Source organism: Streptomyces sp. NPDC088810, assembly GCF_044750305.1.
GTDB lineage: Bacteria > Actinomycetota > Actinomycetes > Streptomycetales > Streptomycetaceae > Streptomyces.
In genome coordinates, this window is sequence record NZ_JBIVJQ010000006.1 from 223,005 (window position 1) to 280,043 (window position 57,039).

At 74.6% G+C, this 57,039-nt stretch carries 43 protein-coding genes and 3 pseudogenes (2 of these 46 running past the window's edge); 25 read left to right on the forward strand and 21 right to left on the reverse strand.

Going from position 1 to position 57,039, the window contains the following annotated elements; all coding sequences use genetic code 11:
* On the reverse strand, positions 1–185 hold the start of the coding sequence (locus ACIP4Y_RS21280) for a TetR family transcriptional regulator (protein ID WP_401395638.1). The gene continues 589 nt to the left of window position 1, outside the view; the window shows 185 of its 774 coding nt (coding positions 1–185); the start codon lies at positions 183–185; its stop codon lies beyond the left edge, outside the window.
* A 256-nt stretch (positions 186–441) separates the two neighbouring features.
* On the opposite strand from ACIP4Y_RS21280, the gene ACIP4Y_RS21285 reads away from it, so the two are divergent.
* Entirely contained in the window at positions 442–1,284 is an 843-nt protein-coding gene (locus tag ACIP4Y_RS21285; RefSeq protein WP_401395641.1) for a hypothetical protein, read from the forward strand.
* A 51-nt stretch (positions 1,285–1,335) separates the two neighbouring features.
* Here ACIP4Y_RS21285 and ACIP4Y_RS21290 read toward each other — a convergent pair whose 3' ends face one another.
* The gene (locus ACIP4Y_RS21290) at positions 1,336–1,947 is read right to left on the reverse strand and encodes a TetR/AcrR family transcriptional regulator (RefSeq protein WP_401395643.1); all 612 of its coding nucleotides are present in this window, start codon (positions 1,945–1,947) and stop codon (positions 1,336–1,338) included.
* A gap of 128 nt (positions 1,948–2,075) precedes the next feature.
* On the opposite strand from ACIP4Y_RS21290, the gene ACIP4Y_RS21295 reads away from it, so the two are divergent.
* The 4 genes from ACIP4Y_RS21295 (at position 2,076) to ACIP4Y_RS21310 (ending at position 5,951) form a co-directional block, all read left to right on the forward strand.
* Complete coding sequence (locus ACIP4Y_RS21295) at positions 2,076–2,867, forward strand: alpha/beta fold hydrolase (RefSeq protein WP_401395646.1); 792 nt, start codon at positions 2,076–2,078, stop codon at positions 2,865–2,867.
* 78 nt (positions 2,868–2,945) lie between these two features.
* Positions 2,946–4,220 (forward strand): hypothetical protein, encoded by a 1,275-nt coding sequence (locus tag ACIP4Y_RS21300; protein ID WP_401395649.1) that lies wholly within the window; start codon positions 2,946–2,948, stop codon positions 4,218–4,220.
* A 456-nt stretch (positions 4,221–4,676) separates the two neighbouring features.
* Entirely contained in the window at positions 4,677–5,384 is a 708-nt protein-coding gene (locus ACIP4Y_RS21305) for a peptidoglycan-binding protein (RefSeq protein WP_401396137.1), read from the forward strand.
* Positions 5,385–5,438: 54 nt separating this feature from the next.
* Positions 5,439–5,951, forward strand: a complete 513-nt coding sequence (locus ACIP4Y_RS21310) for a flavin reductase family protein (protein ID WP_401395651.1) — start codon at positions 5,439–5,441, stop codon at positions 5,949–5,951.
* Positions 5,952–5,977: 26 nt separating this feature from the next.
* Here the strand turns inward: ACIP4Y_RS21310 and ACIP4Y_RS21315 are convergent, their stop codons facing one another.
* The 6 genes and pseudogenes from ACIP4Y_RS21315 to ACIP4Y_RS21340 form a co-directional block, all read right to left on the reverse strand.
* Positions 5,978–8,344, reverse strand: a complete 2,367-nt coding sequence (locus ACIP4Y_RS21315) for a SpoIIE family protein phosphatase (protein WP_401396140.1) — start codon at positions 8,342–8,344, stop codon at positions 5,978–5,980.
* A gap of 135 nt (positions 8,345–8,479) precedes the next feature.
* Positions 8,480–8,860 (reverse strand): hypothetical protein, encoded by a 381-nt coding sequence (locus ACIP4Y_RS21320; RefSeq protein ID WP_401395654.1) that lies wholly within the window; start codon positions 8,858–8,860, stop codon positions 8,480–8,482.
* Positions 8,861–9,287: 427 nt separating this feature from the next.
* The gene (locus ACIP4Y_RS21325) at positions 9,288–10,205 is read right to left on the reverse strand and encodes a MurR/RpiR family transcriptional regulator (protein ID WP_401396143.1); all 918 of its coding nucleotides are present in this window, start codon (positions 10,203–10,205) and stop codon (positions 9,288–9,290) included.
* A gap of 78 nt (positions 10,206–10,283) precedes the next feature.
* Positions 10,284–12,005, reverse strand: coding sequence for an ArnT family glycosyltransferase (locus ACIP4Y_RS21330; protein WP_401395657.1), 1,722 nt, complete (start codon positions 12,003–12,005; stop codon positions 10,284–10,286).
* Between the two features lie 93 nt (positions 12,006–12,098).
* Positions 12,099–13,929: pseudogene (locus ACIP4Y_RS21335) on the reverse strand (phosphatase PAP2 family protein).
* 119 nt (positions 13,930–14,048) lie between these two features.
* On the reverse strand, positions 14,049–14,690 hold the full coding sequence (locus tag ACIP4Y_RS21340) for a nucleoside/nucleotide kinase family protein (protein WP_401395660.1): 642 nt from the start codon (positions 14,688–14,690) through the stop codon (positions 14,049–14,051).
* A gap of 85 nt (positions 14,691–14,775) precedes the next feature.
* Here ACIP4Y_RS21340 and ACIP4Y_RS21345 point away from each other — a divergent pair, with 85 nt between their 5' ends.
* Positions 14,776–15,516 carry a beta-phosphoglucomutase family hydrolase gene (locus ACIP4Y_RS21345; RefSeq protein WP_358643719.1) on the forward strand — a complete coding sequence of 247 codons (741 nt, stop codon included), beginning with the start codon at positions 14,776–14,778 and terminating at the stop codon, positions 15,514–15,516.
* The gene (locus ACIP4Y_RS21350) at positions 15,513–17,867 is read left to right on the forward strand and encodes a glycoside hydrolase family 65 protein (RefSeq protein WP_401395663.1); all 2,355 of its coding nucleotides are present in this window, start codon (positions 15,513–15,515) and stop codon (positions 17,865–17,867) included. Before ACIP4Y_RS21345 ends, ACIP4Y_RS21350 begins: the two co-directional genes overlap by 4 nt.
* 265 nt (positions 17,868–18,132) lie before the next feature.
* On the opposite strand, the gene ACIP4Y_RS21355 is transcribed toward ACIP4Y_RS21350, so the two are convergent.
* Positions 18,133–18,516 carry a BlaI/MecI/CopY family transcriptional regulator gene (locus tag ACIP4Y_RS21355; protein WP_401395666.1) on the reverse strand — a complete coding sequence of 128 codons (384 nt, stop codon included), beginning with the start codon at positions 18,514–18,516 and terminating at the stop codon, positions 18,133–18,135.
* 167 nt (positions 18,517–18,683) lie between these two features.
* Here ACIP4Y_RS21355 and ACIP4Y_RS21360 point away from each other — a divergent pair, with 167 nt between their 5' ends.
* From ACIP4Y_RS21360 to ACIP4Y_RS21380, 5 genes and pseudogenes are all read left to right on the forward strand, one after another.
* Positions 18,684–20,252 carry a hypothetical protein gene (locus ACIP4Y_RS21360; RefSeq protein WP_401395669.1) on the forward strand — a complete coding sequence of 523 codons (1,569 nt, stop codon included), beginning with the start codon at positions 18,684–18,686 and terminating at the stop codon, positions 20,250–20,252.
* Positions 20,249–21,196, forward strand: a complete 948-nt coding sequence (locus ACIP4Y_RS21365; RefSeq protein WP_401395672.1) for a lysylphosphatidylglycerol synthase domain-containing protein — start codon at positions 20,249–20,251, stop codon at positions 21,194–21,196. Before ACIP4Y_RS21360 ends, ACIP4Y_RS21365 begins: the two co-directional genes overlap by 4 nt.
* Positions 21,197–21,267: 71 nt before the next feature.
* Complete coding sequence (prcB, locus tag ACIP4Y_RS21370; protein WP_401395675.1) at positions 21,268–22,122, forward strand: proteasome subunit beta; 855 nt, start codon at positions 21,268–21,270, stop codon at positions 22,120–22,122.
* A 146-nt stretch (positions 22,123–22,268) separates the two neighbouring features.
* Positions 22,269–22,612: pseudogene (locus ACIP4Y_RS21375) on the forward strand (HoxN/HupN/NixA family nickel/cobalt transporter); the annotation flags it as partial.
* A gap of 335 nt (positions 22,613–22,947) precedes the next feature.
* Positions 22,948–23,436, forward strand: coding sequence for a DUF5709 domain-containing protein (locus ACIP4Y_RS21380; protein WP_401395678.1), 489 nt, complete (start codon positions 22,948–22,950; stop codon positions 23,434–23,436).
* Between the two features lie 82 nt (positions 23,437–23,518).
* On the opposite strand, the gene ACIP4Y_RS21385 is transcribed toward ACIP4Y_RS21380, so the two are convergent.
* Entirely contained in the window at positions 23,519–23,725 is a 207-nt protein-coding gene (locus ACIP4Y_RS21385) for a hypothetical protein (RefSeq protein ID WP_401395681.1), read from the reverse strand.
* Positions 23,726–23,953: 228 nt separating this feature from the next.
* On the opposite strand from ACIP4Y_RS21385, the gene ACIP4Y_RS21390 reads away from it, so the two are divergent.
* Both ACIP4Y_RS21390 and ACIP4Y_RS21395 read left to right on the forward strand, forming a co-directional pair.
* On the forward strand, positions 23,954–25,792 hold the full coding sequence (locus ACIP4Y_RS21390; RefSeq protein WP_401395684.1) for a glycoside hydrolase family 15 protein: 1,839 nt from the start codon (positions 23,954–23,956) through the stop codon (positions 25,790–25,792).
* A 100-nt stretch (positions 25,793–25,892) separates the two neighbouring features.
* Positions 25,893–26,129 (forward strand): hypothetical protein, encoded by a 237-nt coding sequence (locus ACIP4Y_RS21395; RefSeq protein WP_208036005.1) that lies wholly within the window; start codon positions 25,893–25,895, stop codon positions 26,127–26,129.
* 12 nt (positions 26,130–26,141) lie between these two features.
* On the opposite strand, the gene ACIP4Y_RS21400 is transcribed toward ACIP4Y_RS21395, so the two are convergent.
* The 5 genes from ACIP4Y_RS21400 to ACIP4Y_RS21420 all read right to left on the reverse strand — a co-directional run bounded on the left by ACIP4Y_RS21400 (position 26,142) and on the right by ACIP4Y_RS21420 (position 34,573).
* Positions 26,142–27,470, reverse strand: coding sequence for a hypothetical protein (locus ACIP4Y_RS21400; RefSeq protein WP_401395687.1), 1,329 nt, complete (start codon positions 27,468–27,470; stop codon positions 26,142–26,144).
* A gap of 59 nt (positions 27,471–27,529) precedes the next feature.
* Positions 27,530–30,268, reverse strand: a complete 2,739-nt coding sequence (locus ACIP4Y_RS21405; RefSeq protein ID WP_401395690.1) for a SpoIIE family protein phosphatase — start codon at positions 30,266–30,268, stop codon at positions 27,530–27,532.
* Positions 30,269–30,361: 93 nt separating this feature from the next.
* Positions 30,362–32,863 carry a SpoIIE family protein phosphatase gene (locus tag ACIP4Y_RS21410; protein WP_401395693.1) on the reverse strand — a complete coding sequence of 834 codons (2,502 nt, stop codon included), beginning with the start codon at positions 32,861–32,863 and terminating at the stop codon, positions 30,362–30,364.
* 190 nt (positions 32,864–33,053) lie between these two features.
* The gene (locus tag ACIP4Y_RS21415; RefSeq protein ID WP_358643741.1) at positions 33,054–33,341 is read right to left on the reverse strand and encodes a DUF1232 domain-containing protein; all 288 of its coding nucleotides are present in this window, start codon (positions 33,339–33,341) and stop codon (positions 33,054–33,056) included.
* A gap of 26 nt (positions 33,342–33,367) precedes the next feature.
* Positions 33,368–34,573 (reverse strand): hypothetical protein, encoded by a 1,206-nt coding sequence (locus ACIP4Y_RS21420; RefSeq protein WP_401395697.1) that lies wholly within the window; start codon positions 34,571–34,573, stop codon positions 33,368–33,370.
* A gap of 347 nt (positions 34,574–34,920) precedes the next feature.
* On the opposite strand from ACIP4Y_RS21420, the gene ACIP4Y_RS21425 reads away from it, so the two are divergent.
* Positions 34,921–35,316: a PadR family transcriptional regulator gene (locus ACIP4Y_RS21425; RefSeq protein WP_401396146.1), complete on the forward strand. Its 396-nt coding sequence runs from the start codon at positions 34,921–34,923 to the stop codon at positions 35,314–35,316.
* Positions 35,313–36,326 carry a hypothetical protein gene (locus ACIP4Y_RS21430; RefSeq protein ID WP_401395700.1) on the forward strand — a complete coding sequence of 338 codons (1,014 nt, stop codon included), beginning with the start codon at positions 35,313–35,315 and terminating at the stop codon, positions 36,324–36,326. Before ACIP4Y_RS21425 ends, ACIP4Y_RS21430 begins: the two co-directional genes overlap by 4 nt.
* A gap of 44 nt (positions 36,327–36,370) precedes the next feature.
* Here the strand turns inward: ACIP4Y_RS21430 and ACIP4Y_RS21435 are convergent, their stop codons facing one another.
* Complete coding sequence (locus tag ACIP4Y_RS21435; RefSeq protein WP_401395703.1) at positions 36,371–37,336, reverse strand: DUF1152 domain-containing protein; 966 nt, start codon at positions 37,334–37,336, stop codon at positions 36,371–36,373.
* Between the two features lie 156 nt (positions 37,337–37,492).
* Between ACIP4Y_RS21435 and ACIP4Y_RS21440 the strand changes: the two genes are divergently transcribed.
* The gene (locus tag ACIP4Y_RS21440) at positions 37,493–42,085 is read left to right on the forward strand and encodes a hypothetical protein (RefSeq protein WP_401395706.1); all 4,593 of its coding nucleotides are present in this window, start codon (positions 37,493–37,495) and stop codon (positions 42,083–42,085) included.
* A 60-nt stretch (positions 42,086–42,145) separates the two neighbouring features.
* Here the strand turns inward: ACIP4Y_RS21440 and ACIP4Y_RS21445 are convergent, their stop codons facing one another.
* Positions 42,146–43,510 carry an FAD-dependent oxidoreductase gene (locus ACIP4Y_RS21445; RefSeq protein ID WP_401395709.1) on the reverse strand — a complete coding sequence of 455 codons (1,365 nt, stop codon included), beginning with the start codon at positions 43,508–43,510 and terminating at the stop codon, positions 42,146–42,148.
* 187 nt (positions 43,511–43,697) lie between these two features.
* Here ACIP4Y_RS21445 and ACIP4Y_RS21450 point away from each other — a divergent pair.
* Positions 43,698–43,832 (forward strand): annotated as a pseudogene (locus ACIP4Y_RS21450) (cinnamyl alcohol dehydrogenase); the annotation flags it as partial.
* A 46-nt stretch (positions 43,833–43,878) separates the two neighbouring features.
* On the opposite strand, the gene ACIP4Y_RS21455 reads toward ACIP4Y_RS21450, so the two are convergent.
* Positions 43,879–45,387 (reverse strand): NlpC/P60 family protein, encoded by a 1,509-nt coding sequence (locus ACIP4Y_RS21455; RefSeq protein WP_401395712.1) that lies wholly within the window; start codon positions 45,385–45,387, stop codon positions 43,879–43,881.
* Between the two features lie 362 nt (positions 45,388–45,749).
* Here ACIP4Y_RS21455 and ACIP4Y_RS21460 point away from each other — a divergent pair, with 362 nt between their 5' ends.
* Positions 45,750–47,738 (forward strand): DUF1996 domain-containing protein, encoded by a 1,989-nt coding sequence (locus tag ACIP4Y_RS21460; RefSeq protein ID WP_401396149.1) that lies wholly within the window; start codon positions 45,750–45,752, stop codon positions 47,736–47,738.
* Positions 47,739–47,816: 78 nt separating this feature from the next.
* Positions 47,817–48,449: a GNAT family N-acetyltransferase gene (locus ACIP4Y_RS21465; RefSeq protein ID WP_401395715.1), complete on the forward strand. Its 633-nt coding sequence runs from the start codon at positions 47,817–47,819 to the stop codon at positions 48,447–48,449.
* Positions 48,450–48,470: 21 nt separating this feature from the next.
* Here ACIP4Y_RS21465 and ACIP4Y_RS21470 read toward each other — a convergent pair whose 3' ends face one another.
* Positions 48,471–49,184: a lipoprotein gene (locus ACIP4Y_RS21470; protein ID WP_401395718.1), complete on the reverse strand. Its 714-nt coding sequence runs from the start codon at positions 49,182–49,184 to the stop codon at positions 48,471–48,473.
* An 85-nt stretch (positions 49,185–49,269) separates the two neighbouring features.
* Positions 49,270–49,911: a class I SAM-dependent methyltransferase gene (locus tag ACIP4Y_RS21475; protein ID WP_401395721.1), complete on the reverse strand. Its 642-nt coding sequence runs from the start codon at positions 49,909–49,911 to the stop codon at positions 49,270–49,272.
* A 97-nt stretch (positions 49,912–50,008) separates the two neighbouring features.
* Between ACIP4Y_RS21475 and ACIP4Y_RS21480 the strand changes: the two genes are divergently transcribed.
* The 3 genes from ACIP4Y_RS21480 (at position 50,009) to ACIP4Y_RS21490 (ending at position 53,530) form a co-directional block, all read left to right on the forward strand.
* Entirely contained in the window at positions 50,009–50,467 is a 459-nt protein-coding gene (locus ACIP4Y_RS21480) for a flavodoxin family protein (RefSeq protein ID WP_401395724.1), read from the forward strand.
* Positions 50,468–50,622: 155 nt separating this feature from the next.
* Positions 50,623–52,722, forward strand: coding sequence for a hypothetical protein (locus tag ACIP4Y_RS21485; RefSeq protein ID WP_401395728.1), 2,100 nt, complete (start codon positions 50,623–50,625; stop codon positions 52,720–52,722).
* Between the two features lie 58 nt (positions 52,723–52,780).
* Positions 52,781–53,530 carry a hypothetical protein gene (locus ACIP4Y_RS21490; RefSeq protein WP_401395731.1) on the forward strand — a complete coding sequence of 250 codons (750 nt, stop codon included), beginning with the start codon at positions 52,781–52,783 and terminating at the stop codon, positions 53,528–53,530.
* Here the strand turns inward: ACIP4Y_RS21490 and ACIP4Y_RS21495 are convergent.
* On the reverse strand, positions 53,512–54,501 hold the full coding sequence (locus ACIP4Y_RS21495) for an acyl-CoA desaturase (RefSeq protein WP_401395733.1): 990 nt from the start codon (positions 54,499–54,501) through the stop codon (positions 53,512–53,514). The two genes, ACIP4Y_RS21490 and ACIP4Y_RS21495, sit on opposite strands and share 19 nt — an antisense overlap.
* Before the next feature lie 236 nt (positions 54,502–54,737).
* On the opposite strand from ACIP4Y_RS21495, the gene ACIP4Y_RS21500 reads away from it, so the two are divergent.
* Positions 54,738–56,906: a hypothetical protein gene (locus ACIP4Y_RS21500; RefSeq protein WP_401395736.1), complete on the forward strand. Its 2,169-nt coding sequence runs from the start codon at positions 54,738–54,740 to the stop codon at positions 56,904–56,906.
* Positions 56,907–56,938: 32 nt separating this feature from the next.
* A protein-coding gene (locus ACIP4Y_RS21505; protein ID WP_401395739.1) for a hypothetical protein crosses the window boundary here: on the forward strand, positions 56,939–57,039 show its 5' end (the start). The gene runs 160 nt beyond the window's last position; the window shows 101 of its 261 coding nt (coding positions 1–101); the start codon lies at positions 56,939–56,941; the stop codon falls past the right edge of the window.

Consider the following 57,039-nt stretch of genomic DNA (forward strand, 5'->3'; position numbering starts at 1 on the left):
AAGACCACGTCCTCCTTGGAGGGGAAGTAGCGGAAGAACGAACGCCGGCCGACCCCGGCCAGGGCCACGATGTCGTCCACCGTGGTCTGCTCGTACCCGTGTTCCAGGAAGAGCCGGAAGGCCGCCCCCACCAGGGCGTCCCGGATCGGCGGCTTCGCGGCCGGCACCGCGCTGCTGGAGCTCATGGACGGGAACGTAGCATCCGGGCCCCCTTTCGTGACACTCAGTGCAGCAGGAGTGGCACTTCGGGGGAACTGAGTGCTTCTGCGGTCACCTATACGAACACCGCAGCGGTGAGGGGCGACGTCCTCGGATGCGGGCGTTTGCCGGGGGGTGGCCGAAAACCGCCGCACTCTGCGGCGTAACCTTTCTCCGCCGTCGCCGGCAACATCGACGACCCGCACCGCGCTTCCTTGCCCCGCGCCGCCCCGAGGAGCCCCCATGTCCGCCGCCCGCCCCCGCCTGCTCTACGTCACGGACCTGGCGTACCAGGCCCGCGGGCGCCGCTACTGCGACGAGGACATCCACCTCGCCTCCCGACTGCGCGACCACTTCGACCTGGCCCTGTGCCATCCGCTGGACGCGGCGGCCCTGATGGACGGCTTCGACGCCGTGGTCGTCCGCAACAGCGGTCCGGTCCTCGGCTACCAGCGGGAGTACGACGCCTTCCGCGCCCGCGCGCTCGCCACCGGCACCCGGGTGTACAACCCGCTCACCGGGAAGGCGGACATGGCCGGCAAGCAGTACCTGCTCGACCTGACGGCCGCGGGCTATCCGGTGATACCGACCGTCGACCGCGCCGAGGACGTGGACCGGCTGCCGGCCGCCGAGCAGTACGTGGTCAAGCCGAAGCTCGGCGCGGACTCCCTCGGCCTGCGCGTCGTCCCCGGCAGCCGGCTCGCCGGACTCGCCGCCGGGGACATCCTGATCCAGCCCCGCGTCGACTTCGCCTACGAGGTGTCCTTCTACTTCGTCGACGACGACTTCCAGTACGCCCTGTACGCCCCCGACCCCGAGCGCCGCTGGGAGCTGAAGCCCTACGCGGCCACCGCCGCCGACCTGGAGTTCGCCCGCCGGTTCATCGACTGGAACGACCTCGGCCACGGCATCCAGCGCGTCGACGCCTGCCGCACCCCGGACGGCGATCTGCTGCTGGTCGAACTGGAGGACCTCAACCCCTACCTGTCCCTGGAGGCGCTGCCGGAGGAGGCCGGGGACGCCTTCGTCACCGCGTTCACGGCGTCCCTGAGCCGGTTCGTACAGGGGGCGCTCAGTCCGGCCTGACCGTCCCCGCTTGTCGACCACGGACATGTCGTGCTCGTTGGAGTTCGAACGTCAGCCCGCAGGCCAGGCGGCCATCGCTGCGTCGACGACACGCTCCAGGGTCTCCCGCGACGCCCCGTCGACCGCTTGCTGGTTCATCCCCTGGACGACCGCCGCGTAGAAGGCCGCCAGCCCGTCGGCGTCCGTGTCGGCGGGCAGCCGCCCCGCGGTGACGTCGGTGCGGATGCAGGCGGCGATCGAGGCCTTGGTCTCCTCGCGCATCGCGCGCAGCTTGTCCTTCACGTCCTGTGAACCGGGGGCGCAGTTGGTCGCCCCGGTGATGATGATGCAGCCGGGCGGGTGGCTCGGGTCGGTGTAGTCGGCGGCGATGTGCCGCAGCAGCGTGCTGATCGCCGAGCGGGCGTCCGGGCCCTGCGGCAGGCGGGCTCCGTAGGTGCGCCTGTACAGCTGGACGGCCTCGTCGAAGAGTTGCCGCTTGTCGCCGAAGGCGGCGTACAGGCTCGGCGGGTTGATCCCCATCGCCTCGGTGAGGGAGGCGACGGACGTCGTCTCGTAGCCGTGCGTCCAGAACTCGCGCAGGGCGGCGGCCAGGGCCTGATCGCGGTCGAAGGCGCGCCGGCTCCGCTTGGACGGGGTCTTGGCCTGACTGTGTCCGCTGCTCATGCACCCAGCCTACCGTCACTTGTAGCGACCGCTAAAGATCCTCTGTTATCGTCGCCGCCATCACCCTGACTTTAGTGATCGTTAAAGTCGGTCGGCCGAGTCGCCCGACGCCACGAAAGGGAGTCAATATGGCTGCGCCCACACCCCCCGCCTTCGCTCGCACCGTTCGCGGCTCGGGCCCCGGTCTCCTCCTCGCGCACGGCGCAGGCGGCGGCATCGAGGCCAACTACGGGCCGATCCTGGAGGAACTCGCCGCACGGCACACCGTCGTGGGCGTCGACTACCCCGGCACCGGCGCCACCCCGAAGGCCGACAGTCCCCTCGATCTGGACCAGTTGGCCGATGAGCTGGTCGCGGCGGCCGACGCCGAGGGGCTCGACACCTTCGCGGTCAGCGGGTATTCGCTGGGCGGACCCGTCGCGATCCGTCTCGCCGCGCGTCACCCCGAACGGGTCGAATCACTGGTGCTGAGCGCGACGTTCGCCCACGCCGACACGCGTACCGCCCTCGTCGCCTCCCTCTGGCAGCAGCTGTTCGAAAGCGGTCAGCACACCCTTCTCGCCGGGTACCTGAACCTGATGACGCTGAGCGAACCGGCCCTGAACGCCCTCACTCCCGCTCAGGTCCACGCCTTCGCCGAGCAGCTGGCCTCATCGCTCCCCTCCGGCACCGGTGACCAGGTCGACCTGGTCCGAAGGGCCGACGTCCGCGGTGACCTCGCCGGCATCGCGGTTCCCGCACTCGTCGTCGTCACCACCGCCGACCCGCTCATCTCCCCGTCCCTGCAACGACAGCTCGCCGCCGCGATCCCCACCGCCGAGATCGCCGAACTCGCCACCGGACACCTGCCGTTCCTCGAACGCCCGCAGGACTGGCTCAAGCTGATCAGCGATTTCCTCACAGAGAACCGAGGCGGGTAACGAGCCGCCATCGGTACGTCGGCGCAGCACGCGCCGCCCACCCAGAGCTGTCAGTGGTCGCAGGTACTGTGCAGCCGCATGAAGATCGAATCCCTTCTCGAGGACCTGAAGAGCGGCGACGCCGCGCGCGTGGAGGCTGCGGTCGAGCGGCTGGCGGAGCAGGCCGGCAGTGTGGTGCCGACGCTGCTGCGGGGTCTGGCCGGGGTGCAGCGAACCGCCGACCTCCAGCCGGTCATGCGGGTGTTGACGCACATCGGGCCGCCGGCCTTCGACGCCGTAATGGCGGCGTGGGGCCGGAAGGAGGTGACGGACTGGCAGGCGGGCCGGCTCCTCGGGGCGTTCGACGAGCGCTGCGCCGACCGGTACGCGGCCCTGGCGGCCGACCCGGACTACGGCAGGTCGACCAACGGTTTCCAGAACCTCGTCCGGCTGGGGACCGACTCCGAGGCCGGACTGCGGGCCCTGGTGGATTGCCACGCCCGCGGCCGCCTCGTCCCTTACCCGGCTTCCGACTACGCCCGCCTGTTGCACGAGTCCTTCCGGCCGAGGCTGCGTTCCCTGCGCCGCGACCCGGCCGCGTCCCCGCGGACCCGGCGGGCCGCGATGGCGGCGCTGCTCGCGGGCGGCGGCCCCGACGCGCTCGACGACCGCGACCGCGCGGCGATCGAGCGGCTGATCCGGGTGAAGATCCCGCACGAGACCCCCATGCTCCCGTCGTCGACCCTGAGCGGTTGGTGGATGGCCGTGCCCGGGGCGTCGTACGAAGGCGTCTTCGAGGCTCTGGACCTGCACGACCGGCGGCCCGTCACGGTCGCCGCCGGCGTCGACGCGGCCGAGAGCCGGGAGATCCGGGCGCCCGGACCGGACGGCGCCGACCGCACCGTGGGGCGTGCCTTCGTCACTCCGGAGCTGGACGGCTGGCGCCTGGTCTTCGGTCCGTTCGACCTGCTCGTCGGCGACCCCTGGGACGGCATGATCGAGACGGTCGAGCGGGTCAGCGACCACTGCGGCCAGGCCCAGTTCTTCTTCCTGGACGACGCCGGCGGCTCCGACGTGTGGATCGTCGCCGAGAACGGCCGGGTGATCCGTCAGTACGCCGCCGAGAGCGACCCCGAATGGGAGGGCGACCCGCTGCCCTGGGAGACCCTCGCGGTCGACGAGCCGGGCTTCGACCCCGCGTACGACGAGGCCCCGCCCAACGCGGGCACCACGGGCGCCCGGTCCGCCTGCGCATACCTCTCGGTCGACCCCGGCGAGGTCGGCCCGGACACCGTCGTACGCGGCCACGGCTGGCTCGCCGTCACCGCACCGGGCGTGGGCCACGGCGCGTTCCCCGGGACGCTCCGCATCTGACGCGGGACTGCCGGCCGGCCCCGGCCCGGCCGTCCGGCCTGCGGCCCCGCAGTCCCGGTCGGTGCGCCCCTTGCCGGCCTGGGCATCGACCGGCTTCTGTTCCGGGACGACACCGTGATGGCGGGGACCGGAGCGCCCGGACGGATGGCACCGAGCTCGGCCGCCGCGCTGGCGCTCGCGGGAATGGCCGCCCTGTGCGTGCGCATGCGCCGGCTGCCCGCCTGGACGAGCCAGATCCCCGGCCTGGCCGTCCTCTGCCTGAGCCGGCTGCGGCTGTACGGCCTGGCCTACGGGCGGCGCACCCGCGAGCGGCCACGGTCACGGCGACCCCAGGTGACCGCCGCCGCCCGGCCGGCCTGCGCGCGGCAGACGCCTGAACGGGGCCGCGGCGGGCGCCGTATCTCAGCGCGAGGGGGTCTGAAAGCCCCCGTATCCGCGGGACGGAAGGAGAGCCAGGTGCCGACACCGCCCGACCCCGAACAGCCACCCCCCGGACGGGTGCTGGAGCCCATCCGGGTCCTGCGACCCCGCCGATTCGACGCCCTGGCGGAGCTGATGCGGGAGTTCCGGCCCGACCTGGTGACCGACGAGCCCCTCGGCACTGCCCCCGGCCCCCGGGCGCGGACGGCCCACCCCGCCGAGGCCGACACCCAGGAACTCCCGCCCGTCCCCACGCCCCGTCCCGCAGCCACCCCGGTCAAGGAGACCCCCGGCCCCGGACTGCGGCGAGCCGCCGTGGCCGTGGCCGTGGCGGCCGCGGCACTGGTCGGCTTCGCCTGCGCCCTGCTGCTCCCCGGCCGCCAGCAGGCCGCCGCCACCGCCGACCCGCCCCCACCGGCCACGACCGCACCGCCCGCCACCGCATCGCCCCCGCCGACCCCCGGCACATCGGCCGCCCCCACCGCCGCGACCGACCCCGACGGCCCCGGCACCCTCCGCCAGGGCGACACCGGCCCCGAGGTCACCGACCTCCAGCAACGCCTGCTGCGCATCCCGGACGTCTACCGTGACGGCTCCGCGAGCGGCACCTACGACGCGACGCTCACCGAGGCCGTGGCCCGCTTCCAGCTCTGGTACGGCATCAGCGGTGACGAGACGGGCGTCTACGGCGACGACACGCGCCGCGCGCTGGAGTCCCGCACCGGCTTCGGAGACGATGCATGAGCGCACGAGGCACGAGCACTCGTAATCCAGTGGCGGCGGACGGGAGCGGACGGCATGGCGGACGAGAGCGGCACGCGGGGCGAGGCGGCGGATCCGAGCGGCTTCTTCGACCGGCTGGACCCGGACATGTGCGTGGTCACCGTGGCGGCGAGCGGCGAGCGGGCCGGCTGTCTGGTCGGCTTCGCCTCGCAGTGCTCCATCGACCCGCCCCGGTTCGCCGTGTGGCTGTCCAAGGCCAACCGCACCTACCGGGTCGCCCGGGCCGCCCAGTTCCTCGCCGTCCATCTGCTCACCCGGGACCAGCGGGAGCTGGCGGAACTCTTCGGCGGGGAGACGGGCGACGAGACCGACAAGTTCACCCGGCTGGAATGGCGGGAGGGGCACGGCGGCACCGCCGTCCTGACGGACGCGGCGGCCTGGTTCGTCGGCACCATCCTGCACCGCACCGACGGCGGCGACCACGTCGGTTTCGTGCTCGACCCGGTCCAGTGGGGCGAGGGGCGGGGCGGACCGCTGCTGCGGCTCTCCGACGCCATCGGCATCGACGCCGGCCACCCCGTGGACTGAGCGCGCCCCGCTCCCGGACGGCGCCGCTAGCCGTCCGCGTCCGGCTCCTCCTCAGGCATCCGTATGTCCAGCACGCACACGTCGTCCCGCCGCTCCTCGGCGAGCATCGAGGCGAGCAGTGCGTCCAGGGAGTCGGACTCGCCGCAGCCGTGGGTGCGCACCGCCTCGGCCAGCCGGGCGAATCCCGCGTCGAGGCCCTCGCCGGGGCGTTCGACCAGGCCGTCGGTGTAGAGCAGCAACCGGTCCCCGGGTTCCAGTCGCAGTTCCCGCGCATCGTACTCGGGGGCGGACATCGCGCCGAGCAGCATGCCGCCGGGCCGGTCCAGGAAGCTCACCTCGCCCCGGCGCACCAGCAGCGGCGGCGGGTGCCCGGCCTGCGCCCAGGCCAGGACGTGCTGGTCGGGGTCGTAGCGGGCCAGCACCATGGTGGCGGTGATCTGGCCGTCCCGCGAGTGCAGCAGGAGCTGGTTCAGCCGCTCCAGTGCCCCGGTGAGCGAGGACCCGGTGCTGACCATGCCCTTCGCGGTGAACCTGAGCTGGGCCATGGTGGCCACGGCGTCGATGCCGTGGCCCGCCACGTCGCCGACCACGAACAGCGCGTCGCAGTCGGGAAGTTCGATGGCGCTGAACCAGTCGCCGCCGACGTGGATGCCGGCCTGCGCGGGCAGGTAGGCGACCTCGACGCGCAGCCCGGCCAGCCGCACCGGCTTGCTGGGCAGCGGCAGCAGGGCGTGCTGCAGCCGGGCCGCCAGGGCCCGTTCGGCCTGCAGGATGCCGCGCTGGAGGAGCATCGCGCGTTCGCTCTCCACCAGCGCCAGTTCCGCGCTGCGCTGCGCGGTGAGGTCCTGGACGAAGCCGTGCACCTCGACCGGGGTGCCGTCGGGCGCCGTGACGGCCTCCGCCACCATCCGCAGATGCCGGACGCCCGCGGGCGTGTCGATGCGGAACGGCACGTTGAACGGACGTCCCCGGGAGACGAGTTCGGCGATGGCGTGGGCCAGCGGCCCGGTGTCCTCCGGCAGCGCCAGGTCGGGCAGCTGCTCCAGCCGGACCGGCTCCTGGCCGGGGATCAGGCCCAGCACGGCGTACGTCTGCGCGGCCCAGGAGACCTCCTGGGTGATCAGGTTCCAGTTCGCCCAGCCCAGGTTGCCGAGCCGCTGCACGTCGGCGAGGCGCTGCTCCTGCCGGTCCACCGGGTCGTGCCGCAGCCAGGTCACCACCAGGCCCTCGCCCAGCGGAGCCGCCCGCACGGTGTAGGTGGCGGTCACGGGTACCTCGCCGACCACGTCCTGGTAGGCGAAGGGCTCGCCCTCGAAGGGCACTCCGGTCTCCAGGGCCTGCAGATAGCCCTGCCACAGCGGCTCGCCCGCGACCGACGGGTAGCTCTCCAGGACGTGCCTGCCGACCATGTCCCGGCCGGTCCGGCCGAACACGTCGACCGCCTCCGGGGTGGCGGCGTCGATGCGGTAGTCCTCCACCTCGCCGGAGGGGGCGCGCAGCGGGGTCAGCAGGATCGCCGCGCCCGGCAGCGCGTCGAACACGGCCTGCACGGTGGCAGAGAAGTCCCCGGGTGTGCCGTTCTGCGGGCTGTCGAAGGCCCGCAGCCGGCCCGCGCACAGCCGGGCCACGGCCCGCAGCAGCTCCCGCTCGCGCGGCGCGAACGGCCCGCTCCGCCGGCGCAGCACCCCGAGGACGGCGTGGGCCGTCTCCCCGGCCGGCACGGGCAGCCAGGCCCGGGTGAGCCACCGCTCCGAGGTATCACCGATGAGCAGGTACCGGGTGCGGTCGACGGCGAGGTCCTCCAGCCAGCGGGGCTCCCCGGACCACAGGGCGTCCACAGCGGCCACGCTCGTCACCGGGGGCAGCTGACGCCACTGGGCGGCGAGGGTGGGGTCGACGCCGGCGTATCCCATCAGACCCAGGCCGCCCTCGGGCAGCCGCTCGTACAGCATCACCGCGTCGCCGTCCAGCTCCTGCGCCAGGTGGTCCAGCAGGCAGCCGGCCAGTTCGTGCGGCGAGCCGACCCGGACCAGGTCGCGGGCGATGTGCCCGAGCACGTCCGCGAAGTCCGTGGTGCCGACGGGCGCGACCCGGAAGGAGCCGACGCCGGCGGGCGGTGCCGTCGGGGTGGCGGCGGGCCGCTCCATGGGCGGCAGGGCGCCGAGGGTGAGCCAGCACTGTTCGAGGAGGGTGCGGTTGCCGTCCTTGGCGCGCTGGGCCAGCTCCTCGTGGGCCGCGTCCGGCGTACAGCCGGTGAGGGCCATCAGCACACCCTTGGCCCGCTCCAGGACGGCTGAGGTGGCGGCCAGGTCCCGCAGCCGTTCCATCTCCGCGCGCTGCCGGGCGACGACTTTGGCCAGCGCCGCCAGATCGGCGCTGGTGTCGCGGTCCACCGGAGGCAGAGGCTCGCTCGTCACGCGACGAGCATTGCACACCTGGGGCCGTTCGATCACTCGTCTGCCGGGTCGGTATTCGTACGACCTTCAGGCAAGCTGTCCGCGGAGGGAAAAGCGCAGGTCGGGCGGGGATCAGCGGCTCGTGCCGCGACCGGCCAGGGCCTCGCTGACCGCCCGGACACTGCGCGCGATGTGCTGCAGCTGGAGTACCTCCGCCGCGTACAACTTGATCGTATGTTCGATCACCGACTCGGGCAGTCCGAGCACCGGCAGCTCGGCCCGAGCGGTCTGCAGGGCGGTCCGCGCGACCCGGATCTCCTGCTGCACCTGGATCTGCGCGTGCCGGGCGAGCAGGACCGGGTGCCGGATGAGCGCCGGATAGCTGGCGTAGCGCGCGGGGATCAGTTCGCGCAGCCACTTGGCCGCCGAGCGTTCCCAGTCGTACGAGCCCGGCGTCTTGACCTGACAGGGCCAGTCGGGGCTGATGCGCGTGCTGGTCAGGGGCATGATCATCGCTTCCGGTGTGCGGCGTCGTGAGGGTGATCGACGGGTTCGGGGCGGCCCCGGCCTAGGGGATGGCCGGGGCCGCCACGGGCGCGTCGCGCAGACGACGCGCCCCGGCACACCCCGTGCGCCGTCGTGGGTAGGGGACGGCGTCAGGGCGTGTCCGTGCGGGAGCCCCGGGCACGGGGAACCGGCGCTGCGTGTGGTGGTGCGTGCGCATGGGCGGTCCGTCGGCTTTCTCGGGGCGGTGTAGCGGGGGGTGCGCCGAGCAGTATTTATATATACCGACTGGTTTGCAAGACGTATGAAAACATTCATGCGCCATATGCGGTGAATCATCCCCGTCCAGGGGGGTGGAGGACCGCAAGATCTTCACGGCTTGCCCGGCGCGGGCGGAAGGAAAGGACCGGCCCGGCCGGTCCCGGAGGAGGACCGGTCAGTCCCGGAGGAAGAACTGGTGCTGCTCGGAGAGCTGTTCGTACTTCTCCAGCCGGGCCTGGGTGCGCTCCGGATCGGCGTCGGTCATGGCCTGCAGCAGCGCCGCGGCCAGCACACCGGGCGCGGCATAGGAGTCGAACACCAGCCGCGAACCGGTGCCGGTGGCGAAGGTGACGTCGGCCTCGTCGACCAGCGGCCCCAGCGCCAGGTCGGTCACCAGGGCGACCCTCAGACCCGCCCCGCGCGCCACCCGGACGGCCTGGAGCGTCTCCTGGGAGTGCCGGGGCATCGCGAAGGCCAGCACCCAGCTGCCGCCCGCCTCGCGGGACTGCAGCAGCGCGTCGTAGGCCACGCTGCCGCCACGGGTCACCAGCCGCACGTCCGGGTGGATACGGCGGGCGGCGTAGCCGAAGTACTCGGCGAGCGACACCGAGATGCGCAGGCCCAGCACGGTCAGGGGAGTGGAGCGGGACAGCTCGCGGCCGACCTGGATGACCCGGTCGGGGTCGGCGAAGTCGCGCCGCAGGTTCTCCAGGTTCTCGATCTCGGCGTCGACGGCCGCCTGCAGCTCGTTGGCCCGGTTCTCCTCGGCGGGCCCGCCGGCCAGGCTGCTGAGCGCGATCGCCTGGAGCCTCTCGCGCAGCGCGGGGTAGCCGCTGAAGCCGACGGCGGCGGCGAACCGGGTGACGGAGGGCTGGCTGACCCCGACCCGGTCGGCCAGCTCGGTGATCGACAGGAACGCGGCCTCGGTGATGTGCTCGATCAGGTACTGGGCGATGCGCCGCTGCCCCGGCGACAGACGCGGGCCGTCGAAGAGCTCCCTGAGCCGCGAGGTCGGCGCGGCCTCGGCCTCGGGCACCGTCTTTCCCGACGTGATCGCTGATGCCTGAGCGCGTGCCTGCTGCGGCGAGGGCACCGGTCGGCCTGCTTTGTCTGCCACGAGCACTCAACATAGCTCACCGACCACCGTGACCAGGGGGTTGGAGCAGCGGGCTCACCGGCGGTACAGGCTGATGGAATGGCCCACTTCGCCGACCGGCCGGCTGCCCGCGATCAGCTCGGCCAGCCGCCCGCGCGCCTTGGCGACGGCGGAGTCCGACACCACCAGCAGCCCGTGCACCCGATCGGGCGGCACGGTCCGCGGATCGGCGGCGTGAATGCCGTAGTACGACGGCACTCCGCTGCCCTTGTACACCAGCCACACCCGCTCGCCGGGGTACCGCTCCCGGAGCCGGTCGGCGAGCCGGCCCAGATCCTGACCCCAGTCCACGTTCGAGTCGTGCAGCAGCCGGTGCGTGTGCGCCGGCCCGCCGAACGCCTCGTTCGCGTACGGCAGGTAGTACGGGAACGTCCGCACCGAACTCACCGCCACCCACAGCACCAGCGCGCCGGTCAGCAGCCCCGCCCACCGCCACCGCAGCGCCGGCACCCCGGCCGCCGCCACCGCCAGGAACACCGGCACGAACAGCGCGTACCGGGTGCCGAAGTCCCGCGACCCCGTCATCGCCGCCGCCAGCAGGACCGCCGGCGCCGCCAGCAGGTACGGCGCCGCGGGCCGCAGCCGGCGCCGCGCCACGACCGCCACGGCACCGGCCGCGCCCAGCGCCAGCAGCCCGAGCGGGGTCTTCACCAGCAGCGCGGCCGGCAGGTAGTACCAGAGCGAACCGGTGTACAGGTGCCCGAACAGATAGCCCTGCCAGGGATAGTCCTCCAGCCCGAACTGCACCCGCATCCCGGCCCGGTACGCCGGCGGCACCGGCAGCAGCTCCACCAGCCGCCCCCGCAGCCCGTGCACCCCCGGCACCGGCTCGGCGGGCACGAACCGCAGCCGCGGGTCGACGGCCGCATACGCGGCCCACACGACGGCGACGGCCACGACCGCGACGACGCCGGCGCCCACCAGCGCCGACACCGCCGGCCGCCGCGCCCCGAGCCGGGGAAGCGGCCGCCATGAGACCGCGTCGGACCGGTGGGCCGCCAGGGCGGACAGCGCCGCCAGCGCCATCACCACCGGCACCGCCGGCAGGGCGCTCATCTTGGTGGCGGCGGCCGCGCCCAGCGCCGCGCCCGTGAGGGGCAGGTACCGGGCGGGGCGGCGGCGGGCCCGCCAGGCCAGCCAGCACGCCGTAAGGAGGAAGGCGACGGCCGGCATGTCCAGCGTGGCCAGGGAGCCATGGGTGATCACGTCGGGGGAGAACGCGTACAGGGCGAGCGCGGCCAGACCGCCCGCCGTGCCCATCAGGTCCCGGGCGAACGCGAACACGACCAGCCCGCACAGCAGGGTCAGCGCGATCACCGGCAGCCGCGCCCACAGCATCAGCCGCCCGGGGTCGTTGCCCGAGGCGTACAGCAGGTGCCGTCCCACCTCGCCCTGGTTGCCGGTGTACGACGGGTCGTAGTGCGGGTCCGCCACCGCCACCCCGGTCGCGATCAGCAGCTTCCCGAGCGGCGGATGCTCGGGGTTGTAGCGCAGCCGGTGCTCGCGCAGGTAGTCGGTGGCCGTGGCGACGTAGACCGGCTCGTCGATCGTCGGGGTCTGCTGGACCGCCGTGGTGACCATCGCCGCGGCCAGCTGCGCGAGCAGCAGGGCGACCAGGAGCGGCGGCAGCCACCGCCGGTGCCGGCGCAGCCGGGCGTACCGGCCGGCCGGCGCCTGCCGTACCGGCCCCGTGGGGGCCTCGGGTGTGAGGACCGGGTGTTGTGCGCGCGCCATCATCCGCCCCGCGGCGGCACCAGCCGTGCGGCGACGGGAGCGCTCGGGGGCCGGATCATGGCCCCTACTGTCGCACCGCTCCCGCCGCCGCGGACGTCACCGCCGCACGAGTCGTACCGACAGACCTTCTGCCGTGTACACGGGTACGGCGCGCAGCGCGCCGGAGTTCACCTCGATCCGGTCGAACCGCCCGGCCAGCCGGGACGCGCCCAGGACCGGCAGGGTGCTGCCCGCCGCCGGAGGCCGCTCGGTGTCCAGCCGCAGCGCCAGCACCGCCGGGCCGCCGAGCACGGCCCGGTGCCCGGCCGTCAGCGGTGCCCTGCCGCCGGCCCGCACGGTGACCTCCAGGGTGCCCGCCTCCTGCGCGTAGACGCCCCGCACCCGCAGCCGCCCGGCCACCCGCAGCGTGCCGCCCGTCACCCGCACGTCCCCGTGGCCCAGCGCGTCCTCGGAGCCCGCCGCCAGCGTGCCCTCGGCCAGCACGGTGCCGCCGGTGTAGCGGTTGCGGCCGGTCAGCGTCAGCGTTCCCGTGCCCCGCTTGGTCAGCCCGCAGCGCCCGCCGATGTCGTTGCGCCAGCTGTCGGCCGCCGAGAAACCGCCGGCCGCCGCGTCCATGGTGACGGTGACGCCCGCGTCGAAGGCGCCGTAGCCGTCCGCCGCGGCGAACAGCCCGGCGCTGCTCCGCGGTCAGGTACGGCAGCCGGGTCTCCAGCAGCACCTCCGCGCCCTTCGGCACGGTCAGCGGCAGGTCGCCGCCCCGCCGGGGAAGGACGTACGTCAGCCGGTGCCGCACCGCGCGCCGATGGGCGTCCCGGTCGGCGTACGGGTCGTCGGCCGGGTGGGCGTAGGCGTAGAGCGTGTCGGCGGTGGTGCCGGTCCGCGCGGTGAGGTGGGCGAGCGCCTGGGCGCGGGCGGCGGCCTTCAGCTCGGCGTCGGCCGGATCGGCGAGCGCGGCCGCGGCGAGCGCGGTGGCCATGATCCGGCCCCCGACGACGTCCACCGGGTGGTGCATGCCGGCGACGATCCGGGTGTGGCTCAGCTCGGACGCGCGCGTCACCAGCTCCTGGAACCGCTCCGGCACGGCGTACGCGTACGCCGGCGCGGCCAGGTGGAAGGCGTTGGTGTGGCCGCTGGGGAAGCCGCCGTCGTCGGCGGGGGAGGCGCCGCGCTGGCGCAGCAGCTGCGGGGCCACGACCACGTCGGACGCGTACACCGGGAAGCCGAACGCGTCCGTCCGGCCGGTGTCCACGACCTCGCTGTCCTCGGTCAGCCGCCACGGCTGCGGGTACTGGTAGGCGTACTCGGCCGGGTTGCCGGAGGCGTACGGGCCGCGCACGGTGTCGACCAGCTCGGCGACCTTCCCCAGCGGCGAGTCGTGTGCCCCCGCGCCGAGGGCCGAGCCCGCGGGGGCGTCCGCGGGCACCGCGTCGCTGACCGTGGTCGGCGGGGTGCCGTCGGGTGCGCTCGTGATCGACGTGACCGCCTTGGCGCCCGTCCGGTACACCTCGGCGAGCGGGCCGAGGCCGGCGATCGCGGCGTAGCTCTGGTGCTGGCGGTCGTAGACGAACGCCTCCTCGGCCTGGGCGTCGGTGCGTTCGGCGGTGATCCGCGCGCAGTAGCGCAGGTCGGCGCGGAGGATGTCGGGGCGCAGCGGCATGCCGGTGTGCCACGCCGGGCCGGTCTTCCACAGCCGGCCGAAGCCGCCGAGGGCACGGACCACCGCGTTCGTCTCGGGCGTGAGGCCCCGGGTGTTGGTCCGGTAGTCGTCGACGAACGAGGCCGGCGCGGTCGCGGCCTTCGCGTCGGCCGCAGGCAGCCAGGCGGCGACGGCCGGCACGGCGAGCACCCCCGCCGACGCGGCCGGCGAGGTGGTGAGGAAGCCGCGCCGGTTCACAACGGGAGCGCGGTGCGCGGCGGTTGACGGCATGCCGGTGCCTCTCGGAAACAGTTCCCGGGAACGGACGTGCCGCTGTGCGGAGTTGTGCGGTCACGGGAGAAACGCTGGAGCGGGAAGGTACCGAACGCCGGTCCCCGCACCCCTGCGCGTCAGCGCAGCACGCCGGCCGGCACGACCAGGTCCGCGCGCTCCCGTGTCGTAGCGACCAGGTCGGCGTTGCGCTGGTCGGTGCCCAGCACCCAGGACACGGCCGCCGCGTGCTCCTTGCCGAACTCCTCGTGCCGGGCGACCAGCCGGCGGATCCGCTCCTCCTCGTCGACCTCGCAGAACCACACCTCGTCCAGGCACGGCCGCACCCGCGCCCACGAACCCTCCCGCAGGAGCAGGTAGTTGCCTTCGGTCACCACCAGCCGGGCCTCGGGCGGCACCGGGATCGCGCCGGCGATCGGCTGCTCCAGCACCCGCTCGAACCCCGGCGCGTACACCACCTCGCCGGTCTCCTCGCGCAGCCGCCGCAGCAGCGCCGCGTACCCGCCCGCGTCGAAGGTGTCCGGCGCGCCCTTGCGGTGGCGGCGGCCGAGCCGGTCCAGTTCGGCGTCGGCGAGATGGAAGCCGTCCATGGGCACCTGCGCCACCCAGGGCGGACCGTCGCCGTTCAGGGCGGCCACCAGGCGCTCGGCCAGTGTCGTCTTGCCCGCGCCGGGGCTGCCCGCGATGCCGAGCAGGGCGCGCCGGCCGCCGCGGGGCAGGGCGCGGGCGCGCAGGAGGAGGTCGTCGAAGGTCAGCGGCACACAGCAGAGTCTGTCACCACCCGTCCGCGCGGCATGTGGCGTGCGCCACCCACTGGAGTGCTCCGGACGGGGAACAGTCCTGGGTATGACTCAGCTCGGTCTGCCCGACACCATCCAGGCCTGTCTCTTCGACCTCGACGGGGTCGTCACCAGGACGGCCGTCGTGCACGCGGCGGCCTGGAAGGAGACGTTCGACGCGTTCCTGCACGACTACGAGGGCGAGCAGGGACGGCCGTTCGACGCCTCGGCCGACTACGACGAGTACGTCGACGGCCGCCCCCGCGCCGACGGCGTCCGCTCCTTCCTGGCCTCGCGCGGCATCCGGCTGCCCGAGGGCGACCCCGGCGACCCGCCGGACGCCCGGACCGTCCACGGCCTCGGCAACCGCAAGAACGAGCTGCTGCTGGAGAAGATCCGCACCGGGGGAGTGGAGGCGTACGAGGGCACCCTGCGGTACCTGGAGGCGGTCCGTGCCGCGGGGCTGCGCACCGCGATCGTCTCCTCCAGCGCCAACTGCCGGGACGTGCTGCGCTCCGTCGGCGCCGAGCACTTCTTCGACGTACGCATCGACGGCGTGGTGGCCGCCGAGCGCAGCCTGCCGGGCAAGCCGCACCCCGACACCTTCCTCGCCGCCGCCCGTGACCTGGGCGTCGAGGCGTCCCGCGCGGCCGTCTTCGAGGACGCGCTGGCCGGCATGGACGCGGGCCGCGCGGGCGGCTTCGGGTACGTCGTCGGCGTGGACCGGGTCGGCCAGACCGACGCGCTGTACGCGCACGGCGCCGACATCGTCGTGAAGGACCTCGCCGAACTGGGAGGCAAGCAGTGATCACCGACCGCTCGTACGCCGTCGAGCCGTGGACCGTCCGCGAGACCGCCCTCGACCTCGATGTCCTCGCCCAGAGCGAGTCGGTGTTCGCCCTGTCCAACGGGCACGTCGGCTGGCGCGGCAACCTCGACGAGGGTGAACCGCACGGCCTGCCCGGCAGCTACCTCAACGGCGTCCACGAGCTGCACCCGCTGCCGTACGCGGAGGCCGGCTACGGCTACCCGGAGTCCGGACAGACCGTCATCGACGTCACCAACGGCAAGATCGTGCGCCTGCTCGTGGACGACGAGCCGTTCGACCTGCGCTACGGCCGGCTCGTCGCCCACGAACGCGTCCTGGACCTGCGCCGCGGAGTGCTGGAGCGGACCTGCGAGTGGACCTCGCCGGCCGGCTCGACGGTCCGGGTGCGCTCCACCCGGCTGGTGTCGCTGACCCAGCGGGCGGTGGCCGCCGTCGCCTACGAGGTGGAGGCCGTCGGCAGCCGCAGCCGGGTGGTGATCCAGTCGGAGCTGGTCGCCAACGAGAGCCTGCCCGAGCCCGACGGCGACCCGCGCGCGGCGCGGGCGCTGAAGTCCCCGCTGGAGCAGGAGGACCACTTCGCCTCCGGCACCCGGCTGCGGCTGGTCCACCGCACCAAGCGCAGCGGCCTGCGGGTCGCCGTGGCCGCCGACCACACCGTCACCGGCCCCGAACGCACCACCACCCGCAGCGAGAGCGGCATCGACGTCGCCCGGCTGACCGTCACCTCCGTCCTGGAGCCCGGACAGACGCTGCGCGTGGAGAAACTGGTCGCGCACGGCTGGTCCGGCACCCGGTCGCTGCCCGCGATGGCCGACCAGGTCGACGCCGCGCTCGCCGCCGCCGGCCACGACGGCTGGCAGGGCCTGCTGGAGGACCAGCGGGCCTGCCTGGACGACTTCTGGGCCCGCGCCGACGTCGAGGTGGAGGGCGACGGGGAGATCCAGCAGGCCGTCCGGTTCGCGCTGTTCCACGTCCTGCAGGCCGGCGCCCGCGCCGAGCAGCGCGCCATCCCGGCGAAGGGACTGACCGGCTCGGGCTACGACGGGCACGCCTTCTGGGACACCGAGATGTTCGTGCTGCCCGTGCTCACCCACACCGCGCCCCAGGCCGTCGCCGAGGCGCTGCGCTGGCGGTACAGCACCCTGGACGAGGCCCGGGAACGCGCGGCCCAGCTGGGGCTCGCCGGGGCCGCGTTCCCCTGGCGGACCATCGCCGGCCCCGAGGGGTCCGCGTACTGGCCGGCCGGCACCGCCGCGTTCCACGTGAACGCCGGCATAGCCGACGCCGTCGTCCGGTACGTCGAGGCCACCGGCGACACCGCCTTCGAACGGGAGACCGGCGTGGAGCTGCTGGTGGAGACCGCCCGGCTGTGGCGGTCGCTGGGCCACCACGACTCGCACGGCGTCTTCCACCTCGACGGCGTCACCGGCCCCGACGAGTACAGCGCGGTCGCCGACGACAACACGTACACCAACCTGATGGCCCGGCAGAACCTGCTGGCCGCGGCCGACGCCGTGGAACGCCATCCGCGCGAGGCCCGGCGGCTCGGCGTGGACGAGGAGGAGAGCGCGGCCTGGCGGGACGCCGCCGACGCCATGCACGTCCCCTACAACGAGGAGCTGGGCGTCCACGAACAGCACGCCGGCTTCACCCGCTACCAGCGCTGGGACTTCGACGGCACCCGCCCCGACCAGTACCCGCTGCTGCTGCACTTCCCCTACTTCGACCTCTACCGCAAACAGGTGGTCAAACAGGCCGACCTGGTGCTGGCCATGTACACCTGCGGCGACTGGTTCGAGCAGCAGTACGACGAGGAGCAGATCGCCCGGAACTTCGCCTACTACGAGCCGCTGACGGTCCGTGACTCCTCCCTGTCCGCCTGCTGCCAGGCCGTCATGGCCGCCCGGACGGGCCACCTGGACCTCGCCCACGCCTACACCTCCGAGGCCGCCCTGATGGACCTCCAGGACCTGGAGCACAACACCCGGGACGGACTCCACATCGCCTCGCTCGCCGGTACCTGGATGGCGCTGGTCGCGGGCTTCGGCGGGATGCGCCGCGACGGCGAGCGGCTGCGGTTCGCGCCCCGCCTGCCCGAGCGGCTGCGCCGGCTCGCCTTCCACGTCCAGTTCCGCGGGCGCCGGCTGCGCGTGGAGATCGGCCCGGACAAGGTGACGTACGCACTCCTGGACGGCCCGCCGCTCCGGCTCAGCCACCACGGCGAGCCGCTCACGGTCGGCACCGACGAGCCGGCCGTGCGGACCGTACCGCCGGTGGTCCGCCGTCCCGCCCCCGAACAGCCGCCGCACCGCGCCCCGAACGGCGGCTGAGCGCCGCCGTCCAGTGAGCATGGCGGACAGCGGTCCGGGCAGGTCGCCGGTCGCGTCGGCGGCGAGCAGTGCCGGAAGCGCGTCGTGGGCGGGGACGGCCGGGGCGGCGGTCGGCACCACTTCGGGGTCTTCGTGCGCCTAGGCGGGGAGCCGGCGCGTCCCGTCCGAGCAGGTCGCCGGTCGCGTCGGCGGCGAGCAGTGCCGGAAGCGCGCCGAGGGCGGGGACGGCCGGGCGGCGGACCGCAGGCATGGGGCGGGCCCGGCCTCAGGGGCCGCCTCCGGCGAGGAGCTCGCGCAGCGCCCGCTCCTCCTCGGCGCTCAGCCCGGTCACGAACTGCTGGAGCGCGGCGATCGGGTCCGGCCCCCGGTCCAGCGCCTCGTGCATCGCCTCCGCGGTCAGCTCGGCCGCGTTCTTGGCCGGACGGTACGCGCCGCGCCGCCCGTCGGCGTCCCGCAGCACCAGCCCCTTGTCGTACAGGCGTTTGAGGATGGTGTGGACCGTGTTGTAGGCGAGTCCGCCCCCGATGTCGTGCTGGATCTCCGCCGGCGTCAGCGGCCGCTCGGTGGCCCACAGTGCGGCCAGCACCTCGCTCTCCAGCGCCCCGGCGCTGCGCCGCTCCGACCTGCCGCGGGACCCTGTGCCAGCCATGCCCCAACCTTACAGCGCGTAGGGCCGTCGGCCGGATGGCCCCGTCGGTCGGGCACCGCCGGGTGGTCCGGGTTAGGTTGGGCCGTGTTCCCCGGCTCCCTCCCTCGGCCCTACAGGCCGTAGGGTGACAGCGGGCCCTACGACCTGTAGGGGACAGAGGGGTGGTCATGGCCGGCAGTGCGCACGCGACAGTCGACACGGCGAGCCGCGAGCGGGCGCGGCGCGCCTCCGCCGGCCCGCCCCGCGCCGCCTGGCCGCCGGCGGCCGTCGCCGCGGCCTTCGCCCTGGCCCAACTGCTCCTGGTCCGGCCGGGCATGGGCCTCGGCTGGGACGAGACGGTGTACGTCAGCCAGGTCAGCGGACACGCCCCCGCGTCCTTCTTCAGCGCGCCCCGCGCGCGGGGCATCTCCCTGCTGGTCGCACCCGTCGCGGCCTGGTCGTCGTCCACCCCCCTGCTGCGGGTCTACCTCGCCCTGCTCTCCGGGCTCGCCCTGTACCTCGCCCTGCACGCCTGGCGCGGCCTGTTCCCCGCCCGCGTCCTCGCCCTCGGCGGCGCCCTGTTCGCCTCCCTGTGGGTGACGCTGTTCTACGGCCCGCAGGCCATGCCCAACTACTGGGTCGCCGTCGGTGCCCTGGCCGCCGCCGGCTGCTTCCTGCGCGCCCGTACCCAGCCCGGCGCCCTGTGGGGTCTGGCGGGCAGCGCGGCACTCATGGCGTGGATGCGGCCGGTGGACGCGGTCTGGGCGACCCTGCCCCTGCTGGTCCTCGGCCTGGCGCGCCACCGCCGGCGCGCCCTGCCGGCCCTGCTCACCGGGCTCGCCGCCGGCGCCGCCGAGTGGGTGATCGAGGCGTACGTCAGCTACGGCGGCCTGGCGCAGCGGCTGTCCGACGGCTCGGCGATCCAGGGCGGCCTCGGCTGGCACTTCGCCGTCGTGGACCAGCTGCGCAGCCTGGGCGGACGCACCCTGTGCCGGCCCTGCACCGGCGCCCTGCCGCACCCGCTGCTGACCCTCTGGTGGTTCACCCTGCCCCTGCTCGCCGCGCTCGGCCTGGCCGTCGCCGTCCGCACCCGGCGCACGACGGCCACGGCACTCCCGCTCGCCTGCGCGGCGACCGCCGCCTTCCCCTACCTCTTCCTGATCGGCTACGCGGCCCCCCGCTTCCTCCTCCCCGCCTACGCCCTGCTCGCCCTCCCGGTCGCGGACGCCCTCCTGCACCTGATGACGGCCCAGCCCCGGGCTCCCCGCCAGCCCCGGCGCTCCACCCCGCGCACCGCTCCGCTCCTGGCCCCGCACCTGCCCTGGCGCTCGGCCCTGCCCCCGGCCTCGCCCCGGGCCGTCCGGCCGGTCGCCGCGGTGCTGGTCTGCGCCGGGCTCGCCGCACACCTCGCGGTGCAGCTCGCCGTGCTCCTGCACACCGTGGGCAACACCACGGCCGCCCACCGGGAGTGGGCGCGCACCGCGGACGAGCTGCACCGCAACGGTGTGCGGCCGCCCTGCCTGGTCGCCGGCCACGAGGCCCTGCCGATCGCGTTCGCCGCCGGCTGCGGCTCGGTCGCCACGGCCGGACCCAACGCCAACACCACCGAGGACGGCATCGTCGGGGCCGCCCGGCGGACGCCGGTCGCGGTGCTGGTGCCGCCCGGCTCCGCGCCGCCCGGCTACGCCCGCGACTGGCCGTCCGTCCCCGCCGGCACGGTCCGGATCTACTACGCCGTACCGGGCGCCGGCTCGTGACGGCGCCCGCCGAACTCTCCACCTCCCTCGGCCGCCGGTACGCCCGCTGGCAGGCCGGCGTCTGCCTCGCCGTCCTGCTCGGCGCGGTGTACCTGGCCCGCCGGCACTGGCCCGCCGTCGAGAGCGGGGCCGGGCGGCTGGCGGTCGCCGACCAGGGCTGGCTGCTGGTCGGCGCGGCGGCGGCCATGGGCACCTGGGCGGCCTCCGCGCTCGCCCAGCAGGGCGCCGTCGTCCCCCGGCTGCCCGGACCCCGGCTGGTCGCGGCCCAGTTCGCCGCCTCCGCCGCCAACCACCTGCTGCCCGCGGGGCTGGGCGCGGGCGCGGTGAACCTGCGGTTCCTGATGCGCTGCGGGCTGCCGGCCGGGCGCTCGGCCGGCGCGCTCGCAGTCAAGGCCACCGCCGGAGCCACCGCCCGCCTGACGCTGATCGCGCTGCTCGCCCCGGCCTGCCCGGGCCTGCTGCGCCTCCCGCGCATCTCCCCGACGGCGGTCGCCGCCGCCCTGGGCGTCACCGTCCTCGTGGCGGTCCTGCTCGCCAGCCCGCTGTGGCCGCGCTGCCGGCGGGCGCTCGCCGCCGTCCTGGCCGACATCCGCGCGCTGCACGCGTGCCCGGTCCGCGCGGCGGCCCTGTGGGGCGGTTCCGTGGCCTTCGCCCTGCTGCACGCCCTGGTCCTCGTCGCCGTCACCCGGGCCGTCGGCCTGCCCCTCGCCCCGCTCCAGGTCGCCCTGCTGTACCTCGCGGCCAGCAGTGCCGCCGCCCTGCTGCCCACACCGGGCGGCTTCGGCTCGCTGGACGCCGCGCTGGCCCTCGCCTTCACCGCCGCCGGCACCCCCGGCGCCGCCGCCGCGTCCGCGGTGCTCGGCTACCGGCTGCTGACCGTGTGGCTGCCGCTGCTCCCCGGCCTGCTGGTGCTCGGGGTGCTCGTGCGCCGCAAAGCCCTGTGAGCACCGGGGAGTTTCCCGCGCCCCCGGGTCAGGTAGGAGACGGATACTGCCGGTGACACAGAGGGGGAGTCATGCAGGGGAACGACAGCGCGGGCCTGCCGGGCGCGGCCTTCTTCACACCGGGGTCGTCGTCCTTCACCGAGTTCCTCGCCGCGCACCGCCCCCGGCTGCTGCCCACCGCACCCCCGCTTCGGGCCGGCGCCCGGATCGCGCCCGACCGGTTCCCGCACGGCACCACCGTGCTCGCCCTGACCTACCGCGACGGCGTGCTGATCGCCGGGGACCGCCGGGCCACCATGGGCAACCTCATCGCCCAGCGCGACCTGGAGAAGGTGCACCCCGCCGACGACCACACGGCCGTCGCCTTCGCCGGCACCGTCGGCCTCGCCCTCGACATGGTGCGGCTCTACCAGGTCGAACTGACCCACTTCGAGAAGATAGAGGGCGTCCCGATGACCCTCGGCGCCAAGGCGACCCGCCTGGCGGCCATGATCCGGCAGAACCTCGCCCAGGCCATGCAGGGTCTCGTCGTCGTCCCGTTGCTCGTCGGGTACGACCTCACCGCACCCGGCGGCGGACGCGGCCGGATCTTCAGCTTCGACGCGGCCGGCGGGCTGTACGAGAAGCAGCACTTCCACGCCGAGGGCAGCGGCTCCCCGTACGCCCGGGGCGCGCTGAAGAAGCTGTACCGGCCGGACCTGACCCGCCGGGAGGCGGCCCTCGCCGCGCTCCAGGCGCTGTACGACGCGGCGGACGACGACTCGGCCACCGGCGGCCCCGACCTGAACCGCCGTATCTTCCCCGTCGTCTCCGTCATCACCGGGGACGGCTTCGAGCGGCTGGCGGAGCCGGAGACCGAGGAACTCAGCCGCGAGACGGTCCGGCAGCGCGCCGGCCGCCCGGACGGCCCGCACGCCACAGCTTGACCCGGCTTTCCCTGCTCATGGGAAAGGGCCGCCGTGATCATGGGAAAGGCCTGCCGCACCCTTTACTGCACATGGCTTGCAGATAGGGGACGATGGCACAAGGCTGGGAAGCGCAGCCGCACCGCACCACCGAAGGAAACGCCCCCCTGACGGCCGCCCCTGATTCCGCTCCGTCCCTCCCCGCTCGGACCGAGGCACCGCCCACGGCCCGGCACCGCGTCCGCGGCTCCCTGACGCGGCAGGAGTGGATCAGGGTCGGCGGGACGGCCGGCTTCGTGCTCGCCCTGCACGCCATCGGCTGGGGCACGCTCGTCGGGTTCGTGGGGCCCCGGCACCTCGGCCTCGGCAGCGAGTCCTCCGGCGTCGGCATCGGGGTCACCGCGTACACGCTGGGCATGCGCACGCCTTCGACGCCGACCACATCGCGGCGATCGACAACACCACCCGCAAGCTGATGGGCGAGGGGCAGCGGCCGCTGTCCGTCGGCTTCGACGCTGCCCGTGCTGTTCGCGGCCGGCATGTCCCTGCTCACCGTCAGCCGGCCGCGCGGGCGATCTCCTTGGTGGTGGCGCGGGCGAGTCCGACGGTCAGCCGGCCTGTCCGTGGCGGTCGCCCTGCTCATCGGCACGGTGGAGCTCCTCGGGCTGCTCGTCGGCCCGTTCTTCGCCACCTGGGCCGTCGCCCTGCGGGTCGCATCGAGGAGCGGTGGACGGCCTCCCCGGCCGAGCGGTCCGCGGACTGATCCGTCCGGGCACCGACGGGGTTAATGATCCGGCCACGGGAAACGCGGACCAGGACCGTCGGAGAACCCCGGAGGAGGCGACCATGAGCGACCAGCAGTCCGAGCAGACCCCCATGGCGGACGACGCCTACCAGCCCACCGGCACCAACGAGGAACAGGAGGACGCCGGGCCCCTGGACCTGCAGGACGCGGTCGGCGAACGCACCTACGACGACATCCTCGACGAGGGCTACTCCCCGCCCGAACGCCCCCTGGGCGTCACCCGGTACGGCACCACCGCCGCCGAGCAGCAGGCCGGGGAGACCCTGGACGAACGGCTGAACCAGGAGGTCCCGGACGTGACCGCACCGCCCGGCGACGGCGTCGGCGACCTCCCCGGCGGCGAGGGCGAGCCGGTCGACCCCGAGGCCGGCGAGTCCCGCGCCGGCCGGCTGGTGGCCCCGGACGAGGGCGCCCACACCGACACCACCAAGGAACAGGTCGCCCGGGACGTGGGCATCGACGGGGGAGCGGCCGGGGCGGAGGAAGCGGCGATGCACGTGGTGCCCGACGAGACGGAGCTGCCGGAGTAGACCGGTCGCGCACACACCACCGGCCGGGCGTGGATACGCCCGGCCGGTTCCCCGTTCGTGTCCCGGAATTCCCCGGACCGCCCTAGGGCAGCAGCTTCTCGATGGCCGCCGTGCCCTCCGACTCCAGCTTGCGACGCGCCCAGTCGAGGGTCTTCGGTGTGACGTCCCTGCCCGCCGCCATCACCAGGTCCTCAGGGGTGACGCCCCTGGGGGGCGCGGAGTGGAGCAGGGCGTCCGGGGTGCAGACGTCGTCCGACGAACGGGACTCTTCGGGTGTGGATGTCGACATGATGCCTCCTCCTCGGTCCGGATGACCGCATCCGTGCCGGTGCCTCCGAACGGAGCACACTCTCACCATTCCCCTCCCCGGCGCAGCTTGCATCCCGAAGCGCCCCGGCGGAAAGGGTGAGGAGCCCCTTCCCACGCCACACGGAACCACTCCCTCCTAAGCTGGAGAACATCCGAAAGCGGGAAAAAGCCCGCACACGGGACCGCACCCCTCACCGGGAGGCCGCCGATGGCCGAGACGCCGTATCCCGAGGACGCCCCGCGCAGCTCCCGCTACCTGCCCATCGCCGAGCACGGACTCATCGGCGACCTGCGCACGGTGGCCCTCGTCGGCAGCAACGGCACGATCGACTGGTATTGCTGCCCGGCCTTCGACGCCCCCAGCGTCTTCGCGGCCATCCTGGACGCAGAGCGCGGCGGCTGCTTCGAACTGGCCGCCGCCGTACCCGCCCGTACCAAGCAGTTCTACTTCCCCGACACCAACGTGCTGATCACCCGGTTCTTCACCGAGGACGGCGTCGGCGAGGTGCAGGACTTCATGCCGGTTTCCGGGGAGGCCCCCGGCGAGGCCGGCCGGCACCGGCTGATCCGGCGCGTGGTGTGCGTCCGCGGCACCGTCCCCTTCCGGGTGCTGGTCGCCCCCCGCTTCGACTACGGCGCCGTCCCGCACACCGTGCGCACCCTGGACGGCCTGCTCCTGTTCGAGTCGCCCGCCCAGTCGCTGGCGCTCACCTCGACCGTCGTCCTGGAGTGCGACGCCCGCGACGCCCGCGCCGACTTCAAGCTGAGCGAGGGCGAGTCCGCGGTGTTCGCCCTCGACCAGGTCGACGGCGCGGTGGCCCCGCGCGGCTGCGCCCACGCCGAGGCGGAGCACGAGTTCAACGCCACGGTCGCCTACTGGCGGCGCTGGCTGCACCAGTCCCGCTACCGGGGCCGCTGGCGCGAGATGGTGCACCGCTCCGCGCTCACCCTCAAGCTCCTCACCTACGCCCCCACCGGCGCCATCATCGCCGCCCCCACCACCAGCCTGCCCGAGCAGCTCGGCGGCGAGCGCAACTGGGACTACCGGTACGTCTGGGTGCGGGATGCCGCCTTCGCCGTCTACGCGCTGCTCCGGCTCGGCTTCAGCGGTGAGGCCGAGGCGTTCATGCGGTTCCTGACCACGCACATCAGCCCCGGCTGCGGCGACGGGTCCGGCCCGCTGCAGATCATGTACGGCATCGACGGCCGCGCCGACCTGCCCGAACGTGAGCTGCCGCACCTGGAGGGCCACCAGGGTTCGGCCCCGGTCCGGGTCGGCAACGCCGCCGCCGGCCAGCTCCAGCTCGACATCTACGGCGCCCTGATCGACTCCATCTACCTCTACGACAAGTGGGCCCAGCCCATCTCCAGCGGTCAGTGGGACGACGTGTGCCACCTGGTCGACTGGGTCTGCGACCACTGGGACCAGCCCGACGAGGGCGTCTGGGAGACCCGCGGCGGGCGGAAGGACTTCCTCTACTCGCGGCTGATGTGCTGGGTCGCGATCGAGCGCGCCATCCGCCTCGCCACCCACCGGGGCCTCCCGGCCGACCACCGGCGCTGGCGCCAGGCCCGCGACACCATCTACCGGCGGATCATGGACCGCGGCTGGTCGGAGCGCCGGGGCGCCTTCGTGCAGTACGAGGGCGGCGACGTCCTGGACGCCTCCTTGCTGATGATGCCGCTCGCCAAGTTCATCGCCCCCACCGACCCCAAGTGGCTGTCCACCCTGGACGCGCTCACCGAGGAACTCGTCTCCGACTCCCTCGTCTACCGCTACGACCCGCAGGCCAGCCCCGACGGCCTCCGCGGCGACGAGGGCACCTTCTCCATCTGCTCGTTCTGGTACGTCGAGGCGCTCGTGCGGGCCGGCCGGCTCGACGAGGCCCGGCTGGCCTTCGAGAAGATGCTCACCTATGCCAACCACCTCGGCCTGTACGCCGAGGAGATCGGCCGCACCGGCGAGCAACAGGGCAACTTCCCGCAGGCGTTCACCCACCTGTCCCTGATCAGCGCCGCGTTCAACCTGGACCGCGCCCTCGGCTGAAGGGCCGTCCGGATCGGCCGGTGTGTGCGCAGGTCGCACGGGTACCCGGGGGGTCCGGAAGCGGAATCGACCACAGGGTCGACAACAGGAGGAGACCCGGATGACCAGCACCAGTGAGACCGGCGACGTCACCGGCACCCGCGACAAGGACTACAACCTCATCTGGTACGTCGAGGCGTGCCTGAGCAACGCCCTGCGTCTGGAGCAGTACATCCAGGACGCCGAACGCGACAAGGACAACGAGGTCGCGGAGCTGTTCCGCAAGGCCCAGTCCGACAGCCGCAAGGGCGCCGAAATGGGCAAGCAGTTGCTGCGCTCGCGGCTCAACGGCGGCTGACCGCCGCCCCGCTCAGGCGAACCGGGAACTCGGCACGGGCCCGGCGGACCGGACACGCGCCCGGTCGCCGCGCAGCCATGTCCCCGCCACGGCCGTGGCGAACGCGGCGAACTCCGCGTCGCCGTCCGCCGGGCCCGCGCCGTCCCCGGCGTCGTCGGACGGGTCCGCGCCGGTGATGCCGGCGGCGACCTCCGCCTCCGGACGGTCGTCCGCAGGCCCCTGTTCCACCCCGCCGTCGGCGGCCTGACGCAGCTGCGCGCCCCACGGCGCCACCACCGACTGGTGCAGCAGGGCGGCGCTGTCCGGGGTGACGGCGGGCGGATCCGTCCAGCAGGACGCGTGCGCGTGCAGAACCTGCCCCGGGGCCCGCTCGAACAGCTCCCCGATCAGCTCCGGCCCGCCCTCGTGCGCCGCGAGCCCGTCCAGGTCGTACGCCACGACCACCGTGTCCGGCCGGCCGGGGGTGAACGGCTCGGCCGGCAGGCCCAGTACCTCGGCCGCGGCGAGCCCGAGGATCCGCGAGTCCCGGTCGGGCAGCAGCGACACCGACCGGGGCCGGACCCCCGCGCGGTCCAGCAGCGTCCGCAGCCGCAGCAGACCACGCAGGCACTGGTCCGGGGTGTCCTGCAGCCAGGCGTAGCGGCCGTTCATGCCCTCGTCGAAGCCGTACGGCGACAGCGTGCCGAGGACCGTGCCGCCCAGCACGTACTGCCAGCCCCGCACGTCGGCCGGGCCGAGCCGGCCCGCCCGCTCGGCGTCGGCGGCCCGGGCGAGGACCCGGTTCTGCCGGTCCCGGGCGGACTGCCACCGCGCGTCCTCCGGGTCGGACAGCAGCGCGTGCCGGCGCCGGGCCAGGCCCAGGTCGCCCGCGAGGACGGCGTTGTACACCAGCAGGTAGCGGTCCGGCCAGTCCGCCAAGCGGTCCTCGTGCCGGAGGAGTTCGGTCACCGCCTCCTGGTGCCGGCCCTCGCCCTCGTACGCCGACACCAGCTCCCGGAGCACGGGCAGCGCCCCGCCGCTGCGGCGCAGCGCCTCCCTCAGCGCGGGGATCGCCAGAGCCGGCACGCCGCGCTCGATGCACGCGTACCCGAAGTCGTACAGCGCCCGCGCGTCCTCGGGCGCCGCGGCCAGGGCGGCCGAGGCGTCGGCGAGGTCGGTGAAACCGGCGGAGCCGGCCGCCCGCCCCACCACCAGGGCCACCTCGGCGAGCGGCTGGTCCTCCCCGGCGGCCCGGACCTGTCGCAGGGCACCGGGCACGTCCCCGGCGTCCAGAGCTTCCCAGGCGGTGACGAGAGCGGGTGACGTGGGCCGGGTGGTCCGGCGATTCCGGCGCGAGAACATGCCGGAGATCATCACCCGCGGGCCGAGCCGGACTCAACGGATTTCCCGCGTCCCGGACGTCAGGGCAGCGGCTGCTCCGCCCAGATCACCTTGCCGTGCGGCGTGTACCGGGTGCCCCAGCGTTCGGCGAGCTGGGCGACCAGGAACAGGCCCCGGCCGCCCTCGTCGGTGCTGGCCGCGTACCGCAGATGCGGCGAGGTCGTGCTGCTGTCGGAAACCTCGCAGATCAGCGTGCGGTCCCGCAGCAGCCGGACCCCGATCGGGTCGCGCCCGTAGCGGATGGCGTTGGTGACCAGCTCGCTCAGGATCAGCTCCGTCGTGAACGCCAGCTCCTCCAGGCCCCAGTCGGCCAGCCGCCGGGTCACCGAGGCCCGTACCTCCGACACGGCCGCCGGGTCGGGCGGCACCTCCCACTGCGCGACCCGGTCGCCGCCCAGCACCCGGGTGCGGGCGACGATCAGTGCGACGTCGTCGGTCGGCCGGGCCGGCAGCCGGTCCAGCACGGTACGGCAGGTGTCCTCCGGGGAGGCGCCCGGCGTCCGGAGCAGGGCGTCGCGCAGCAGATCGAGCCCCTCGTCGATGTCCCGTTCCCGGTCCTCCACCAGACCGTCGGTGTACAGCACCAGCCGGCTGTCCTCCGCCAGCTCCAGCTCGGCCGTCTCGAACGGCAGCCCGCCCAGGCCCAGCGGCGGACCCGCGGGCACCTCCGGGAACTCCACGGCGCCGTCCGGGTGTACCAGCGCGGGCGGCGGATGGCCGGCCCGGGCCACGGTGCACCGCCGCGACACCGGGTCGTAGATCGCGTACAGGCAGGTCGCGCCCGTCACCACGGCCCCGCCCGTCGCCGGGGTCTCGTCCTGGTCGAGACGGCCGACCAGCTCGTCCAGCAGGCCGAGGAGTTCGTCCGGGGGCAGGTCGAGGGAGGAGAAGTTGTGCACGGCCGTGCGCAGCCGGCCCATGGTCGCCGCCGCGTGCAGCCCGTGCCCGACCACGTCCCCGACGACGAGGGCCACCCGGGCACCGGACAGCGGCAGGACGTCGAACCAGTCGCCGCCCACGCCGGACTGCGCCGGCAGATAGCGGTAGGCGAGCTCCAGGGCGCCCTGCTCGGGCAGAGTGCGCGGCAGCAGGCTGCGCTGCAACGTGACCGCCATGTTGTGCTCACGGGTGTACCGGCGGGCGTTGTCGATCGACACCGCCGCCCGCGCCACCAGCTCCTCCGCGAGCGCCAGCTCCTCGGAGTCGAACGGCTGCGGCTTCTCCGCGCGCCAGAAGTTCGCCACGCCCAGCACCAGACTGCCCGCCCGCAGCGGCACGGTGATCAGCGAGTGGATGCCGTACGCCAGCACCTGCTCGGTGCGCTCCAGGTCCTGCGCCCGCCAGCCGGGCTCGTCGCGCAGCCGCTCCACCACGACCGACTGCCCGGTCGTCAGCGCGCGGGCCTGCGGCGAGGTGGTCACGAACCGGATCCGCTCGCCGGCCGGGTACAGCGGGGAGTCCTTGCGGACGCCCGCGCCGGCCGTGCGGCGCAGCGCCGTTCCCGGCCGCGGCTCCTCCCCGTTCAGCACCGCGTCGAACAGGTCCACCGTCGCGAAGTCCGCGAACCGGGGCACCGCCAGTTCGGCCAGCTCCTCCGCGGTCCGGGTCACGTCCAGGCTGGTGCCGATACCCACCCCGGCGTCGTACAGCATGTTCAGCCGCTCCCGGGCCACCTCCGCGCGGCCCGACAGGGCGCGCAGCTCGGTGGAGTCGCGTAGCGTGGTGACGCTGCCGGGCGGGCCGCCGCGCAGGTCGGTGGGCCGCTGGTTGATCGCCAGCAGGCGGTCCTTGACCAGGTGCACCTCGTCCGTGGCGACCCGGCCCGAGGCCAGCAGCCCCGCCGTCTCGTCGTCCAGGCCCAGCTCCAGCACATGCCGCCGCTCGGCGTCCGCCGGCAGATCCAGCAGACGGTGCGCCTCGTCGTTGGCGAGCAGCAGCCGGCCGTCGCCGCCGACGATCAGCACACCCTCCCGGACCGCGTGCAGCACCGCGTCGTGGTGCTCGTACATCCGGGTCATCTCGTACGGCCCGAGGCCGTGCGTCTGGCGCAGCAGGCGTCTGCTGACCAGCGCCGTGCCCGCGGTGGCGAGCGCGAGCGCCGCGGCCGCCGCCGCGAGCAGCAGCGGCACTTGCTGGTCGGCGGCCCCGCCGACGTGCGCGGTGGTGATGCCGGCCGACACCAGGCCCACCACCTTGCCACCGGGGTCCTTCACCGGTACCACGACCTGTACCAGCGGGCCGATCGTGCCGGTGATGTGCTCGGTGACCGTGCCGCCGGCCTGCGCGGGGGCGATCGTGCCGACGAACTTCTTGCCGATGCGGTCGGGCTTGGGGTGCGTGTAGCGGATGCCGTCGGTGTTCATCACGACGATGAAGTCCACGCCGGTCGCCTTGCGGGCGGCCTCCGCGCGCGGCTGCAGCGCCGCCGTGGGGTCCGCAGAGCGCAGGGCGGCGACCATACCGGGCGCGTTGGCGAAGGTCTCGGCCACGGCGAGGGAACGGTTCGCCGCCTCCCTGTCGCTGTCGTGCCGCACCTGGAGCACCTGGGCCACCACCGCCGAGACGACCAGCAGCAGCACGATCACCACTTGCAGGAGGAACACCTGACCGGCCACGCTGCGCCCGGTCACCGCGGACCGCAGCACCCCCGGCCGGCTGCCGCCCGTGCCGCGTGGCTGCCGCGGCGGGCTGTGCGGTGCGCGCGGGTGCCCGGAAGAACGGGGCGGCCGAGACACGGGCCGGCCGGGCAGTCGCACCATGTGCCCATGTCTACACTGCCCGGCGCCTTCAGGCGAGACCGTCACCCGGGCCGCCTGCGGCCGACCGTTGTGCAGAGGTTCGGCGCAGGGCGGTCAGAGGTCGGGGACCGCGCGGCGGGCGGCGAGGAGGAGGGCGACGTCGTCGGGGCGGTCGGTGGCGTGCCGGGCGGTGGCCGTGAGCCGGTCGGCGACCCCGGCCAGGGACCGTCCGCCGCGCCGGCCGGCAGCGGCGCCGGCCGTGGCGAGCACCCGCCGCAGTGCCGCGATGCCGTCGTCGATGTCGGCGCCGGGCCGCTCCACCAGGCCGTCGGTGTACAGGGCGAGGATCGCGTCCGGCTCCAGTAGCAACTCGGTCACCGGGTACCGGGCGTGCGGATCCACCCCGAGGACGACACCGCCGGGTATGTCCAGCAGCCGGGTGCTGCCGTCGGGGGCCCGCAGCAGCGGCGGGAGATGGCCGGCCCGGGCGATCCGGGCCCGGCCGGTGGCGGGGTCGAGACGCAGATAGCAGCAGCTGGCGAACTGGCCGGGGTCCAGGTCGATCAGCAGGTGGTTGGAGCCGCTCAGCACCTCGTCCGGCGGCCGGTCGCCCAGCGCGAACGCGCGGACCGCGCTGCGCAGCTGGCCCATGGTGGCCGCCGCCTGCACCCCGTGCCCCTGCACATCGCCGATGACCAGCGCGAGCCCGTCCCCGGCCTCGACCACGTCGTACCAGTCGCCGCCCACGTCCATGCCCTGCGTGCCCGGCAGATAGCGGCCCGCGGTCTCCACCCGCGGGTGCGCCGACAGCCGCCGCGGCAGCAGCGCCTGCTGCAGACCGCGGGCGAGGGCCGCCTCGTCGTCGTAGCGCCGGGCCCGCTCCATCGCGTGCGCGATCAGCCCGGCGAGCGCGGTGAGAACCGTACGCTCCTCCGTGCTGAAGCTGCGCGGGCAGTCGAAGCCGAGGATGCAGGAGCCGACCGGCCGTCCGGATGCGATCAGCGGCAGGAAGGCACGCGCCCCCTGGTCCGCGTCGAGCGCGATGCCCGGATAGGCCGCCGCGATCTGCTCCATGGACTCGAAGAACAGCGGCCGTCCGGTGGTCAGCGTCTCCACCCCGGGCAGGTGGGCGTCGAGGCCGACGCCTTCGAACGGGGCGAGGAAGCCCTGCGGGAACCCGGTCTCCCAGGCCAGGTAAAGATGCCGGTCCTGGAGCAGGTAGATGGCCAGCTGCCGGCCGCCGAACGCGGGCAGCAGCTCCTGCATCACCACCTCCGACACCTGCCGGGCGGTCACCGCGTCCGTCAGCGCGATGGCCAGCGCGATCGGCCGGTACAGCGGCGCCATCGCGTGACCGCGGGCCACCGTGTCCGGCGCCACGCGCGCCTCGGGGACCGCTTCCTGCGCGGCGTCCATGCGGCTGGCCGGGACGAGTGTGCAGGTCAGCACGTCCGTGCCGGGATGCACCGACACGGCGAGCCAGTCGCCCTCGGCGGGTTCGTCCCGGTCCCCGGCCGGCCGCCGGGCGTGGAAGTGCACCGGCTCCGCCGAGAGCAGGGCACCGCGCAGATGGTCGTCGTACGGCGGCCCGGTCAGCCAGGGCAGCACCTCCCACAGCGGCCGCCCGAGCAGCGCCTCGCGGGGCCGGCCCGCCAGCCGGGCCGCGGCCGGGTTGACGTACACGACCAGCCCCAGCCGGTCCAGGCAGAACACGCCCTGCGGCAGCAGGTCGGCCGCGCCGTCCGCGGAGGCCGACGTACCGGGTGCGAACACCACCCCGCCGACCGCCGGTCCGACCCCGTCGGCGTCGGCCGGCCACAGGTCCAGCAGCCGCGGTGTGCCGTCCCGGGCGCGCAGACTGAGCGGTGCGTTCGGCGGTCTCCCGGCGGCGGCTTCGCGCAGCGCGGCCAGCACCCGGTGCGCGTCGAGCGGGGCCACGGCGTCCGCGAGCGCCGCCGCCGTCCCCGCGAACTCGCCGGGGCGCAGCCCGAGGAGGGCGTGCAGCCGGTCGTCGGCGCGGACCGCGGAGGTCGCCGGGTCCCAGCTGAACCGTCCTACGGCGGCCGGTGCGGGCGGGCTCGCGGGCGGCCGCAGGCAGAGCGGCTCGGCGTCCCAGGACACCGCGTTCTCGTTGCCGTCGGTCAGGCCGAGCAGCTCGGCGCCCAGGCCGTCGGCCAGCCGGGTGAGCGCTTCCCGGTCGAGGAGTTCGTTCACGGTGTCCGCCACCGCCGGGTGCAGCACCGTGAGCACGCCGAGCGGCTCGGTCCCGCCCGGCACCGGCACGTGCACGGACCCGAACGGGAAGGGCAGGCCCGCCGCGAACTGCGGATAGCGGCGCATGGTCTCGGTGGCGTTCGGGAGGATCACCTGGACGCCGAGCCGGTATGCGTCGGCGACCGGGAACGGACGGTCGACGTGCAGCCGCCACCAGGGCTTGAACAGCGGGCCGGGCAGGCCCACGAGCACCGCCAGGCGCAGCAGGCCCGGGATGCCGGACCGCAGGTACACGCCCGCCACCCGCCCGCCGGCCGCGCTGAGGGCGCCGGTCGAGGCGTCGGCCAGCAGCGCGGTCAGCCGGGCCCGCGTACGGACGGCCTGCTCGTCGCTCCCAGCCATCGGCCCTACCTCGTCCCGTGCGCCTCCGGGTGGATGACACAGCAAGAATGCGCCACGAGACGCGCGGAACGCACCTGGGCGGAGCGGAGAGAACGGGACGGGACGGCGCGGCCCTCCGGGCAGGCGCGGAAACGGAGCCCCTGACGCTGCCCCCGTCAGGACCGGACCGCGCACTCGGAGGCCGGGCCGGTCAGGAACCGGCCGTCTCCCGTGGCAGCGGCCCGGCGCTGCGCAGGCTGCGCAGCGCCAGGAGCAGGACGCCGATGTCGTCGAGGTAGACCGGGTCGGGCAGCAGATCGGTGGGCAGCAGCAGATACGCGACCGCACCCCAGAACACCCACCGCGGTCCCGTCGGCAGCCCCGCCCGTCGCAGGGTCCGCCGCGCCCGCACCAGCCGTACGAGCAGACCCACCGCGACGGCGAGCAGCACCGCCGCGACGACGGCGGCGATCACCAGCAGGGTCGTGGTCGTGTCCATCCCGGCTCCTCGTCCTGGTCGTGCGCCTACGACGACCGGTCGTCCGTGGCGCCCCCGGTGTCCTTGCTGTCGTCCGTCGCCCGCGCGGTGCCGTTCGGCGAGGCGGCCGCGGCGGGCTCCGGCTGCGGCCGTCCCTTGGCCGTCAGCTTCAGCTTCTCGAACGTCCGCGTCAGCTGCTGCAGCGCGCCCGGGGTCCGCGAGGCGGGCCGCGGCTGGGGCAGGGCGGCCGCGGGCACGTCGCGGTAGGCGGCCAGGGCCTCCAGGGCCTGCTCGGCGGCCTGCTTGTACAGGTCCCGGGACTTCGTCATCGCCTCCAGCGCCTCCGAGTACATCGCGACCAGCCGCCGCTGGCGCTCCAGCTCCTCCTGAAGGGTCAGCAGGGTCCAATGGTCCCGCAGGTCGGTCAGCGCCTCCTCGATGCCCTGGGGCAGCGGTCGCGGCAGGGCGACGAAGTGCCGCAGCGCCGCGATGAGTTCGGCCGGTTCCGAGCCGTCCAGGAAGACGTTGCGGACGCTGTGCTCCCGGCCGTCGTAACCCTCGGGTTCCGGGTCCGGCGGCAGCAGCACGGCGCCGCCGCGCGGCACCTCCACGCCGAGGTCCTTCAGTGCCCAGTTGACCGCGCGCAGCTGCTGCGGGGTGGCCCGGTGCTCCACCACCCGGTGCCGCAGACCGGGCGGCAGCAGCCGCGCCAGCGGCAGCCGGCCCCGCTCGTCCGGCGTCATCGCCTCGTGGACGACGACGTGCACGCACCACGCCTCCCGGGCCGCGTCCCGCAGCCGGCGCCGCATCTCCTTGTCGTCCTCGGGCAGCGCGTTGACCTGCCGCAAGCGCAGACCGGGGACCGTGGGGTGGTGGTCCCAGGAGCCGTCCTCGCCCCCGTCGGAGCCGCCCTCGGGCCAGAACAGGGTCGCGGGCGAGGGCCACGCGTCGTCCCACGGCCGTTCCGCCTCCGCGACCAGCCGCCACTCGTGCCCCTGCGGCCGGCCCTCACGCGGTACGAGGGTCAGCCGGGCCCGCACGGTCACCGTGCCGCCGGCCCGCCAGCGCGCCTCGAAGACCCGCCGGTCGGGGTCCTCGGCCGGCGGTTCGGCGAAGTCGTCGATGTCCCCGCTGTCCTTGTGCCGGCGCAGGGTGCGGCGGACGACCTCCTCGGGTGCGGGACCGGTGTGGCGGCCCCGGGCCGCCCAGAGGGTCTGCGGGATGGTGGCGCGGTCGGTGGCGGAGTTCGACATGAGCCAATCTGCTGATGGGGGCGGGTGCGGCTCCCAGTATCACCGTTCGGCGGGGAGATGCGGCGGCCGGGGCCCGGCCCCGCGCGTCGTCCGGGGGTGCGACCGGCGCACGGGGTGTGTGCCGTACGCCCGGAGTGTGCGCGGGGCGCGTCAGGCGACCGCGGTTCACCCGTGCCCGGCCGCCCCGCACGGCGCCCACAATGTCCGGCGAACGGGGTCCGCCCGTCCATCCGCTCAGGGGCGGACCCCGTTCACCTCAGCGCCCGCCTCGACCCGGCACGCGTCGGCCCGTTCCGCTCGATATATATCGGCTGCCGATATATCCTGGCCGCATGACAGCGAAGAGCATGACCCGAGCGGCGTTCTTCGTCCTCACGGCGCTCGCCGACCAGCCGCGGCACGGCTACGGCATCCTGCGCGAGGTGGAGGAACTCTCCGACGGGGAGGTGCAGTTGCGGGTCGGCACGCTGTACGGCGTGCTGGACCGGCTCACCGCGGACGGCCTGATCGTGCTGGACCGGGAGGAGGTGCAGCAGGGCCGGCTGCGGCGCTACTACCGGCTCACCGACGAGGGCGTGGCGGCCCTCGACGCGGAGGCCGAGCGGATGGCCGCCGGCGCCGGGGCCGCCAAGCGGCGCATCGCCGCGGGCCGCCGCGGCGGCGCCCCGGCCCGCCCCGCCACCGGGGGCCCGGCCGGCCTCGAACCCCCCACCACGCCCGGACTCGCGGGAGGCTTCGCATGACCACGCTGCTGGAGACCCGCTACCGCACCGTCCTGCGCCTGCTCCCCGCCTACTACCGGCGCGAACGGGAGGAGGAGATGGTCGAGACGTACCTGTGGGACGTCGACCGCGAGCTGCAGGACCAGAGCCGGCCCACGTTCGGTGAGGTGGCCAGCATCGCCGCGCTCGCCGTGCGCTGCCGGCTCGGCGCGCCCGGCGCACCCCGGCGGTACGCCCTCCTCGGCTCGGCCGTCCGCCTCTTCGCCCTGTGCGCCCTGCTGCTCCAGGCGGCCTCCGCGGTCACCGCCCCCGTCCTGGAGCTGATCTGGGCGTTCACCCACGGGGCGAGCGGACGGCAGATGTTCCTCACCGGGTTCACCGGCCGGAGCACGACCGACACGGTCGCCGCCGTGCTGACCTGGACGCTGCCCCTGCTGTGGCCTGTGGCCTACTTCGCCCTGCTGCACGACCGCCGCCGCCTGGCCCGCCCCGCAGCGCTCGGCGCGGCCCTGCCGGCCCTGTGGCCCCTGGTCCGCGCGATCGGCCCGCTGGCCGGAGACGGCATGGCGCCGGGCCTGCCGTGGTACGAGACGTCGGCGGTGCTGCTGGCCTGGCTGCCGGCGCTCGCCCTGTGCGCCGCCTACCACCGGGACGCACCCGAGGCCCGCCTGCCCGGGGGCTCGCCGGGCCTGGTGTTCCTGGCCGCGTGCGTGGTCACCGGTGGGTCCGTGGTGCTGCTGCCGGGCGTCGCGGACCTGGTCTGGGCGCCCGCCACCGGGTTCGTCGTGGGCGCCCTCGGCTGGCTGCTGTGGCGCGCCCGGAGCACGGACCGGACGACCCCCGGGGCCGGCCTCGCCCTGGCCGCTCTCGGCCTGCTCCTCCTCGCGGTACGGGTCGCGGCCCTCTATCCCTGGCTGCACGTGCCCGGAGCCGGCGCGATCCTCGGCGGCGGCCTCGGCCAGACGGCGGCCCTGGCCCTGCTGACCCTGGTACTGGCGGTGGTGGGAGGCCGCGACCTCGCCCGCGGTTGACCGCTTCCGGGACGACCGGGCCGACGGTTCCCGCCGGCCGGCGGTCAGTGCGGGAACACCCGGGGCGGACGCTGCCGGGGCAGCTCCTCCCGGAACCCGGCGACGGCCGTGCTGATCTGACGCATCAGCACCGTCTCCTCCAGCCGGTCCAGGTACAGGTTGGCGCGCGCCAGCGCGGGCAGATCGACGCAGAAGTACAGCGCCATCAGCGGGTTGACGAACAGCTCGCTGCCCCGGGTGCGTTCGGTGAACCGCACGTCGCCGAAGGCACCCCGCACCGCCGCGGCGACGGACCCGTGCACGATGCTGGGACGGCTCTCGTGGCAGCGCTGGGCGTGGTCCACGGCGTCGAGATAGGCGACGCCCTCCGGGCTGTCGCGCGGGAGGGAGAACGCGCCCAGGTAGCCGCCCGCGCGGTCCAGAGCGGCCAGGTTCTCCAGGACCAGGGAGTGGTTGACGCCGTGATGCGCGTCCACGCCGAAGCCCAGGCAGGCCACCAGCCGGTGCGGCACCTCCTCCAGCCCGGCGACGGCGGCCAGGCTCGCCATGTCCTCCTCGGGAGTACCGAGCCCGTGCTCGTCCCCGCGCATCAGGATGTCCGTGCCGCCGTCCACCAGCACGATCGCGTCCACCCCGCCGAGGTGCGCGAGAAGCGCCCGGTAGGCGGCGCGCAGCGGCCCGACACCCGTGAGGGGAAAGGCGTACACGGTCTCGGGCAGGCCCTGCGAGCGCAGCCACTGGGCGAGCGAGCGCTCGGGGAAGTAGTCGCCGCGCAGCGGGGTGTCCGCCCGGACGGCGGAGACGTCCTCCGCGACCCGGCTGTCCGGGCCCAGGCCGTACAGGTCGGCGAAGGACAGACTGGCCAGGTGCACCTCCTTGCCGGCCGAGCGCAGCGCGAGGGCCAGGGGGAGGCCGGCGTAGACGTCGAAGCCGCCGCCGGCGCCGGCGACCAGCACGCGACGGGCCTCGCGCAGGCGGGTGAAGAAGGCGGGTTCGGACAGCGAGAACACCGCAGGACCCTAACAGGGCCGTCCCCGAGGCGGCTTGGGGGTTTTCGCGGTACGGCCCCGGAGGCGGCCCCGAATGTCCACAGGGCCCGGGCGGCCGGCTGCTGCGGTTGTCCACAGGCCCGCACGGCTGTCGTAGCCCCGTGCCAAGATCGCCGCATGCTCACTCACGACCTGCTGCCCGCGGAACCCCACCGGTCCATGACCTATGCGCTCTGGGTCAGGTCCCACGACCCGGGCGCCGAGCACGCCGCCGTCGCCCTGCTCGGCGAGGTGTCGACGGCCGTGTCGTCCGCGTATCCCAGGATGGGGCGCTGCCTGGAGCGGCTGCGGCGGTCGGCGAGCGGGCTGCCGCCCGCGCATCTGCCCTGGTTCTGGGACACGGTGGCGCACCGCCTGCTGGGATATCCCGGCGGAGCCGCGGCCAAGGCGTACACCCTGGCCCGCAAGGCGGAACAGGAGCACGCGCTGCCCGTCGACCCGGGCTGGCGGCGGGCCGGCGCACGGCTCCTCGCGGCGCACGGGGCGTTGCCGGTCAAGGAGCTGAGTGCGCATCAGCGGTGGCTGGCCGGGCAGCTGGCGCCCGCCCAGGCGCACGAGGAGTACGTGCGCGTGCTGACCGCCTGGGCGGCCTCGCCCGGGGACCTCCCCGCCGACCTCGCCCGCCGGATCGGGGCGTCCGCGCGGGCCGCCGGCCTCGGCACCGACGAGGACGCCCGCGTGCTGGGACAGGTCCTCGGCGCCGCCCGCGGCAAGGCGGTCCCGGACGCCCTGCTGGAGGCCGCCGCAGGGCCGCTCGGCGAGCATCCCCAAGGCACCACGGTGCAGGCCGCGTTGCTCGACCTGTTCCCGGACTCCCGCAAGGACGCGGCCGCTTGGCTGCGGCTGCTGCTGCGCGGCGGCATCGTGGACGCGGCGGCGGCCGGGCACCTGGCCCCGGAGGGCGGCCTGGCCGGCTGGCTCGGCCGGTACACGCGCACCTACCGGCACCGGAAGGTGGCGTACGGCGGCGTGGCGAGCCAGCCCATGCCCGCCGAACTCTTCGAGATCGTCGCCCGGTTCGCCCCGCGGCTCCGCGCCGCGGCCACCCCCGTGGTGATCCACGAGGACACGTACGGCTGGCCGGCCCTGGACGCCGACCTCCTGGACGCCTGTCTCGCCGAGGGCATCGCGGTGGCGGACCCCGGCGACGCCGTACGGCTGACGTTCTGGGCGGACCGGTCCCACCGCGACCTGAAGGCCCTGGCCGCCCACCCGGTGTTCGGCCGCCGCCTCGAAGGCACCGTGCACGAGGGGCTGCGCGGCGGCGGCACGGCGATCACCCGGCTGCCGGAGAACGCCGGCATCGCCGCCGAGGTGCACACCCGCATCGAGGGCCTGCTCGGCGAGCTGCGCGGCGGGGGGCTCGCCGCGGCCGACGAGGCGGTCACCGAACTGGCCGGCCTCCTCGACCGGCCCACCGCCGTCGCCCTGGACGGCATCGAGGAGGCGCTGGCCGCGCTGGACCTTACCGGCCCGCTGGCCCGCGCCCTGCGCGCCGGACTGCCCGAGGAACTGGGCTGGCCCGCCCTGGACGCGGCCCTCGACGCGTTCGACCCGGCCGACATCCTCCGCGTCACCTGCACCTGGCCCGTCCTCACCGTCTTCGGCGGCGACCGCGCCGTGGCCGTCGACCCCGCGGGCACCCGCGCGACCTGCGCCTTCCGGGTACCGGACGAGGCGACCTCGCACGCCGTCCACCACGTCGGCGGCCGGTTCCTCGTCAGCTGGCGCACCGGCGACCGCTACTCCGCCGCCGACCAGGCGTACTGGGCCGACCGGCCGCACGAGGTGTTCACCCCTCAGGAACAGTTCGGCCTGCGGCCGTACGGCGGACTGATCCAGGGCGGGTTCGGGTACCAGTTCGAGACCCCGGACCGCGACGGCCGGTTCGACGGGGAGCGGGTGCTGCGGCCCGGCGGGCGCGAGGGCATCGGCGGCCACGACTTCCAGATGAGCGACGGCCGGCGCTTCTACGGCGCCCAGGTGTTCCACACCCGCGGCAACTGGACGCCGTACGACCCCGTGACCGGGGCTCCGGCGGCCGACCGCACGCTGCCGGACTTCCACCGTGACCGGGAACTCCCGGACGGCATGGAGGAGTTCGAGGGCGGCCAGTACCTCGCGCTGCTCCCCGAGGACGCGCCGGCCTCCCCGTTCGGCCAGGACGGGCGGCTCGTCGGCTGCCGGGTCCTCAACCGCACGCCCTACCAGGGCCCCTCGCCCACCGAGTTCCGGCTGGAGTCGGTCGACGGCCGCACCGCCGGCTACCGCAGCCGCCGCTTCGGCCGCCACCCCTGGGGCATCCTCGCCCTCCCCGAGGGCGGCGAGGATGCCGTCACCGTCGGCGAGGCGACCGTCCGCTGCCACGCCGCCGCGGACAACTCGCTGCTCTGGCAGGTCCACGGCTTCGTCCCGGCCTCCGGACGCGACCGCGACCGTCCGCCCACCCTCGGTGAGCAGGCCGGCCCGGTGCCGCCGCCGGCGTTCTGGCACTTCCTCACCCCGCGCGACCCACGCTCCTCCGAGGCGCTGCGCACCGTCTGCGGCACGACCGTGCGCGCCCTGCTGGACGCCGCCCGCGGCACCGGGGACGACTCCGAACTGCGCGCCCGGGTCACCGGCCTGCTGCCCGAGGTCGGCGACGCCCGCGTGCGGGAGGGGGTGGTGCGCGCGGCCCGGCTCGCGGCCGACGTGCTGCGCCGCCGCGCGGAGCTGTCCCGGCGCGTGGGCATCATGCGCTCCGGCCCGGTGGTGACCCTCCCCGCCGACGTCCCCGACACCGCCCTCGTTCCCGCCCTGGCCGGCCTCCTGCCCGACCTGCACGCCTACGAGACCCACGCACCGGAGCGGCACTCCGGCACCCTCACCGCCCTCGCCGCCGACGGCCGCTTCCTGCGCGGCGAGATCGACGACGAGACCCGCGGCCTGGCCCCGCCCGCACGCCCCGCGGAGTGGCAGGTGCTGCTCGGCGGCATCGACGCCGTCGCCTGGCGGGCCGCCGTCGAGACCACGCCCGAGGCCGACCGGACCGCCCTGGACGCCCTGCTGCGGACCTGGAGCCGGCAGCCCTTCGCCGCACCCGGCGGCACCTGGCGCACCGGCCGCGCCCCGCAGGAGGAGCTGACCGCCGCCCCGGACACGGCGGCGGGCCCCGCACGCGGCGGACTCCGCCGCTTCGTCCAGCCGGCCACGGCCCCCGCCCCCGCCCGCACCGAGGAGGAGCGGACCGTCACGGTCACCCGGGACGACGGCGCACGCCTCACCCGCCTCCTGGAGCTGGTCGAACAGAACGGGCCGGTCCCGCTGACCCCGGAGGCCGTGGCCGTCTTCTCCTGGCGCACCGGCGTACGACGCCCCGTCGCCACCCTGGCCCTCGCCGGCCTCCCGCGCCGCGCCGGGCACGACGACCACGCCCGGATGCTGCGCTCCAGGCCTTACAAGGCGAACAAGGCCGCGGCGACGGAGTACGACGGCTTCTGGCACCGGCTCGGACCGGACGGCCGGCGCGCGCTGCTCGCCGCCGGACTGCCGGAGGACCCGGCCGACCTGTGGGGCCCGGACGGACCCGTCCGGGCCGCGGAGCGCATGGCGGCCGTCTGGGCCGAGCGGCTCGGCACGCGGCCCTACGTCGACGAGGAGCTGGCGGACGCCCTGGAGGCGGACCTGGGCCTGTCCGCCGACTGGGCGCGTGCCCTGTCCGCCGGCCGCCCGCCGGCCGAACCGGGCGGACCCGTCCTGGTCGGCAGCCGCACCGGCCGGCTTCTTCTGCACGAGGCCGGCCCGGACGGCACGGCCGGCGCGTGGATACGCCGGGACCGTGCCCCGCACACCGAGACGCTGTCCGTGATCGCCTGGGCCCTGACCGAGCGGCCGGTCGGCGACCCCGCCGCCGAGGGGGCGCTGAAACTGTACGAGCACCTGCGGGCGTGGTGCGCCGCCCCGGACACGCTGGTCGAGCTGCTGTCGTATCCGGCCCTGGCCCGGGCCGCCGCAGGGGATCCGGCCTTCCGGCCCTACGCGGGCACCGTGATCCCGTGTTCGGAGCCGTTCCTGGACACCGTCACGGAAACGCCCACGGCACTGGAGGACGGGACGCTCGTCGTCGTGGTCCCCGGCGGGCAGGTCTTCCTGCGGACGGCGGCCCTCACCGAGCCGGAGCGCGTGGCGCGGGCGCTGGACCTGTGCGACCGGCTGGAGCTGCCCCGGCTCCGGGAGGAGGTCACGGGGATGCGGGCGCTGCTGGACGGACTGGCCCGGACGGCGGCCCGTGCTGGTGCAACACCGGTGCCTGCGGGGGGTTACGAGGCCGATCCCGCGCTGAGCGTCCCCGGCCTGGTAGCGGAGGTCGCGCAGCGGCTCGGTGTCGGGACGGACGCCGCCGCGCTCCACCTCCAGCTGCATGCCCTCGCCCGGCCCACCGACCGCAACGTGCGCCGCTGGAACGGCTGGACGGCCGCCCGGCACAAGGCGGCGCAGGCGGAGCTGGTGGCGGCCGGGGCGGTGCAGACCGGCCGGCGGGCGCGGGCCGGGCGCACGGCCTTCACCCACGACACCTGGGAGACCCTGGACGCACCCCATCTGCCCGTGGAGAGCGGCAAGCTGCGCACGCACGGCGCGGTCCGGGCGGGCAAGGCGGTCTACGGCCCCTTCACCCGGCTGCTGTCACCGGTGCCGCTGCACGAGCTGTTCGCCCGGGCGGCGCAGGCCTGAACTGCGGCGGGGGCCGGCGCACCCGGCGCCGGCCCCCTGGGGCCCGGGGGAGGCGGGAGCTCAGGCGCCGCTCTCCCGCAGCATGTCCTCACGCTCGACGATCTTCACGCGGTCGCGGCCCTGCGGCTCGCCCAGGGCGCGCTCGGCGGCGTCCAGCTTGTACCAGCCCTCCCAGGTGGTGAAGCGGACGTTCCGCTCGGCGAGGAAGGCGTCCACGGCCTCCGGCTCCGGCGAGGCGGGGGTGTGCAGACGGCCGCCCGCGTAGTCGTCCAGCAGGTTGGCCACGGTCTCGTTGGCGTCGCCCTTGGTGTGCCCGATCAGGCCGATGGGGCCGCGCCGGATCCAGCCGGTGACGTAGGTGGACTGCAGGTGGGTGCCGCCCTCCTCGATCACCCGGCCGCCCTCGTCCGGGACGGTGCCGGAGTCGAGGTCCCAGGGCAGCTTGGGCAGCTTCTCGGAGAGGTAGCCGACCGCGCGGTAGACGGCGGTGACGTCCCAGTCCTTGTACTCGCCGGTGCCCTTGACGTTGCCGGTGCCGTCCAGGGCGGTGCGCTCGGTGCGCAGGCCGACGACCTTGCCGTCCTCGCCGAGGATCTCGGCCGGCGACTCGAAGAAGTGCAGGAACAGCTTGTGCGGTCGGTTGCCGACGTCCCGGATCGCCCAGTTCTCGAGCGTCTTGGCGACCATGTCGGCCTGCTTGTTGCCGCGCCGGGTCTCGATCGAGCCCTCGTCGTAGTCGATGTCCTCGGGGTCGACGACGACCTCGATGTTCGGGGAGTGGTCCAGCTCGCGCAGCTCCATCGGGCTGAACTTCGCCTGCGCCGGGCCGCGGCGGCCGAAGACGTGGATCTCCACGGCCTTGTTGGCCTTCAGACCGTCGTAGACGTTCGGCGGGATCTCGGTCGGCAGCAGCTCGTCGGCGGTCTTGGCGAGGATGCGGGCGACGTCCAGGGCGACGTTGCCGACACCCAGCACGGCGACCTTCTCGGCTTCCAGCGGCCAGGTGCGCGGCACGTCGGGGTGGCCGTCGTACCAGGAGACGAAGTCGGCGGCGCCGTAGGAACCGTCCAGGTCGATGCCGGGTATGGACAGCTCGCGGTCGGCCATCGCGCCGGTGGAGAAGATCACCGCGTCGTAGAAGGCGCGCAGGTCGTCCAGATTGATGTCGGCCGGGTAGTCGACGTTGCCGAACAGGCGGATCTGCGGCTTGTCGAGCACCTGGTGCAGGGCGGTGATGATGCCCTTGATCCGCGGGTGGTCGGGCGCGACGCCGTACCGGATCAAGCCGAACGGTGCGGGCATTCGCTCGAAGAGATCGATGGACACACCGGGGTCGGCGGCCACCTCGGATTTGAGCAGGGCGTCGGCGGCGTAGATCCCGGCGGGGCCGGCTCCGACGATGGCTACCCGCAGGGGGCGCGGCATGATCAGGTTCCCTTCGAGGCGAATGGGTGACGTGATCACGAAGCCTAAACTAAGGCAGACCTAACTCGGTACGCGGGTCCGGTCTATGACCTCATAAGGTGATCTTATGCCTTGCCCAGTGGTGCCTTATGGCTGGGTAGTGCCGGGGCGGGGATTCGTTGGCTGCCTCCCTGGGCCGGCGCGGCGGAGGGAAGTGCGGCTGCCGCGCACCAGGCTCCCGCACTGGCCGGTACGCGTCCTGGGCCCCGCCTTCGGCCTCACCCAGGATTACGTCCGCAAGCACCTCGGCATCCGGTTCCGCGTCGACAGCAGCCGCAGCATCCGCGTACGAGAGCCGGCGCGCCCGGCGACGCCGGGGCTGACCCCGGTCAGGCCGGCCGGACGATCCGGTGGATCGCCGCCTCGCCGGCACCGTAGATCGACTCCTCGCGGATGGACGACCCCGGTCCCGGGGCGTGGACCATCATGCCGTCACCGACGTGCAGGCCCACGTGCCGGTCGTCGTCGAAGAAGAGGACGAGGTCACCGGGTTCGATACCGGCGAGCGCCACCGGGGTGCCGGCCAGCGCCTGCTCGTGCGCCGCGCGCGGCAGCGTGACACCGGCCGCCCGCCACGCCGCCTGGGTGAGGCTGGAGCAGTCGTACGAGCCCGGTCCCATCGCACCCCAGACGCAGGGCTTCCCGATCTGCTCCCGGGCGAACGCGATGGCCTTCGCGGCACGCAGGAGACGCGGCGACTCGGGGACGGGCGTGGGCAGGGGAAGCGGGAGCGAGCCGGTGGCAGGGGCAGGGGCAGGGGCAGGGGCAGGGGCAGCGGCAGCGGCGGGGAGGGCGTAGGACCCGGTGTCGGTGAGCGTGGTGAGGGAGCCGGTGTCGGTCAGGGGGTCGCCGGCGGCGGCAGGCTGAGTGCCCGCGGCCGGCGTCGCCGTGTCCGAAGACAGGCCCGGTGCCGTCCACTGCGGCTGCTGCCACTGTCCCGTCGCCTCGGCCACGGCGGGTTGCTGCGCCTCCTGGGTCCCGGGGGCCCAGGCGGGCTGGACGGTGATGCCGGGAAGGCTGGTTTGAACGGCGTGCAGGGACAGCAGGTCGCGCGCTCTGCCGAGTTTCCACCGGGCGCCGGACTTGGCGGCGGTGGGGGAGAGGCGGCCGGGCACGGCGGTACCGGGCAGCGTCCTGGGCAACTGGACCGCGGTCCCCGTCGCCACAGGGGTTGCCTGCACCGTGGCTCCCGGTGCGGTGGTCCCGGCGGCGACCGGCAGGACGGCGGACCCCGCCGCTCCGGGCGCACCCCAGCCGTCCGGTTCCGCCGTACCGGTGCCGGGCAACGCCACCGCGCGCCCCGGCAGTTCCAGACCCGTCGCTCCGGGCAGCGCGATCTGCCCGCTCTGCGGGGCCTGTGCGGGCCGGCTCGTCGGGTCCGCCGACGAGCCGGCCGGCAGCTCGGCCACCGCGCGGGGGCCTCGCTCAAGGGCCTCGGGCCGCTGGGCGGACGGCAGGGCCTGCCGCTCTCCGCTCGGGAGGGCGAGGGCCTCCCCGCCGGCGGGGAGCGCTCGGACCTCCCGCTCGTCTGCGGGCAGACCGCCCATCCGGTCCCACGAACGCCCGGGCGTCAGGGGGACGTCGGGGAGCCGGTCGGTGGGCAGTACGGCCGGGACGGTCGGGCCGAGCTTGGCGCGGGCCGCGTCGAACCACTGCCGGGCGACCTCGTCGAGTCCCGGATCCGGACGCCGGCCCGCCCGCTTGGCCAGCGGGACGCCACGGGACCGTGTGCGGGCGGCCATCGCCCGGGTCGCGTTGAAGTTACCGGTGGCGTTCTCCGCCTGGTCGTAGAGGGATGCGATCCGCTGCCGAACCTCGTCGCGGCTCTCCGGCGCCATGGAAGACGTGCTCCTTCCTTGCCCCACAGGGCAGTTGAGCGGCTCGCCGGGGCAGAGCCGGGCGGCGGCCTCGCGTCAACCTAGCCAACGTGTGTGCCTCATGTGAAGGTTGAGGTGTGAAATGTCCGATACATATTCGTGATGTTCGCTGTGACGTTCGACGGGGAAAGGACGGGAGCCATGGTTTCCTGTGAGATCCCGGTGAATTCGCGATTCTGTTGAACACGGTGGCTCCGGCCTCCGTATGAAGCCGGGGAACTCCATGCCCGACCGCTGCTCACACACAGGGGACGACCTTGGTACGCAACAGCCGCAGACGCCCGACCCGCGCACGACGCGCGACCCTCGCCGCGGTCGCCCTGATGCTGGGCGGCGCCGGGCTCGTCGCGGCGAACGTCTATGCCTCGGCCAGCGAGGGCTGGGGTGACGGTTCCGGTACGGACACCACCGGACACGTCCGGTCCGCGGGTATGGCGACCATCGACTGCCCCGACGTCGGCAGCCGGCTGACGGCCGTACCGGACGCGGCCCGCGCGGACGTCGACCGCGAACTCGCCCGGCTCGACCAGCAGACCGCGGCGGCCTACCGGCAACTCCAGCAGGCCGGCAGCCCGGACAGTAACTCCCTCGACGCCACGATCATGCAGCCGCTGAAGGAGCAGCGCTCGGTGTCCATCGGGCGGATCGCCGACGCCATCGACCGGGCGGGCGAGCGCCCGCAGGGCCTGGATTCCCTGGCCGCCTGCACCCTGCGCCCCGGCGACACCGGCCAGGCCACCGGCACGCCGGCCGACGACGGCCGACAGGGCGGCACCGACCAGGGCCAGAGCGGCACGGGTCAGGGCGGCGCGGGCCAGGGCGGCGCGGGCCAGGGCGGTAACGGACCCGTCGTCTCCGACTACGCGGACATCACCGCCGTACAGCCCGACGCGCCGGCCCCGCCGGCGCAGGCCGGCGCCTCGCGCGGCACCTTCACCTCCGACTGCGGGGTCAACGCGAACGGCCTGTTCAACTCCGACAACGTCATCGTCGCCCCCGGCGTCTCCAACGGCGCCCACCACTTCCACGATTACGTCGGCAACCAGGCGAACAACGCCTTCGCGAGCGACGAGGACCTGGCGCGGGCCGGCACCAGCTGTGCGGACCAGGGCGACAAGTCCTCGTACTACTGGCCGGTGCTGCGCCTGCAGAACGGCACCCAGGAGCGGGACGCCGGAGCGCCGGGCGGCGGTACGGAGGGCAACGCGGGACAGATCGTGACGCCCAAGCAGGTGACGCTGACCTTCGTCGGCAACCCGCGCGGCGAGGTCACCGCCATGCCGCGCCTGCTGCGCATCATCACCGGCGACGCCAAGGCCTTCGTCAACGGCCCCGGCAACGCCAACGCCTCCTGGAGCTGCACCGGTTACGAGGACCGGCAGTTGAAGGACAAGTACCCGTTGTGCCCGCCGGGCAGCGACGTCGTGCGCACCTTCCGGTTCCAGAGCTGCTGGGACGGCCGCAACATCGACAGCGCCAACCACCGCACCCACGTGGCCTTCACCGCCGTCGACGGCTCCTGCCCGGCGGGCTTCCGGCCCATTCCGCAGCTGGTCCAGCGCATCGTCTACGACGTCGACGCGCCGAGCCTCGCGGACGGCGGCCGGACGGTCCCGCTGTTCGCGGTGGACTCCTTCCCGGAGCAGCTGCACAAGCCCGTCACCGACCACGGCGACTTCATCAACGTCTTCGACGAGGACCTGATGCGCGAGATGGTCGACTGCATCAACGCGGGTCGGACCTGCGGCCCCTCGGGCGGCGACGACTCGGGCACGACGGCGAGTCCCACCGCGAGTCTTACCGCGGCTCCGACCTCCGCCGCCCCCGGTGACGGCTACACGGGGCAGCCTGGCGACGGCAGTGCCGAGCAGCCCGGTGACGGCGCGGCCGAGCAGCATGGTTCCGGTACCGCCGAGCAGCCCGGCGGGAGCGGCACCTCCGCGCCCGCGCCACCCGCGGCCTCCCAGCCCGCCGAAGCCCCGCGCCACGACGTGACGACCGCACCGGCCCGCACCGCCAAGCACGACACGGACGACAAGGCGGCACCGGCCGAGCCCGCCGAACCTCGCTCCACACCGGCGCGTTCGGTACCGGCCCGGCCGACGCCTCCCCCGTCCGCGCCCGCCTCCTCCGCTCCCGGACAGGTCACCGCGGCGGCCTACGCTCCGCCGTCGTCCGCGCAACCCGAACCCCAGGCCGCACAGGGCGGCTTGGCGGAGACGGGAGCCCATCTGTGGCCCGGGGCCATCGGCACGCTGCTCGCCCTGTCCGGCCTGTTCATGCTCCTGCGGGCCAGGCGCCTGCGCTACTGACGTCACGCACGAGGGGCCGCCGTACCGGTACGGCGGCCCCCTCTTGTGGGAGCGCTCCCAGGACAGCAGGATGCGGGTATGCCGAGCTTCTCCCGGACCGCCGTGATACGGCCCTACCGCCCCGCCGACCGCGACGCCGTGGTCGACGTCTGTGTCCGCACCGCGTACGAGGGAGGCGAATCCCGGGCGATCTACCCCGACCAGCGCCTCATGCCGTCGATCTTCGCCGAGCCGTACTGCCACTTCGACCCGGACCTCGCCTTCGTCCTGGACGACGGCACGGGCCGGGCCGTGGGGTACATCGTCGGCACCGCCGACACCGCGCGCTTCGTCGAGGACTTCCGGCGGGACTGGATCCCCCGGCTGTACGACCGCTATCCGGAGCCCGCCGGGCCGTCCCGCACGCCCACCGAAGAGATGATCCGGCTCCTGCACCACCCGGAACGGATGCTCGTCCCCGGACTCGCCGGCTACCCGGCCCATCTGCACATCGACCTGCTGCCGGCCTGGCAGGGGCGGGGGTACGGCCGCCGCCTGCTGCGCACCTTCCTGGACGCCCTGCACCAGCAGGGTGTCCGGGCGGTCCACCTCGGCATGGTCACCGCCAACACCGCGGCCCGCGCGTTCTACGACCGGGTCGGCTTCCACCGGATCCCGGTCGCGGACGCAGGCCCGCTCACCTATTTGGGCCGGTCCACGGCCCCGGACTGAGTCGGACGCGGGCGGCGGGCCTCAGCCCAGCTCGAGCGTCTGCTTGGCGAGTTCGTACGCGGGTCGCATCTCCTCGTGCTCCTGGGTGTCCATGCCGCCGAGGTGCAGGACGACCGGGCCGTCGGGCGTGCTGACCGCGAAGGCGCTCTCCTTCTTGGTCTCGTCCAGGAGCTTGCTCGTGTAGAGGTACTCCACCTCGACGGCGTCGACGCCGCCGCCGGTCTTGAAGGAGTGGTACTTCGCCTTGCTGACGTTGTCCTCGGCGGCGACGAACGCGCGCAGCACACCGGCCGCGTCCGCGCCCCCGGGCTTGCCGGTCCACACGCGCAGGAAGCCGATGTTGCCGGCCGGCTTGGCGTCGATCTCGCAGGCGGTGGTGACCGGTCCCTGGCGGAGGAAGGCGTCGGCGAGGGCCCCGCTGAGGTCGTCGTCCTCGCCCTTCGAGGCCTTGGACAGCTCCTTCTCGGCGTCGATGGACTTGGCCTTCCAGTGCTGGGCGAGGGCGAAGCTGACGGGCAGTTCGCAGGCCGAACCGGCCGCGCCGATCGTGCCGCCGCGCGCCGCCGCCGTACCCTTCGCCCCCGCGCCCCCGCCCGCCGCGCCCTTGGCGTCCGCCGACGCGCTCGTGGACTTCTTCCCGTCGCCGTCCGCCGACCCCGCGCAGCCGCCGAGCAGCGCGGCGAGCGCCGCCGCCACGACCACACGGCCTCCGACGGTCCCCACCCTGACCTGCACTGCTGCCTCCCCTTCGGTTCAGAGCCGTCACTGTAACCGAGGGCACCGACAACGCCGAACGGGAATGCGGCTCACCGTCCGCGGGTCACTGCGCCGCACGTCGGGCGAGGACGAACAGGTGCGGCTCGGGCGTGGCCTCGGGGTGGACCGGCGTGAACACCTCGTGCTCCTCGGAGAGCACCGTCAGGCCCGCCCCGGACACCAGCCCGGTGAACGCCTCGGCGGCGAAGCTCGTCACCCGCACCGGCTGCCCCATGAAGACACCCTCGACGTCCTCCACGTCCAGCGGCACGGTGGCCAGCACGACCAGTCCGCCGGGCCGCACCGCCCGGGCCAGCTTCGAAACCACCGCGGCCTGTTCGGCCCGGGTCATCTGGAGCAGCGAGAAGTAGGCGCACGCGGCGTCGAAGGAGGCCTCCGGCACCGGCGTCTCGCGGATGTCGCCGAGCCGGAACTCGGCCTCGGGCACCTGCCGGGCGGCCAGCTCGACCATGACCGGGGAGACGTCGATGCCCAGCACCCGGTGACCGGCCTCGGCCAGGGTCCGCGCGGTCGGCCGTCCCGTCCCGCTGCCCACGTCCAGCACCCTGCTGCCCGGCGCCAGCAGTTCCAGCAGCCGGCCGAGCGACGCCCGGTGCGGTGCGGAGCCGGCGAACGCCCGCTCGTACTCCGGGCCCAGCGCGTCGAACACCACGGCGGCCGGTGGCCGGCGGTCCTCCTCGGTCACCACGTCTCCTCCCGTCACCCCGGCGGCGCGCCCCTCGCGACGCCGGCCGCGGCCCGCCGTTTGCCACGGGCGGCGGACGCACGGCAGGGTGCCGCATGTGCCTACCCTGCTGATCGTCCACCACACCCCCTCACCCCACTGCCAGGCGCTGTTCGAGGCCGTCGTGTCCGGCGCCACGACACCGGAGATCGAGGGCGTCCGCGTCGTACGCCGGGCGGCCCTGTCGGCCACCGCCTCCGATGTGCTGGAAGCCGACGGCTACCTGCTCGGCACGCCCGCCAACCTCGGCTACATGTCCGGCGCCCTCAAGCACTTCTTCGACCAGATCTACTATCCCTGCCTGGACGAGACCCGGGGCCGCCCCTTCGGCTACTACGTGCACGGCGGCAACGACGTCACCGGCGCCGTCCGCGCCATCGACACCGTCACCACCGGGCTCGGCTGGCGCCGGGCGGCCGAGCCGGTGACCGTCACCGGCGAGCCGGGCAAGGCCGGCACCGAGGCCTGCTGGGAACTGGGGGCCACGGTCGCGGCGGGCCTGATGCCCGGCGGCTGAGCGGTCGCGCGGCCACCGGAGTGATCTTCGTACGGTTGCGTCGGGTGACCGGCGTGGGCCGAAGCCCGCCCGCAGACCGCTCTGTTAGTCCTTTTTGTGTGTTCATAGGACTGTTAGGGAGGTGCTGGCGAGCCCTCGGGACACGTCTTCCCGCGGTGTTGCCGCTGCTCATGGCCGCCTGCGGCGGACCGGCGCAGCGTGCCGTCGCCGACGGCGCGGGATCGCAGGGGCTGGACCTCCGGGTCGCCGTCGACACCAGACCGGGTACCGAGGCGACCCACCCCGGCATCCGCGTCGGCCGCCCGCTGGTGAAGACGTATCGTCTGATCAACCGCACCGGGGCCGACCTGTACGACGTGCGGGTGAGCGACCCGGGCCTCCCGGACGCCGACATCCGCTGTCCCGGCGGCGGCGACCGCCTTCCGATGCTCCGCGGCCTGGACTCGGCGACCTGCACCGCCCGGGCCACCGCCCGGCCGGGCACCTGGATCGCCGACGTCACCGCCGTCGGCCGCATTCCCTCCCTCGACGCGGAGTCCCGGGCCGTCGCCCGCTCCGGATACGCCGGCGTCGGCGGGCACCTGGAGCTGACCGAGACGGTGACGACCGGCGCCGGAGCCCTGGACCAGACCCTGGTCCTCGGCCGCGCCACCGTCTTCTACGACGTCACCAACACCGGCAACCGCACGGTGTTCGACCTCCAGCTCACCGACCCCGTCCTCCAGCCGCCCGCCATCGTCTGCGCGTCGGGCGGCGACATCGTCCCGAGCCTGGAACCGGGCGGCTCGGCGCGGTGCGTGGCGACCATGGAGCGGCCCCCGGGCCGGTACCTCAGCGAGGGGGAGGTGACGGGCAGCGACCGGCTCAAGACGCTGCGGCCCGACGGCTGCCCGGAGCCGCCGCCGCTGCTCAAGGCCCACGCGACCGGCGAGTTCACGCTGTACGAGCCGCCTCCGCCTCCGGCGCCCGTACCGCCGCCCCCACCGCCGGTGCCTGCCCCACCGCCGGCCGTGCCCCCACCCCCGGTCGTGCCCCTGCCCCCTCCCGTCCCCGCTCCCGTTCCGCCCCCGGTGCCGGTGCCTCCCCTCGCGCCTCCGGTCCTGCCGGTGCCGCCGGGAGTCGTCTTCCCGCCGCCCCCGCCGTTGCCTCCGGCCGGTACGGGCGCCCCTGTGCCCGCGCTGGCAGCTCTCGCGCCCGTCGTGGCCGCTCCTGCCCCGGGGGCGGCGGCTCCCGGCACGGCGGCAGCGGCCGGCGCGGGCGCTGCTGCGGGGGCTGGTGTGGCGGCGGGTGCGGGTGCGGGTGCGGGTGCCGGCGCTGGCGTGGGCGTGGGTGCTGCGGCAGGTGCCGGTGCGGGAGCGGCCGCCGGAGGAGCGGCGGCGGGCGCCGGTGCCGGAGCAGGTGGCGGTGCGGGTGCTGCGGCTGGCGGTGCGGCGGGCGGGGGTGCCGCGGCGGGAGCGGGCGCCGCGGGTGCGGGTGCTGCGGCCGGTGCCGGGGCGGCTGGTGGTGCGGGCGCTGCGGCCGGAGGTGCGGCGGCGGGAGCGGGTGCCGCGGGCGCGGGTGCCGCGGCCGGAGCAGCTGCTGCGGCCGGTGCCGGTGCGGCAGCCGGTGCGGGAGCCGCCGCCGGGGGAGCGGCAGCGGGCGCCGGAGCAGCAGCCGGAGCCGGAGCGGCAGCCGGAGCTGGTGCCGCGGCCGGTGGAGGAGCAGCAGCAGGTGCCGGAGCAGCAGTCGGCGGAGCAGCCGCAGGTGCCGGAGCAGCGGCCGGCGGAGCCGCAGCGGCGGCGGGAGGAGCCGCAGGAGGAGCCGGAGCCGGCGGAGCGGCGGACGCCGCCGGCGCGGCCGCAGGCGCTTCCGCCGGCCAGGGCGGCGCCACCGCAGGCGCAGCGACCGGGGGCGCGGCAACCGGAGGCCAGTCCACGGGCGGCGAAGCAACGAGCGGTCAGTCCACCGGCGGCGAAGCAACGGCCGGTCGGTCCACCGGCGGCGAAGCAACCGGAGGTCGGTCCACCGGCGGCCAGACCACCGGAGGCCGATCCGCCACACCGAGCCGCCCCCCGGCCACCACCACCCCCTCCACCCCCTCCACCACGTCCCCCCGCACCCGGCCCCAACGCCCCCCGAACGCCTCCATCATGTCCCGCTTCATCCGTCCCGGCGGCGGGCCCACGGGGCTCGGGCTGCTCGCGCTGCTGCTTCTCATGTTGATCCCGGCCGCCCTCGCCGCAGCCCTCCTCGGCTCGCGGCGCATCGGCAAGTAGGCGGCAGGCAGCGCCCGTTCACGCACCGATCACACAGAGACGACAGGAGACGGAGCCGATGATCGAGACCTTCGCGGTCGTTGTGGGGATCGCCATGGTCGCCGCGGGCATCGTGGTGATCCGGCACCACTACTGGCCGCCCGCCGCGGACGAGGAACCCCGCGAGGACGTCGCCGAGTACATCTCCATGATGGTCGGCGTGCTCTACGCCCTCGTCCTCGGTCTGTCGATGGTGTCCGTGTGGGAGACCCGGTCCGGCGCGGTGGGCCATGTGCAGGCGGAGGCGAGCGCCGCCCACCAGATCCGGCTGCTGTCCGCGGGACTGCCGGCACTGGAGGGGGAGCGGACCCGGGACGCCGTCGACGCGTACGTGCACCACGTCCTGTCCGCCGAGTGGCCCGCGATGACGCAGGGACAGCCGCCGGGCCGGCGCGGCTGGGAGCTGCTGAACGACCTGCGGGCGGCGGGTCAGGTCCCCTCCGACGCCAGCCCCGCCCAGCAGGCCACGCTCCAGGAGACCCTGGCCCAGCTGAGCGCGCTGGACGACGCCCGGCGCGGCCGGGAGGCGGACGTGGCCGACGCCCTGTCACCCGTGCTGTGGTTCGGGCTGATCGTCGGCGGTGTGCTCACCGTGGTCTTCATGTTCATGTTCGGGGTGCGGCGGAGCTTCACCCATGTGGTGATGGTGATGGGCCTGACGGCGCTCATCACCTTCACCGTGCTGCTCGTGTACCAGCTGAACCAGACCTTCACCGGCATGTTCGCCGTCGACTCCTCCCCCTTCACCCGCTACTTCACGGGCAGCTGACGGTGCGGCACCCTGCCCGCCGCCTCCTCGCGCAGCCGCGCGGTGATCCGCCGCTCGTCCGGCCACCGCACGTCGTACGCCCAGCCCCACCGCTCGAACCGGGCGATCAGCCACGCCGTGAGGTCCGGCTGGCCGCGCAGCCCGCCGTGCCGGGCGCTGTTGGGTTCGGCGTGGTGGAGGTTGTGCCAGCCCTCGCCGAAGGTCAGCAGCGCCACCCAGCCCACGTCCCGGGACTGGTCGCGGGTGGTGTAGTGGCGCGGACCGAAGGCGTGGGCCACGGAGTTGACCGACCAGGTGACGTGATGGACGACGGCGTAGCGGACCAGGCTCGCCCAGAAGAAGGTGACCAGCGCGGACCGGGCGTCCTGGGTGACCGCCAGCACCAGCACCGGCGGCAGGCCCAGGGAGGCGGCGGTGGTCAGCGGATACCAGCGGTCCAGGCGGCGTACGTCCGGGTCGGCGAGCAGATCGGGGGCGTAGCGCGGGTAGTGGGACCGGACGGCCGAGGAGAACCAGCCGACCTGGGCGTGCCACAGCCCCTTGAGCAGCGCCCGCCGGCTGGTGCCGTACTTCCACGGCGAGTGGGGGTCGCCCTCCCGGTCCGCGTACTGGTGGTGGCGCCGGTGCTCGGCCACCCACAGGGTCACCGGGCCTTCCATGGCGAGACCGCCCGCGACACCGAGGGCGAACCGCAGCGGTCGATTGGCCTTGAACGACAGATGGGTGAAGTGCCGGTGGTAACCGGCGGTGATGCCCATGATGGACAGCGCGTACATCCCGGCGCCGAGGGCCACGTCGTACCAGCGGGGCCCCCAGCCGCCGGCCAGGGCGACGGGCAGGGCCAGCGCCAGCACGGCCAGCGGGAGCACCACGATCGTGAGCAGCGTGTTGGTGCGCAGCGGGAGACTGACCGGGACGGTGTCGGGGAGCGGGGAGCCGAGGCCCTCCGGGCGTTCGGGGGACAGGGTCACGGCGCGCCTCCCACCAGGAGAGGCGGGGGAATACAGGGGGTCATGTGCGGCGATTATGCGGCAGCCATATGCCCGTGCAGCCCAGGCTCGGCGGGCGGTACGGCACCCGGCGGCATCCTCTACCTGGATGGATGAAGGTGCGGGCGCGGACGCCCTGGCCGACCATGGGAGCGGGGCCGCGCCCGTCGACGCGGCCGCAGCCCTGTCCTTGAGTCGCCGAGCCGAGGGAGTGTCGGATGCGAGCGGACGGCAGCGCCCCCGGACGGCCGGCACCGGACGGCCAGGACGCCAGGGAACTGCTGCGCCGGTGCGCGCGGGACGTGGTGGACGTCGCCGAGGGCATCCGCGCGGTGTCCGAGCGCACCAGCACGGCGCTGTTCGCCCCGGCCCTGACCGCCTCCGCCCGCCGCCGCCCCCGTACCGCCCTCGCCGCCCGGTGGGCGCTGCTGCGGGCCCTGACGAACAAGCAGGGCCTGGGCGGTTCCGCGATCACGGCACCGAAGGGCATGGGGCACGTGATCGGCGCCGCCGGGGAGGTGCTGGGCCGGGAGAGCCTGGCCGCGCTGGTGGCGGTCACCTCGCTGCGGCTGCGGATCGCCGCCGTGCTGGTCGACCACCCCGAGTTCGAGCGCGACCCCGGCATGCGCCGGCTGACGGAGGCCGTCACCGCCGACAAGGACCTGGCGGCCGTACGCTCCCTGCGCGCCCTGTTCCGCGACCAGGGGGCCCAGCGCGCGCTGTCCGGGCTGGCCCCGCTGATGGCCGAACTTCTCGCGATCCGCGCCCTGCTGGACGAGGACCCGAAGAACGACGAGACCGGCTGGGCGCTGGCCACCGGCCGCGAGCTGTCCGCCGACCCGCTGCACGGCATCAGCGCCGCCTGTCTCGCCGGCATGGACAAGGGCGAGGGCGCCGCCGAGGCCGTCGACCTGACCGATCAGGAGCGCCAGGTCATCGCCCCGGAGGGCTCCTTCCTCGCGTTCCTGCGCAACATCGAGATGCTCTCCACCGACGGGCGGATCCTGCTGCAGAACGTGCGCGGTCCCGACGGCGTCGTCCGGTACGTCCTCCAGGCGCCGGGCATGGCACCCGGCCGCCCCCGCAACGACTCCCCGCAGGACTTCGTCGGCGCCTGGCGCAACCTGTTCATGACCGACTCGCCGTACACCCGCTCGATCCTGCTCGCCCTGGAGGACTACGGCATCCCGCGCGGCGCCGACCTCGCGCTGATCGGGCACAGCGAGGGCGGCATCGCGGTGATGAACCTGGCCCAGGACGCGGAGTTCTGCCGCACCTACCGGGTCACCCATGTCATCGCCGTCGGCTCCCCGGTCGACAACAAGAAGCCCGCCGATCCGCGCACCTGGGTCGCCAGCATCACCAACCAGCACGACATCGTCCCCGTCCTCGACGGCCGCGGAGCGGGCTCCGCGTTCGACCCGCATCCGAACTGGTACGAGGTCGACTACACCGGTCCCACCCACGAGTTCCCGCTGTGCCACATGCTCCGGGAGTACATCGAGCACCTCAGGAGCGTCATCCCCGAGGCCCGCGAACGCGTCGACGAGGCCCTCGCCCCTTACCGGGGCCCCGTCGTGCGCACCCAGGCCTACCAGCTCAAGGACCGCGCCAACCCGCCCGAGGGCTACCCCTTCCTCACCCTGCCCACGACCTCGGTGCCCACCGCGGCCGGTCCGGTCGACGTACCGGTGCGCTACTACGACTCCTCCGCCGCCCACCTGTGCTTCGCCGTCGACGCGGACGCGGCCCGCGGACTGCTGCCCGACGTCACCTGGATGACGCCGAGCCGGCTGGGCCGGGGCGCCATGGCGGTGCTGTCGCTGTACGAGCACCGCTGCACCACGATCGGCCCGTACACCGAGATCGCCCTGTCCGTGCTGGTCGACGACCTGTGGCGGCCCCGCCCCTACGACGTCGCGCTGGACCTGCTGCGCCGCGTCGACCTGCGTCGCACCGGCCGGCACGTGCTCTGCCTCGCCGTCACCAGCGAGGAGGCGAGGGTCGTCGCCCAGGAGATCTGGGGCCAGCCCGCGCTCCGGGTGACCGCCGAGGCCGACCTGATGGGCCGGGAGATCGGCGTCCGCTCCCCGGACCTCGGCATCGCCGTCGACGGCCGCCTCCGGCGCGGCGTGCGCTGTCCCGAGGCCGACTGGGTCCTCTACGGCCGCCGCGGCGAGAGCACGATCCGCACGCTGGTCCGCGCCCACGGCAGGCTGCGGCTGCACACCGGCGCCGGCATCCGGCTGCGGCTGGACACCGCGGCGGCCGAGCCCCTCGCCGGGCAGCTGCGCCGGCTCGGCCTGGAGGATACCCGGCCCCGGTTCGTCCTCACCTGCCCCCAGTTCATGCAGCACCGCAGCGCCGGCGCCGTCCTGCCGCGCTGACGCCTCCACCCCACCGCCCGCGGGAGCACGCCATGGTGACCGAGTCCCCCGACGTCACGTCGTACGACACCGAACTCCTCGACCACATTGCCTCGTTGCGGTCGGACGCCGAGCTGATGGAGGATTACGCCCG

Excerpts from the sequence above, each read along its gene's own strand:
- ACIP4Y_RS21285 (WP_401395641.1), top strand. The coding sequence starts at position 442 with ATGTCCGCCGCCCGCCCCCGCCTGCTCTACGTCACGGACCTGGCGTAC.
- ACIP4Y_RS21290 (WP_401395643.1), bottom strand. The coding sequence starts at position 1,947 with ATGAGCAGCGGACACAGTCAGGCCAAGACCCCGTCCAAGCGGAGCCGG.
- ACIP4Y_RS21295 (WP_401395646.1), top strand. The coding sequence starts at position 2,076 with ATGGCTGCGCCCACACCCCCCGCCTTCGCTCGCACCGTTCGCGGCTCG.
- ACIP4Y_RS21300 (WP_401395649.1), top strand. The coding sequence starts at position 2,946 with ATGAAGATCGAATCCCTTCTCGAGGACCTGAAGAGCGGCGACGCCGCG.
- ACIP4Y_RS21310 (WP_401395651.1), top strand. The coding sequence starts at position 5,439 with ATGGCGGACGAGAGCGGCACGCGGGGCGAGGCGGCGGATCCGAGCGGC.
- ACIP4Y_RS21320 (WP_401395654.1), bottom strand. The coding sequence starts at position 8,860 with ATGATCATGCCCCTGACCAGCACGCGCATCAGCCCCGACTGGCCCTGT.
- ACIP4Y_RS21330 (WP_401395657.1), bottom strand. The coding sequence starts at position 12,005 with ATGATGGCGCGCGCACAACACCCGGTCCTCACACCCGAGGCCCCCACG.
- ACIP4Y_RS21345 (WP_358643719.1), top strand. The coding sequence starts at position 14,776 with ATGACTCAGCTCGGTCTGCCCGACACCATCCAGGCCTGTCTCTTCGAC.
- ACIP4Y_RS21355 (WP_401395666.1), bottom strand. The coding sequence starts at position 18,516 with ATGGCTGGCACAGGGTCCCGCGGCAGGTCGGAGCGGCGCAGCGCCGGG.
- ACIP4Y_RS21360 (WP_401395669.1), top strand. The coding sequence starts at position 18,684 with ATGGCCGGCAGTGCGCACGCGACAGTCGACACGGCGAGCCGCGAGCGG.
- prcB (WP_401395675.1), top strand. The coding sequence starts at position 21,268 with ATGCAGGGGAACGACAGCGCGGGCCTGCCGGGCGCGGCCTTCTTCACA.
- ACIP4Y_RS21380 (WP_401395678.1), top strand. The coding sequence starts at position 22,948 with ATGAGCGACCAGCAGTCCGAGCAGACCCCCATGGCGGACGACGCCTAC.
- ACIP4Y_RS21385 (WP_401395681.1), bottom strand. The coding sequence starts at position 23,725 with ATGTCGACATCCACACCCGAAGAGTCCCGTTCGTCGGACGACGTCTGC.
- ACIP4Y_RS21390 (WP_401395684.1), top strand. The coding sequence starts at position 23,954 with ATGGCCGAGACGCCGTATCCCGAGGACGCCCCGCGCAGCTCCCGCTAC.
- ACIP4Y_RS21395 (WP_208036005.1), top strand. The coding sequence starts at position 25,893 with ATGACCAGCACCAGTGAGACCGGCGACGTCACCGGCACCCGCGACAAG.
- ACIP4Y_RS21400 (WP_401395687.1), bottom strand. The coding sequence starts at position 27,470 with ATGTTCTCGCGCCGGAATCGCCGGACCACCCGGCCCACGTCACCCGCT.
- ACIP4Y_RS21405 (WP_401395690.1), bottom strand. The coding sequence starts at position 30,268 with ATGGTGCGACTGCCCGGCCGGCCCGTGTCTCGGCCGCCCCGTTCTTCC.
- ACIP4Y_RS21410 (WP_401395693.1), bottom strand. The coding sequence starts at position 32,863 with ATGGCTGGGAGCGACGAGCAGGCCGTCCGTACGCGGGCCCGGCTGACC.
- ACIP4Y_RS21415 (WP_358643741.1), bottom strand. The coding sequence starts at position 33,341 with ATGGACACGACCACGACCCTGCTGGTGATCGCCGCCGTCGTCGCGGCG.
- ACIP4Y_RS21420 (WP_401395697.1), bottom strand. The coding sequence starts at position 34,573 with ATGTCGAACTCCGCCACCGACCGCGCCACCATCCCGCAGACCCTCTGG.
- ACIP4Y_RS21425 (WP_401396146.1), top strand. The coding sequence starts at position 34,921 with ATGACCCGAGCGGCGTTCTTCGTCCTCACGGCGCTCGCCGACCAGCCG.
- ACIP4Y_RS21430 (WP_401395700.1), top strand. The coding sequence starts at position 35,313 with ATGACCACGCTGCTGGAGACCCGCTACCGCACCGTCCTGCGCCTGCTC.
- ACIP4Y_RS21440 (WP_401395706.1), top strand. The coding sequence starts at position 37,493 with ATGCTCACTCACGACCTGCTGCCCGCGGAACCCCACCGGTCCATGACC.
- ACIP4Y_RS21445 (WP_401395709.1), bottom strand. The coding sequence starts at position 43,510 with ATGCCGCGCCCCCTGCGGGTAGCCATCGTCGGAGCCGGCCCCGCCGGG.
- ACIP4Y_RS21455 (WP_401395712.1), bottom strand. The coding sequence starts at position 45,387 with ATGGCGCCGGAGAGCCGCGACGAGGTTCGGCAGCGGATCGCATCCCTC.
- ACIP4Y_RS21460 (WP_401396149.1), top strand. The coding sequence starts at position 45,750 with ATGCTGGGCGGCGCCGGGCTCGTCGCGGCGAACGTCTATGCCTCGGCC.
- ACIP4Y_RS21465 (WP_401395715.1), top strand. The coding sequence starts at position 47,817 with ATGCCGAGCTTCTCCCGGACCGCCGTGATACGGCCCTACCGCCCCGCC.
- ACIP4Y_RS21490 (WP_401395731.1), top strand. The coding sequence starts at position 52,781 with ATGATCGAGACCTTCGCGGTCGTTGTGGGGATCGCCATGGTCGCCGCG.
- ACIP4Y_RS21500 (WP_401395736.1), top strand. The coding sequence starts at position 54,738 with ATGCGAGCGGACGGCAGCGCCCCCGGACGGCCGGCACCGGACGGCCAG.